This is a genomic window from Ferruginibacter sp. (assembly GCF_028288465.1).
In the GTDB taxonomy this organism is placed as follows: Bacteria; Bacteroidota; Bacteroidia; order Chitinophagales; family Chitinophagaceae; genus Ferruginibacter.
Genome location: NZ_JAQBNR010000045.1, coordinates 1 through 56,015, shown reverse-complemented (window position 1 = coordinate 56,015; position 56,015 = coordinate 1). Strand labels below are relative to the sequence as shown.

The following is a 56,015-nucleotide window of genomic DNA, read 5'->3' as shown; positions in this document are numbered from 1 at the left end:
CAGATTACTGACAACCACCACACCATTTGACCAAAATACAAGCGGTACTACATTTCAGCTTGGACAGTTGATTGAAGGATGGAAGTACGGCATTCCATTGATCAAACCAGGCGGTTCCATTACGCTTTACATTCCACCCTCACTGGGTTATGGAGCCAGTGGTTCCGGGCAAGCTATACCTCCGAATTCTAACCTGGTTTTTACAATCGAACTTTTAGAAGTTCAATAAAAAATTGACCTTGCGCCACGAAGCCATTTCAGTATTTGATATGTTTAAAATTGGTGTAGGGCCAAGCAGCAGTCATACGCTTGGGCCCTGGAAGGCTGCCTTACAATTTTTAGAATCTCTTACAGCAAAAGACCTGCTGCAGCAGGTGCAGAATATCGAAGTGTTGTTGTATGGCTCACTGGCGAAAACCGGCATCGGGCATGGTACTGATATTGCAGTTCAGCTGGGCTTGTGTGGTGAAGATCCGGTAACATTTGATGTGGATAATATCACGGCCAAAATGAATGATATCCGCAATATGAAAAAGATATTGCTGCATGGACGCCATGAAATTGAGTTTGATCCCCAGGAAGATATTGAATTTTTAATTACAGAGTCATTACCGTTTCATCCCAATGCGCTGAGTTTTTTAGTGACCCTGCACAACGGTGATACCTTTGCCGAAACTTATTATTCTGTGGGTGGTGGGTTCGTTATAAAAGAAGGTTTTTCACCCGATAAAAAAAATGAAACTGTTTTACCTTTTCCAATTAATACTGCCGAAGATCTTTTGCATTGGTGCATACGTACCGGTATGAATGTAAGTGAAGTGGTTATGGAAAATGAAAACGCCTGGCGGCCCGAACCGGCAACTAGACAAGGAATATTGCAGATTTGGAATGTGATGAAAGAATGTATGTACCGCGGGTGCCATACGCAGGGCAATTTGCCCGGCGGGTTATTTGTAAAACGACGGGGCTTTAATTTAAATAAAAAATTATTGCTGGATCGCAGTTACAACGATTACGATGGCTGGATTGCGGCTATCTGGCAAGGCGGCAATAATTTTAAATACATACTGGATTGGGTAAGTTGTTTTGCCCTTGCGGTGAATGAAGAAAATGCCTCTTTCGGACGGGTTGTAACAGCGCCAACCAACGGCGCTGCAGGGGTAATACCGGCTGTTCTGCAATACTATATTCTTTTTTGTGATGGCAATACCGAAGATAAAATTATTCGCTTTTTACTAACTGCTAGTGAAGTGGGATGCATCTTTAAAAAAGGGGCAACTATCTCTGCGGCGATGGGCGGATGCCAGGCAGAAATTGGAGTAAGCAGTGCTATGGCTGCGGCAGCATTAACTGAGTGCATGGGCGGCACACAAAAGCAAACTTTAATGGCGGCCGAAATAGCCATGGAACATCACCTGGGCCTAACCTGCGATCCCATTGCGGGGCTGGTGCAAATACCATGCATTGAAAGAAATACAATGGGCGCCATCAAGGCTATAACCGCAAGCCAGCTTGCATTGCAAAGCACTCCGGATTATGCAAAAGTGAGTCTTGATGCAGTAATAAAGACCATGTGGGATACGGCCCTGGACATGAATAGTAAATACAAGGAAACTTCAGACGGTGGCCTGGCCATCAATATTCCCATTAGTTTAAGTGAATGCTAGGAGGGTATAATCCGTAGCTTACCTGCTGTTAAATTAGCTGATAAATTTAATTGTATCTGATTAACAATGTCATGCCGGAGCCACAATCTGGATTAATTTCTTTGCGCGGATAAATACAGGAAAGAGGCTATATGACAATTGCCGATACAGCCTCTTCGAATTAATTGCTCCGGTATTTATTACAATGGAGAAAGATACTGGGCATAAGCATATCCTTCTTCGCCATTGGCTGTCTTAATTTTCCACCAGCTGTCGTCTGTTTTTTCAACAAGTGTAACAATTTCTTCATGTGCAGCCTTACCTACAATAGCGCCTTCTGTAGTGGGAGTACTTCTTATATTAAGATTGGTTGAATCGGTTGTTACTTTTAGCTGAGCCCCTGCATCTGCCTTAATATCAATATTCATCATCAGATCGCCACTTGCCATACTGGGATCAATTTTGTTGTACAATGCCCATAGTGCATCATAATCAGCCGTACTTTTTGCTGTGCCGCTTACATGCAACACGCCGTCCTGTTCTGCTACAGCCAGGTTGGCTACACCCATAGTGGTGGCTGATTGTATCAACTCTGCATATTTTTCCTGAAGTGCCATTTTATTATCGTTTTAAGTTTATTGTAATTATTTTTTGTCTCCTAATTTGCTAACATCTGATTTTACTTTTGCAGCAGCCAGCATCTGCATAATTTTCATTCTGTCTGCTTTGCTTACATCTCCAGTCAATACCGCCTTATCTCCCTCAAATGTTACGGTAACACCTTTGATGTCTTTTAAGCCGTCTTTTACTTTTTGCTGAGCTGCAGCATCCATGGTAGTTGTTAACGAAGCTGGAGGAGCTACTGCTGGCGGCGGTGGGGCAGGGAGGGTAAAATTGGCTACTACAGACTTTACACCTTTTACCTCTTTGGCTGCTTTTTCACATTCTGCCTTGCACATGTCATCTTTACATTCGCCGCTTAATGTTGCAACACCGTCAGTTACATCTACTGTTGCGCCTTTTATCATATCGGGCATGGCATTGAGTTTAGCCTCTACCGCGGCTTTAATGTCTGCGTCTTTAGGTTTACAGCTTACAAAGCTTACCGTTGTTATAATGGCAATGGCCATCAATAATTTTGTCAATTTCATGGTTGTAATTTTTTGTTTAAAATGAATGTTCAAAGAAAGGTAAAAAGAAAGATATTATTATATTTATTTAGCAAGTTCACTGTGATTTTTTGTTGGTGCTATAACAGGCCATTTTTTTTAGTAGTAAGTAAAATACTATTACTAATCGTGTTAAAATCAAATTCTTTTGTCAATTTTTGTACCACATTGCAAAAAAGCAGGGCAGGTGTGATATTCGATCACTACCAGATGAAGGTGGGAGATGCTGTTTAACTAACAATTGTGGATTTTACCTTCAGTTGTTAAAATGAATACTGCACTCTGAGATCAAAAAGTGACAGGGTATGTGCTTGAGAAGAATCGTGCGACCTAATTGAAACCTGCAAATTTATTTAAGACCGGCCAGCAGTTCCACAGATTTTTTAATGTTCAAATAATTATCTAAAATACAACGGGCAAGTCTTTTATATCAGCCGTTGCAATAGAATTCAATTGTTTTTTAACAAGAGCTGCACCCGCTTTGTTTTGTTGCTTTTGCAAACACTCGTATAAGCCTTTTAACGCCCAGTGATTCGTTGGGTTCTCTTTCAAATCTTCTTCAAAAATACGTTCAGCTTCTGTAAACGACCCTGATTTTAAAAGTGCTGCTCCCAGGTATTCTCTTGCAGGCAGCAACCAATCCCTGGGTTCATTATAAATCAATTCCGTTTCATTGTTTACCGCCTCTGTAAACAATCGTATGGCTGAGCCTAAATTATTTTCCTGTTCAGCAATAATACCTGCCAGTAATTTTTCAGCCACTTTTGAGGCATCAGCGGGAGCGTTGAAAGGTTGCATTACTACCAGCATGTCCCCGAGTAGCATGTTTGTTTGCAACCAGTTTAATTCCTTCTTCGCCCGGGTAATCTCGTTTGTTCGCGCCAGTGCAATACCTTTTGCCCAATGTGCCAAAACACTTGCGTATACATATTTTTCAGGAATGGGCGGTGCATTTAAAACTGCATCCCATTTACCAAAACGGATATCATTGATCATTGGCGTCATATAGATATACTGCATAAAAGTGCCGAAGGGGGCTGGCATGGACATGTAAGTGCTGTCAAAGCTTTCCCTGCACGCAGTTGCACTTTTTGCGCTGTAGGTATAACCTTTGCCAAGCATGGCGCAGGCCGATTGCATATGCAAATTGTGGATTAGATAAAGCGGTGCACTGTTTGCAACGTCCGGGTAAGCAGCCAGGTATTCTTTATATCCCTTTAACGATAATTCGTTAACCCTGGCGCCTTCATTGTACATCCCACTTCTGATGTAAATGTGTGACGGCATATGTATCATGTGTGAAACAGAAGGCATCATCTTCGCTAGCCGGTGAGCGCTGTTTAGCGCACGCTGTGGATTAGCAGATGCTTCAACCGCATGAATATAATAGTGATTGGCACCTGGATGGAGGGGTGACAGCCGCAGCGTTTTTTCAAGTACTTCCAGTATAGGTGGCGTCCATGGTTGGGCGTCACCATTGTGTTGCCAGTAATCCCAGGGATGCAGGTTCATCATGGCATCCGCATACAACGCGGCTATATCTGCATCTTTTGGAAACTGGAGATATGCTTCTTGCATTTCGGTTGCGTATAATTGATTTAATATCGTCCTGCTTGTTGTGCTATCGGCTATGTAGCGAACACTCATGGCTTTTATCAGGGTCTTTTCCTTAGTAGTACAATATGCCGACAAGGCCATCGCCCTTTGTGCAGCGGCGAACGCCTCCGGTGTGGCAGCATACGCATAGTCATTGATATTAGGTCCGTAAGCCAGGGCCTGTGCCCACCAAATCATCGCATTGGTGCTATCAAACTGTGCAGCTTTTTTAAATGAGGCCATGGCTTCTATGATGTGAAAAGAATAATACATGTTAACGCCCTGCTGAAAGAATAACCGGGCACTATCGTTTATGGATGCGATAGGCCATTGGTAGTTGCCCCATCCCTTTAGAATATATATACCCTTAGCAAGGCTGTCGCTGTTTAAATGATTCCAGTCTGGCGCACATTGGACAATGAATATATTTTTCAACGCCTCTTGATGGGATATTAATTTCGGTTCAATGGATTCGGGGCGGGGTAAATATTGAAATGCCGATAAAAAAAGCAATCCTGTAAAAGTTATTGCTAACAACATTTTCTTTTGCATGATCTGGTAGTTAAATTGTAAACAGCAGTTATTTGGTATGTTGTCCGTTTAATAACAAAATACATTTTATTATTTAGCAGAAAAAAAATGTTTGGTGATTTCTTTATTTCCCATTGATTGACCCGGGGATGAATTGTTGCGGAAAATCGGTGCTGCGCCATAGCGGATGTGACTATTATGCTTTTTGCCGGCTGAAAACCTTCAGGTTATCGTTATCAGCCTGTCAGCACTAAAAAATTGACTGTTTGCGGTTGCCAATCAAAATTGTGTACAGAACATTTATTTTATACACAGGTGTTAAAAACCCCTGGCAATTTCTCTATTGCGCTTTACTTATATTTGCCTTTGTTTAAAAATACTAAATAAATTAGTAGATTGTGCCCGCTGAAGTTTAAATTTAAAAGTGTATGCTAACATATTTATGACACACTTCGGTAAAAGCTCAGCATGGGAATGCGGTACAAGCGGGCGACGCGAGAATGCTGATTGAGAAAAAATGTACGGACAAAAAAAATATAATGGCAGAAAGAGAAAAAATTGCGGCTGATTACAATGAAGACTCTATACGGAGCCTGGATTGGAAAGAACATATCCGTTTACGGCCGGGAATGTACATTGGTAAACTCGGCGATGGCAGTAGTGCTGATGATGGCGTGTATGTGCTGATGAAAGAGGTGATTGACAATTGTATTGATGAACATACCATGGGGTATGGTAAACATGTGGATGTTACCATTGACGGGAAAACGATAACAGTGAGAGACTATGGCCGTGGTATTCCGCTGGGTAAAGTGGTAGATGTGGTAAGCAAAATAAATACCGGCGCCAAGTACGATAGTAAAGCGTTTCAAAAAAGTGTTGGGTTGAATGGTGTGGGTACTAAAGCGGTAAATGCTTTAAGTGATTATTTTAAAGTAACTGCATATCGAGAAGGTAAAGAAAAGACTGCCGAATTTCAAAAAGGCGTTTTGATAAAAGAACACAAGGAAGTAGTCACCAAAGAAGACAACGGCACATTTGTAACTTTCATCCCCGATGAAACCATTTTTAAAAATTTCCATTTTGTACAGGAATATTTAGACAACCAGTTCTGGAATTACTGCTACCTCAACGCAGGCTTGGTCATGAACCTGAATGGCAAGCGCTATGTAAGCAAAAATGGCCTGCTGGATTTGTTGCAACGCAAAACGAATGAAGACGAAATTCGCTACCCGATTATACATTTAAAAGGAGAAGATATTGAGCTGGCGCTGACCCATGAGAATGCTTACGGGGAAGAATATTACAGTTTTGTCAACGGTCAGTTTACTACACAGGGTGGTACACATTTAGCCGCTTTCAGGGAAGGTTATGTAAAAACCATCCGTGATTTTTATAAGAAGGATTATGATGCGGCGGATATACGCGGCAGCATTTGCGCTGCCATTTCGGTAAGGGTGCAGGAACCGGTCTTTGAAAGCCAGACAAAAACAAAACTGGGCTCTCAAAACGTGTATGAAGGTGGCCCGAGTATGCGCAACTTTATAGGCGATTTTTTGGGCAAGGAGCTCAATAATTTTTTGCATAGAAATACAGCCACCGCAGAAGCATTAAAAAAACGAATCGAGCAGAACGAGCGGGAGCGGAAGGAATTATCCGGCATCCGCAAGCTGGCCAACGAACGTGCCAAAAAAGCCAACCTGCACAACAAAAAATTAAGGGATTGCAAGTTTCATTACAATGACGAGGCTAGCGGAAAAGACAAGGACAATATTTTAGAAAAACAAAAGGAAAGTACCATTTTTATCACCGAGGGCGACAGTGCCAGCGGTAGCATTACCAAGGCAAGAAACGTGAATACCCAGGCAGTTTTTAGCTTGCGTGGTAAGCCATTAAATTGCTACGGGCTTACCAAAAAAGTAGTGTACGAAAATGAAGAATTCAACCTGTTACAACATGCGCTAAATATTGAAGAAGGTTATGAAACGCTGCGCTACAACAATATTGTTTTTGCTACAGATGCCGATGTGGATGGGTTGCATATCCGTTTATTGCTGATGACGTTCTTCCTGCAATTTTTTCCAGACCTGGTGAAGAATGGCCACGTATATATTTTAGAAACGCCCTTGTTTCGTGTACGCAATAAGCAGGAAACCATATATTGTTATGATGAAACAGAGAAACAGGCAGCAATAAAAAAACTGGGCAGCAAGCCGGAGATTACCCGCTTTAAAGGGTTAGGAGAAATTAGCCCGGAAGAGTTTGCACGTTTTATAAACCGCGATATGAAACTGCAGCCGGTGATGATGTTACCTGATACGCATATTCAGCAATTGCTGGAATATTATATGGGTAAGAACACACCAACCAGGCAAGAATTTATCATCGATAATTTGCAACTGGAAATTGATTTGGTGGAAAATGGGAAAGAGGTGTTGGAAGGGTAGTTGGTTAATTAAAAATTAATAATTATTCTAACAACGGTCAGTTCATAAATTACTTGGTGTATGAAAAATGACAACCTCATTCTTGATAAAACAGTTCAATTTAGTTTGCGGATTGTTAAGCTGTTTGTTCATTTGAAAGAGACCAAAGTTGAAAGAGATTTGTGTTTGCAATTAATTATTAAGAAGCGGAACTTCGGTTGGGGCCAATGTTGAGGAACCAGTTGGCGGATCATCCAGAAAGGACTTTGCACATAAATTGGAGATAGCATATAGGGAAGCAAGAGAAACAAGATATTGTTTAAGACTTATGAAAGAAAGTGAATTACTGGAAAGCAAACTTGCAGAATCTTTTATCAGCGATTGCGAAGAAATAATTAAAATTCTAACAGCAATTTTAAATTTGACAAAATGTAGCAAATGCCGGAAGGATAATGAAAACTTTTTTTAAATTTTATACACTCCAAACAACAAAAGAATTATTAATTTATAATTATTAATTCTTAATTAAAATCATGATTCATATTGTATTTAACGAAGCAGATATAAAAGTTATCAAAGAAGCCATCGCATTGGATGAAAGCCTGCAGGGAGAAGTAATGCAGATAAAAGATGATTATGCAGTTGGCCCACTGAAAAATATCTATGTAGGCGAAGGTATTGAAGCACGTAAACAATGGTGGCGGGAAGTACTGGCTGGTGGCGATTATGATGGCAAAGCTGACAGTGGTGACGTGGATGACTATAAAACAGTTGCCGAACTGGTTGGCACGATGAGGAGGAATGAAGAAGAAATCATCTGGATTTGGGCTGCACAAAACAAACACGATGTGAGTGGCTATTACTGGTTGCTGAAATACATGCAGGAGTTCCAGGGCCGGGTGTTTATTTTATACCTCAACAACTTGCCTTTCATCAATGAAAAGGGAAATATCTTTTACCCCAACTGGTTACACGAAATTCCGGCAAAGGAATTTTTGAAAGCGAAAAAACTTGCCCGGGAAATAACCCTGAGTGAGTTTGAAGTTGACCCGGACGAATGGACCAAACTATGCAACGAAAACAAAGGCATCCGCTTACTGGAAGGGGGTAAAAAGCTCGCCCAGGAAGACTATGATTTTTATGATGCTGAGTTAAAAAAATTGATTACACCCGACTGGCAAAAGGCCTCTAAAATTATACATCAGTATGCAAGCAAAGCTAAACATACTACCGGTGATGCTTACCTGTTGTGGCGTTTGAAAGTGCTGATAGGGCAGGATATATTTGATGTACAAGGCAAGGTGGGCAACATGAAAGAGTTTGAAATAAAAACAAAAGGATAACCAATGAACATCAAAGCCATTCACCATATAGCCATTTTAACCGATGATTATGAGCGCAGCAAGACGTTCTATACCGAGGTGCTGGGTTTTAAAATATTGGCCGAAACATACCGGGAAGAACGAAAGTCATACAAGCTGGATTTAACCATCAACGGGCAATACCAAATTGAATTATTTTCTTTTCCGGACTTTAAGGAACGGGCTTCTTTTCCGGAACAAAAAGGCTTGCGGCACCTGGCGTTCGCGGTGGAAAATATGGAAGCGTCAGTAGCTGAACTCGCAGGCAAAGGCGTAGATGTACAGGGTATCAGAGTGGATGAATTAACCAATAAAAAGTTTTGTTTTTTTTACGATCCCAACGGGCAACCGCTGGAATTGTATGAAGTATAAGGGGAAATAACAATGGCAACAAGTAAAAATAAAGAAGACTACATACACACAGACAGTGGTATTGGCGGGCAGTACAAAACATGGTTTTTAAACTACGCCAGTTATGTAATATTGGAAAGAGCGGTACCTGCTATTGAAGATGGCTTAAAACCGGTACAGCGCCGCATCCTGCACGCCATGAAGGAAATGGATGACGGTCGTTTCAATAAGGTGGCCAATATCATCGGGCAGTCGATGCAATACCATCCGCATGGAGATATGAGTATTGGTGATGCACTGGTAAACCTGGGTCAAAAAGACCTGCTGATTGAAACCCAGGGAAACTGGGGCGATGTACGTACCGGCGATGATGCGGCAGCGCCAAGGTACATTGAGGCAAGGCTCAGCAAATTTGCGCTGGAAGTAGCGTTCAATAATAAAACCACCGACTGGGCGCTGAGTTATGATGGCAGAAAAAATGAGCCGGTAACCTTGCCGATGAAATTTCCCCTGCTGCTGGCACAGGGTGCCGAAGGTATTGCGGTGGGGCTGGCAACTAAAATTTTACCTCACAATTTTTGTGAACTCATAGATGCTTCCATCAAATATTTAAAAGGCAAAAAGTTTGAGCTGTTACCGGACTTTTTAACCGGCGGCACCATGGATGCCAGCAACTACAACGATGGTAAACGCGGCGGTAAAATCAGGGTAAGGGCCATTATTGAAGAGCTGGATAAAAAAACACTGGTGATCAGGAGTGTGCCTTATGGCGTTACTACTACCCAGCTGATGGAGAGTATTGTAAAAGCCACCGATCAGGGAAAAATAAAAATCAAAAAGGTAAATGATCATACGGCTGCCGAAGTCGAAATCATCATTGAACTTGCACCGGGTATTTCGCCTGATATTACCATTGATGCCTTGTATGCGTTTACAGATTGTGAAGTCAGTATTTCGCCCAATGCCTGTGTAATCGTAAAAGACCGTCCGCAGTTTTTAGGCGTGCCGGAATTATTACGGGTGTCGGCCGATAATACAAAAGACCTGCTGAAAAGAGAGCTTGAAATCAAGCTCAACGAACTGCAGGAAAAATGGCATTATACTTCGCTTGAAAAAATATTTTTTGAGGAAAAAATATACAAAGAGTTAGAGAAGAAGCACGAGACCTGGGAAAAGGTGCTTACGGCAATTGACAAAGCCTTTGAACCATTCAAAAAATTGCTGCGCCGGCCAATTACACGGGAAGATATCGTTAAACTAACGGAGAAGCCAGTGCGCCGCATTTACAAACTGGATATTGATGAACTCAATGAGCAGATAAAAGGATTGGAAGGAGATATCAAACAGGTTAAATACGACCTGGAACACCTGACGGAATTTGCCGTAGCCTACTATGAAAACCTGTTAAAAAAATATGGTAAAGGCCGCGAGCGTAAAACAGAGATCAGGCAGTTTGATACCATACAGGCCAAGAGCGTAGCCATTGCCAATATTAAGCTTTACGTAAATTATGCGGATGGTTTTATAGGCACAGGACTTAAAAAAGATGAATTTGTTGCGGAGGTTTCCGACCTGGATGACATCATTGCTTTTACAAAAAGCGGCATCATGAAAGTAGTGAGGGTATCCGATAAAATATTTATTGGTAAAGACATTATCCATGTTGCCGTCTTCCAAAAAAATGATGAACGTACCACTTATAACCTGGTGTATGTGGACGGAAAAACGGGTGTTACTTACGCCAAGCGTTTTAATGTAACAGGCATCACAAGGGATAAGGAATACGATCTTACCAAAGGGGCAGAAAAAAGCCGGGTGCATTATTTTTCAGCGAATCCAAACGGCGAGGCGGAGGTGGTAAAGATTGTGTTAAGTCCCAATTGCACTGCTAAGAAAAAAGAACTGGAATTTTATTTTGAAGAACTTGAAATAAAAGGCCGTAGCAGCATCGGCAACCAGGTAACAAAATATCCTGTAAAGTCAGTTAAGTTTAAGGAAGCCGGCAAGTCAACGCTGGATGCTAAAAAGCTTTGGTTTGATAATAAGTTCGGTCGCTTGAATACTGAAGAAAAAGGGGAGTACCTTGGCAAGTTTGATGCAGAAGACAGAATTCTCGTTATTTACAACGATGGCAATTACGAGATCACTGACCAGGAGTTAATGCAACGTTTTGACCCAGAAAAGATATTACTTATAGAGAAGTTTAAAGCGGACAAAATTGTTACGGCTGTGTACCTGGACAATGAAAAATTGCAGTATAATATCAAGCGTTTTAAAATTGAAACGACCACATTAAAAAGTAAGTTCTTCTTCATTAAGGAAGGCAAAGACAACCGCCTGGAAATGGTAACGACAGACGATGAACCGTTGCTGATTGTAAGAACCGGCCGTGGACAACTGGTACGCAGCGCCAAATTCAAGGTAAAGAATATGGTGGAAGTAATGGGCTGGAAAGCGGTCGGAGCCAAGCTTACAGAATATTCTAAAAGCGTGGAAATGGAGTGGGAGAAAAAAATCGATGATGAAAATGCACAGCCGGAGCTGTTTTAATTTTTGCCCGGGCTGAAGATACCTTGTAGTACACTGTTGCGTTGCCCTCTTGTACTTTTGCAGCTTTGGGCAAAACTTTCAAATCCGGAGCTGCAAATTAAAATCCCAGGCATATGTAAAACCAGCAGCATTTATATAACAAAAATTAGAAGAAAATAACTAAGCTGCCTGTGTTGATTTGCGGTAGTTCGAAGGAAATGTGCTGATAAAAGAAGCGAATTATTATTGCAGCAAGGAACGGCAATAAAATATAACCTTAAACACCCATATACCCGCCTGAATATTTGAAGCATTCGGGAAAAAAACACCTTGTATGCTGCTTAAACCGGCTCAGTGGTTGAATGGCTACCTGGTCAAACCCATGAATGGATTTACTGTTTCCGTATTTCCATATGATATATTTTACTTTCGGAACAAAAATATTTAACTCCATTACACGTTATAATCCTTTACTGTTACAGAACGATTCAATCCACCTGTATTTCTGGCAAAGTAATTGCCTGCACTATTGAAAACAAAACCTCTGATATGAATAACCACGCAACACAATGCAAAAAAGCAGCAATGGCTGCAATTTTTTCGTTTTTATTATTTGGGTCAATTAATGTAGCAGCACAAAAAAGTGTCTACGATGTAATTCCCGGATCCGGACCAAAGAAATCTAAACCCACCAACAACACAGCAAGTCTTCCCAATATTATACGGGGCGAAGACCGAAGGAATGACGAAAGAAGAGACGACGACAGGGTATACACAAGAAGCCGGCGAACACATTTACCACCCGGCCAGGCGAAGAAAATTTATGGCGGTTCTGCAACCGACTATGCTCCGGGACAAGTTAAGAAAAGAGAGCATGACCATGGTGGTAACAGGGGTGGCAAAAAAGGACCTCATGGCAAGCACTAAACGTTATATTAAGAAATGATTAGTGCCCCTGTCAATTAATACTTTACCTATTTAAGAACAAAAAATCCCGTGAAACCATTCACGGGATTTTTTGTTAAATTAGTTTATTACCTAGTTAAAAAAATAGCCTAAACGGAGATTGATTAAACCTACCGTTCCATCTTTACTGTATCCATCATAAGATGCACCCAATTCAAGCTTTGTGTCAATTTTATAACCGATGCCAAACGAGTAAGCTGTGGTTGTAACGCTTGATCCGCTGTTGGAGATAAAGCCGGCGCCAATCTTGCCAGCGACAAAAAAATTGTCAGAAGGATAAAAACGAAGCCCGGCTCTGATAGGGATTAAATTAGTAGTTGTTGCGCCATTTTTGCCAAACAAGGCAGTGTATCCAACGTCGCCTGTGATGGCGGCTTGCGGTGAAAGGCTGTAATGAGCCAGCAGATCTAAACCAAGTCCCAATGAGGTCCCACCCAGGTTGTGTGCCGGAATACCTACGTTGATTCCACCCTGGAATTTAAGATCAGATTTTTGTGCTTTAGTTGTGGTGATTGCGATCATGCAGACTGCTGCGAAGAAAAGTTTTTTCATGTTTGTTTTCAAGTTGGTTTAAGAAATTAGATTTTAATCTGAAAAGCAATATTAAGCAAAAAACAATAATCGCGGTTATATTACCATTTCTTTTCGACCACTGGATTGTACTATCAATAAGTGTATTGATTGTATGCTGGTGTATATAGGATATGCAGGTCTGAAATTGTACGGCTATAAGCCTTCCTTTCTGATGTTTGAAACTTTATTTACTATTGGATCTCTTTCGTTGCATAACCATAACGCCGATAGTATTAAAGATGATAGTGCCGGTAGATAATTTAAAAAAGGAAGCATATTGTTAAAGTCGGGTAATCGTGATTTTCACATAAAAGCTTATCTTCAATTTTTAGCAAGTCTCCGCCGTTAATAAAATCGATTGCACATTTTCAGGAGGTTTATATCCTTCACTCTACGATAAACACTGGGTAAATAAATGCTCCAACTTATAGTTTGGGTGCTGTTGATGCGGTTAACAGAAGCAATATTACCCTGAGTTTTGCGATGCCTTTCAAGTCTTTGATCTAAACCAGCCTAAATACAAAAATTGTAATGAAAAAAATAATTGTCATAGGAAGCGCCAATACTGACATGGTTGTAAAATGTGCCACATTACCATTTCCCGGCGAAACAGTTTTAGGCGGCACCTTCTTTATGAACGCGGGAGGAAAAGGAGCCAACCAGGCAGTGGCAGCGGCCCGGTTGGGAGGTGAGGTTACTTTTGTTGCAAAAGTTGGTAACGATATTTTCGGCAGACAAACTGTTGCGGACCTGCAGAAAGAAAATATTGATACAGAATTTGTCTTTACAGATGAGCAGTCCCCATCAGGCGTTGCGTTGATTATCGTAAACCACGAAGGAGAAAATTGTATTGCAGTTGCACCTGGTGCCAATGCCTGCCTGCAGCCTGCAGATATTGAAAAAGTTTCGCTGCACGAGGCCGGAATTATACTGATGCAACTGGAAATACCTGTGACTACAATTTCCGCCGTTGTAAATAAAGCGAGGTTAAACAGACAAAGAATAATATTGAATCCTGCACCTGCAATGTTGTTGCCGGATGAATTAATATCAGGCCTGTTTTTAATTACACCCAATGAAACGGAGGTGGCATTTTTAACCGGCATAACAGTAACAGATACCATTTCTGCGTCAAAAGCAGCAGGTATTTTGTTGGACAAAGGTGTGCAAAACGTAATCATAACACAGGGCCGTCAAGGCGCTTATTTTAAAAACAAGGAAGAGGCATTTACGATACCAGCACCAACAGTAAATGCGATTGATACTACTGCTGCAGGCGATACATTCAGCGGCGCTGTAACGGTGGCGCTCACAGAAAATATGAACTGGCAAAAAGCTGTACAATTTGCCGTAGATGCTGCGGCCGTTTCTGTAACGCGGCTGGGTGCACAGGCATCTGTGCCATATAGAAGCGAACTTGGCTTGTAAGAAATTAATAAATAAAAACAACAGTATGTTTATTGTAGAAAATTACGGATTAGCGATATTCCTCTGCGTTATTACCATGCTCTGCTGGGGGTCGTGGGCCAATACAACAAAACTCACCAGCGCCAGCTGGAGGTTCGAACTATTTTACTGGGATTATGGATTTGGGATTTTGCTTACCACCCTGGTGCTTGCTTTTACATTAGGCAGCAGTGGCAGCCACGGAAGAGCTTTTATGGAGGATTTGAAACAGGCTCAATCGGCCAGTTTATTTGCTGCATTTGCAGGCGGAGTTATCTTTAACCTTGCCAATATTTTACTGGTAGCGGCTATCGGCATTGCTGGCATGTCGGTTGCCTTTCCAGTAGGCATCGGTATTGCGTTGGTACTGGGGGTAATTGTAAATTATATTGCCGTGCCGCAAGGTAACCCTCTATTAATCTTTAGCGGCGTAGCCTTAATATCGTTAGCCATTATTTTAAATGCACGCGCCTACCAAAAATTAAAAGCAGGTGCTGCCATAAAACTGTCAGAAAAAGGCCTTCTGCTTTCAGTAATAAGTGGTTGCCTGATGGGCCTGTTTTATAAATATGTGGCCAGTTCTATGGTAACTAATTTTACTGACCCGGAACCCGGAAAGTTAACGCCGTACACTGCATTGGTAATTTTTTCAACTGGTATTGTTATAAGCAGTTTTTTATTTAACACTTTACAAATGAAAAAGCCTTTTACCGGGGAACCCGTGTCGTTTGCCGGTTATTTTAAAGGTTTAGGTAAAGATCATTTGGTAGGTATCGCTGGCGGCGCAATCTGGAGCATTGGTATGAGCCTTAGTATCATTGCATCTGGTAAAGCCGGGCCAGCCGTATCGTATGGGTTAGGACAGGGGGCTACCGTAATTGCTGCGCTTTGGGGTATATACGTTTGGAAGGAATTTGACAAAGCGCCTGCCGGTACAAAAAAATTGTTAAACGTAATGTTACTTTTATACATCGCCGGACTAACGATGATAATATTTTCCAAATAAGCAGATGGCCAAATTGCCGTAGCTTTTTTTAAAATCCAGCTGGCATAACACCTATACATAAGCAATTTAATTGCCTGTTCTTTTTTATATTATGTCGGTTAATGTACTATAAAAATATAGGCTAACAGGTAAGCGGCGGAAAGGGTCGTAATCAACATACCGTATGCTTTAATTCCTAACTCTTTTTTTGAACTGCTGTAAATTTTTTCGTAGATCTTTTTCATGGTAAAATGTTTTAATTATTGGGAAATGTTGTTTGTCTTTACTGAAATTTTACAACCATTTGTTTTGTCTTTTGTAGTAGTAAATTTTCATAATTATGTGTTGTTTGTATTAAAGACAGGAAAATAGTCTGCAGGTTTACAGCGCACATTTTAATGCAGCCGGTTTTTTGTTTTTTTTAGCACTTGGTATTTTCGGGTGAAAAGCCATCACGCAAATTAAGTTGCGTTAGTTTTACATCCTCAATAATATATATGGCCGCTATCAGTTTAAAAGAACGCTTTTCCGCACTCAGTAATCTCCCTTCATTTTTTCAACTTGTGTGGCAAACAAGCAGGTTACTTACGAGTTGCAGTATAGCGCTTCGGGTTGTAAGATCCGCTATACCCCTGGCCATTTTGTACACCGGGAAATTAATTATTGACGAAGTGGTGTTGCTGACCCATAGCACCACTGCGGTACCACATACTTTTTTATGGCGGCTGGTGGCAATTGAATTTGGGCTGGCTATTTTATCAGATGCATTAACACGGGCTACCAATCTGGTTGACGGTTTACTGGGCGATCTGTTTAGTAACTTCACCAGCATCCGGATAATGAAACATGCTGCTACACTGGACCTCGACCAGTTTGAAGATTCCACATTTTACGATAAACTGGAACGGGCCCGCCAGCAAACTGCAGGGCGCACGATCCTGTTATCGCAGGTATTAGGCCAGGTACAGGACCTGATAACCATGCTCTTCCTTGCCGCAGGACTCGTTGTTTTTAATCCCTGGCTGATACTGCTGTTGATTGTTGCCGTAATACCTGCGTTTTTGGGCGAGGCTTATTTCAATGATAAAAATTATTCGCTCAACCGAAGGCAAACACCAGAACGCAGAGAACTGGATTATATCAGGTACATCGGGGCAAGTGATGAAACAGCCAAAGAGGTAAAAATATTTAATCTCTCCAATTTTCTTACCGACCGTTTCCGGCAGTTGTCCAATCAGTTTTATAAGGATAACAAAGCACTATCAGTAAAGCGTTCATTATGGGGAACCATCTTTGCTATTTTGGGCAGCGCCGGCTATTACGGGGCTTACATTTTTATTATTGCTACCACCATTACGGGCAAACAATCTATTGGTGCATTGACTTTTCTCGCCGGTTCTTTCCGACAGCTGAGGAGTTTGCTGGAAACCATTCTTTCCCGCTTTACTGCTGTATCCCAGGGCGCTATTTACCTGAAAGATTTTTTTGATTTTTTTGAAATCCAACCTAAAATTAAATTGTCCCCTGATGCAAGGCCTTTTCCAAATCCTATACAAACAGGTTTTGTGTTTGAAGATGTAGGGTTTAAATATCATCATTCAGACCGCTGGGCAAACCGGCACCTGAGTTTTACGCTCCACGCTGGTGAAAAATTAGCCCTGGTGGGGGAGAATGGGGCAGGCAAAACAACGCTGGTTAAACTCCTGGCAAGATTATATGATCCGACGGAAGGAAGGATATTACTGGATAATCATGACCTGAAAGAATATGACCTTACCGAATTGCGAAAAGAAGTGGGCATTATCTTCCAGGATTATATCCGTTACCAGATGACGGTATCACAAAATATCGCAGTCGGCAACATTGCTGAAAAAGAAAACAACGGACTAATTGAACACGCAGCCAAACAAAGCCTGGCAGACAAAATGGTGCAAAGACTTCCCGGTAAATATGCGCAGGCACTGGGCAAACGGTTTAATCAGGGTGTAGAACTTTCCGGCGGAGAGTGGCAGAAGATTGCGCTGGCAAGGGCTTATATGAAAGAAGCGCAGTTACTGATTTTGGATGAGCCAACGGCGGCCCTTGACGCAAGAGCCGAATACGAAGTGTTTGAAAGATTTACAGAACTAACCCGGGGAAAAACAGCGGTGTTGATATCCCATCGGTTTTCAACAGTACGTATGGCCGACAGAATTCTTGTGCTGGAAAAAGGTCAACTGTTGGAGTCTGGTGACCACAATAGCTTGCTAAAAAATAACGGTCGCTATGCCGAACTTTTTAACCTGCAGGCAAAGGGATATCAATAGCTCTTTATGTAATACACAAACATTAAGCATGTTTATATTTTTCAACAAGTGCGCACACCTCTTTTGCTTCCTTTACATCATGCACCCTTAAAATACCTGCTCCGTTTTCAAGAGCCAGCGTATTCAAAACAGTTGTTCCATTCAGTGCCTCAGCCGCAGTTGTATTAAGCGTTTTGTATACCGTGCTTTTCCTCGAAAGTCCTGCCAGTATTGGTTTATCCAGCATCCTGAAGACATCCAGATGTTTTAGTAAGGTAAAATTTTGTTGTATTGTTTTGGCAAAACCAAAACCAGGGTCAATAATAATATCCTTAATTCCTGCTTTGGTACATTCTTCTAATTTATGAATAAAAAAATCAAGTACTTCTTTAACAATATCATCATAGGTTGTATACTGCTGCATGGTTTGGGGAGTCCCCCGCATATGCATACATATGTACGGAACCTGCAGACCTGCTACCGTGGACAACATGGCGGCATCCATATTCCCAGCACTGATGTCATTCACAATAACGGAGCCCGCATTCACAGCAGCAGCGGCTACCTGGCTGTAAAATGTATCGACAGATAAAATAATATCCGGGTATCTTTCAAGTAGCGCATGTATTACCGGGAGTACCCTTGCAGTTTCTTCATCTGCTGAAACGGTGCTGCTTCCGGGCCGTGTACTTTGCCCGCCAATATCCAGTATATTGGCGCCTTCACTGATCATTTCTGCTGCCACCGCAAGGATAGCTGATAAACTTTTTTCGGGGTACTGATCATAAAAAGAATCAGGCGTTGCATTCAATATCCCCATCACCAGCGGTTTTTCAATGACCAATAATTTTCCTTTGCAGTTAAGTGTGTACATCAGGCAGAAACAAGTATTTTTGACAATTAACAAAAGTAGATACATTCCGCAAACAATGAACACAAACGAGCAGTACGACGAAGCGATAAAAACATGCGAGGACATTTTTTTAAAGAAAACAAAAGACTATGGCACATCATGGCGGGTTTACCGTACCATTTCAGTAGTCGATCAGATTTATATAAAGGCCAAACGCATCCGCACTATACAGGAAAAAGGGGTGCAGAAAATAGGCGATGATATTTTAAGTGAATTCAAAGGGATATTAAACTATGCTGTGATTGGTTTAATTCAGCTTGACAAACAAACTGATGAAACAGAAGATCTCCCTTTGGAAGAAGTTGCTAAATTATACGATCAGAAAATAGCTATAGCAAAAAAGTTGATGCAGGACAAAAATCATGACTATGGAGAAGCCTGGAGGGAAATGAGCCAGGAAAGTTTTGCAGACCTTATACTGACAAAGCTGTTGCGCATCAAACAAATTTTATTGAACAAAGGGGCCACCATTATGAGTGAAGGTATTGATGCCAATTATTATGACATTATGAACTATGCCGTTTTTGCCATGATATTGATTGAAGAGGGAAAACATTCAAGATAACCCGTGCGGAAAATAATCGGGTTGACTGTAAGCAATTAAAAAGTAAGTATGAAAATTAGTGTAACTATTGCAAGAATTATTGTAGGTGTTTTATTTATTTTTTCTGGCCTTGTAAAAGCCATCGACCCGTTGGGATTGACCTACAAGATGCAGGAATTTTTTGAAGTGTGGGGCAGGGAAGGCTACGCAACCATTATGATGAACTGGATGTACAATCATTCCTTTTTATTTTCTATTATAATGATTGCATTGGAAGTAGTACTTGGTGTGGCTTTGTTGGCAGGCTTTTACAAAAAGCTAACATTGCGGCTTTTATTGTGGTTAATGATCTTCTTTACTTTTTTAACCAGTTACGTGCTATTTAGTGGTAAAATTGCTACCTGTGGCTGCTTTGGCGATTGCATTCCGCTTACTCCCATCCAGACTTTTACAAAAGATATCATCCTGCTGCTGCTTATCATTTTTCTTTTATTCAAACAACAATACATCCTTCCTGTTGGCAAAGGTTTTTTACCGCTGGTACTTGTGCTGTTAAGTATTATGGGCGTATCCATGCTGCAAATGCATGTATTGCAACATTTACCTTTAACTGATTGCCTGCCTTATAAAAAGGGAAATAATTTACTGGAATTAAGGAAGATGCCCCCTAATGCAATACCCGACCAGTTTGAATATATTTTTGTCTATCAAAAAGATGGTGTTAAGAAAGAATTTACTCCTGACAAACTTCCCGATAGTACCTGGACGTATGCAGACCGCAAGCAAACCCTGATAAAAAAGGGATCCAACAATGTTCCTAAAATTAATGATTTCTCTTTAACGGATACAACTGGTGCGGATGTTACAGAAAGCGTGCTTGGTCAAGAAGGAGAGTACTATCTTTTCTTTTTAAAAGAACTGGATGAAGGCAGTTCCAAATGGTCGGGAGATTTTACTGCGCTATGGCAAAAATCAAAACAACAAAAAAGACCGCTATATATTGTAACGGCTGATAAAGATAAAGCCACTGTATTTTTTAATACCAATAACAACGGCATCCCGATTTTGACTTGTGATGCCACCGCCATAAAAACTGCAGCCCGGGCCAACCCAACTTTGTTTTTAATGAAAGGGCCGGTCGTACAAAATAAATGGAGCTGGGCCGATATTAAAGAGGCGTTAAAGTAACATGATGTTGCTTTAACAAGCCAAAGCATCAGGCAATTTTATTGTCCGCAAAAGATAATTCATTTTATTTGAAACACCTTGTAACGAAAACGGTTTATTCCTCCCTTATACTGCTGGGTATTGTGGTGCTGGTGTTTTTTATGTTCCAGGGTTTTGGCGATCCGGCAAGGCTGATCGTTGGCCAAACCGGTGATAAAAAAACAATGGATAACATCCGTAAAGATCTTTACCTGGACCAGCCCAAATGGAAACAACTTTTTTTGTATCTTAATGATGTAAGCCCGCTTTGCGTGCATACTGCAGCGGATATAAAAAAGAAAGAATTAAAGGGATTTTTTTTAGGAACTAACACCAAAATAGGAGTGAAGATTCCTTACCTGCGCACAAGTTATCAAACAAAGAAAAAAGTGGGCACGGTATTAATGGAAGCATTACCCGGCACTTTATTACTCGCCGTAACCGCGATGCTTTTTGCAACATTCACCGGTATTTTACTGGGCGTTGTTGCAGCAGTAAAAAAAGGTACCTGGCTGGACACGTCTGCGTTGGTAGCGAGTATTGCAGGTATTTCAGCGCCTTCTTTTTTTATGGCCATTATCATAGCCTATTTATTTGGTGTTGTGTTGCACCCTTTTACCGGTCTAAACTTAACCGGTAGCTGGTTTGAAGTGGATGAAGTTACCGGAGAAAAATACATTACCCTTAAAAACTTAATTCTTCCGGCGTTTACATTGGGTATCCGTCCGCTGGCCATTATAACCCAACTCACACGCAGCAGTATGCTGGATGTATTATCGCAGGATTATATCCGTACAGCTTATGCAAAGGGGCTAAGCAAGAGAACAATCATTTTTAAACATGCGCTTCGCAATGCGCTGAACCCGGTAATAACAGCTATAACCGGATGGTTTGCCGAATTATTGGCAGGCGCTTTTTTTGTGGAATATATTTTTGGCTGGCAGGGTATTGGAAAGATAACAGTAGATGCGCTGGAAAAATTGGACTATCCCGTAGTAATGGGATCTGTACTGGTAAGCGCTTGTATTTTTATTGTAATCAATATTTTTGCGGATATTTTGTATGCCGTTGCAGACCCAAGAATGCGGACTTAAGGATCGGATTAGTTACTTAATCACAACGTCGTTAATCACTTTTTCGCCCAGGGCTTCATTGACTCTTTCTATAATCTTTTCTTTTTGATACAGTAACTCATGCTTTAACTGGGCCACCGTGCTACTGATAAATAAAGTCTGATTGACAATCTGAATTTTATCGGTGTATTTAGCAATTGTTTTACCCATAATTTGCTCCCACACATCCTCTATTCTTAAAGCCTGGATACCGCTTTTTAAACGGCTTTGCTTTAAAAACTGCTGAATCGCATCCTGCATTGAAAATTCGCCCATAGGGCAAAGGTAATGCTATGAAGATTGCCGTTGTCTGATTTTTGGCAGGTTATTATTTTATTGGATATAAGGTGCTATTTTTAATCGGACTACAAATTTTTGCCACTACAATTCAATAACCTGGTAATTACTTTGTAATCCTTCAAAAGCCCGTTGCAGTCTTTCTTTATGCGTATCAGTAATAAAAACCTGTCCATTGTTTTTATTACAAACCCAGTGCAATAAATTCTGCATCCGGGTTTCATCCAATTTTTCAAAAACATCATCTAATAACAGCAGTGGAGCAAAGCCTTTATTTAATTTCAGTAATTCAAATTCCGCCAGTTTTAAGGCAAACAATAAACTCTTTCTTTGCCCCTGCGATGCGGTTGTTTTAAAAACCTGCCCGTTTAACTGTATAGTCAAATCATCCTTGTGAATACCGCCGTTGCTACGTTGTAAAATAAAATCTTTCTGACGGAATTGATTTAACACAGCAAAAAAATCGTTGTCATTCAGCTGGCTTTCATAATGCAGGTCAACCACTTCGGCATTGTTCGCAATCTGCCGATAAAACTGCTGTACCAGGGGAATTAGTTGCTGAGTAAATTCCATTCTTTTTTGATGAATATATTTACCCGGTTGCACTAACTGGTCATCCAGCACTTCCAGCAGTGTCCAGTCTGTTTTACCTTGCTCGGCAAATTTCTTCAGCAGGCTGTTACGTTGCTGCATTACTTTGTTGTAAATAATCAGTTGCTGCAGGTATTCAGCATTCATCTGGCTAATCACCGTATCTATAAACCGCCTGCGCTCTTCGCTTCCGCCGGTTATCATTTCTACGTCATCCGGCGCTATTATTACGCACGGAAACTTGCCGATGTGTTCAGAAAATTTGGTGTAGAGTACACCATTTAGCAAGAGTTCCTTTTTGCCAACGCCTCTGAAAACACAAACAATGGAATTGGACCCATTTTTATCAGCATTTGCGGCGCTATTTTCATCATCCTTTATTTTCAAATCGGCGACAACAGGAGCGGTTATACCTTCCAGCCGGAATCCGTCAGCTGTAAAAGAAATATTCAGGCTGTCAGTTTTTGTAAAATAACTTTTTGTAAAACAGAGGTAATAAATGGCATCCAGCAGATTTGTTTTTCCGCGACCGTTCAGGCCACATATGCCGATAACCCTTTCTGTAAAATTGAAAGTGGAAAAACCGTAATTCTTAAATTGTGTGATGGTTATTTTTGAAAGCCTGAACATGCGGTTGCAAGATAAATGAAAAGATGTAGCGTTTATCGATGATAAAATAAACTCACTTGCCAATTGAGCCAGCTGACATTATGAAATCATCTTAAATGAAAGTGATGATTTGCCAATTGTGATTGAAATATTATACCTGCGTGGTGCTAGTATCTATACAGCACGGTTATCCTCACTTAATTTAAATCTTTAATGATAATATATTTATAAGATTTCAAGTTTCAAAAGATATAACAGCTTGAAAATATAACAATTAAAGCCTTAAAATTCTTCCAAAAACGGCTTCTTTTTAGCTTGTTTAATTTATTAATTTCTCCCTTATCTTTGCAGCCTAAAATTATAACCCATTGGCTACAAAGTTTTCAAAAGAAACCTACCTGTACTGGTACGAACTAATGCTTTTATTGCGCCGTTTTGAGGAAAAGACCGGCCAGTTGTATGGAATGCAAAAAATTCGCGGCTTCTGTCATTTATATATTGGCCAGGAAGCTGTAGCTGCCGGCTGTATGACAGCAACCAATGCTGAAGATAAATTTATCACCGCTTACCGTTGTCATGCACTGGCTATCGCAAAGGGCGTTACGCCAAGAGCTACCATGGCTGAATTGTATGGAAAAGCAACAGGGTGCAGTAAAGGCAAGGGTGGAAGCATGCACATTTTTGGTGTGGATGTTGGCTTTTTTGGTGGTCATGGTATTGTAGGCGCACAAATAGGAACAGGAGCAGGGTTGGCTTTTGCTGAAAAATATCGTGGTACAAACAACGTTGCATTGTGCTTTTTCGGTGATGGTGCAGCCCGACAGGGTATGTTGCATGAAACATTTAATATGGCCATGTTGTGGAAACTGCCGGTAGTATTTATTTGCGAAAATAACAACTATGCAATGGGTACGTCCGTTGCCCGTACCAGCAATGTACTGGACTTATATAAACTGGCCGATGCCTATGATATGCCTGGCGACAGCGTAGATGGTATGAGTCCTGAAGAAGTACACAATGCGGTATTAAGGGCAGTAAACCGTGCAAGGGAAAAAGGCGGTCCCACTTTACTTGAAATTAAAACATACCGCTATAAAGGACACAGTATGAGCGATCCGCAAAAATACCGTACCAAAGACGAAGTGGAAGAATATAAAGACAGGGACCCTATTGACCATGTTTTAAAAGTATTAAAAGAGCAGTACAAATTAACTGAAGAAGACATTGAAGTAATTAACGAACGCGTAAAGGTGCAGGTTGAAGACAGTGTGCAATTTGCAGAAGAAAGTCCCTGGCCAAACGATGATGAATTGCTGAAAGATGTATATATACAGCAGGATTATCCTTTTATAACAGACTAATTTTAACCGCAGGAAATAATCCGCTGGCCTTGTTTCCGTTTAATTCCAATCAATTTACCAGCGCTAAAACAACTACAAAAAAATGGCAGAGAAGCAAGTTACAGTTCCCGAAGTGGAGACGAATGAAATTGTTGAAAAAGCAAAGGGCTTTTGGGCCAAATTCAGCAAACCAATTATTTATGTTGGCGGTGCAATTATTTTGATTGCGGGAGGATGGCTTGGTTATAAGAACTTAATACTGGTTCCAAATGAAACAAAATCTGCAGAACAAATTTTTCCCGCTGAGCAGTTGTTTGATAAGATGACACAGCTTGGATTTAATAAAGATTCTATCGGCATCGTGTTAAACGGCGGCAACGGTATAACGGGTGTGTTAAAAGTAGCAGGGAATTATAGCGGCACAGCTGCTGGTAAAAGAGCCCATTTTATAGCAGGTGCTTGTTACCTGCATAATAAAGATTTCAACAACGCGGTTAAACACCTGAAAGAATTTTCTACCAGCAGTAAACAGCCGCAAAGTGCCTGTTACAGGATGCTGGGCGACGCCTACTCCGAATTAAAACAAAATGACGAGGCGTTGAACTATTATAAAAAAGCGATTGATGTAGCTGATGCAAAAGATGAATCTACCCGATTTTTATCTTTATCAAGAGCGGCTTTATTTTGCGAGGCAACTGGCAAAACAAAAGAAGCAATTGATTTTTATCAGCAGATAAAAGATGAGATCACACCTGCTTTTTTAAGAGATAACAGGATTGATTTTCCGGTTGAAAAATACCTTGCACGGTTAGGGGTTACTAAATAATTACACATGGCAATTTCGACAGAAAATTTATATTCAACAGCAGGCATCCAACTACCAAAGGGTGCCTGTGTAGTTATTGTGCGTACTGAGTGGAATGCAGCGTCTATTGATAAATTGGAAGCCGGATGTACGAAAGTATTAGCTGAAAATAAAGTGCCCTATAAAATTATCACCGTGCCTGGTGCATTTGAGATTCCCTTTTGTATTAAAAATTACTGGGACGCACATAAATACAAAGATGATAAGCCTTTTGCGTTTATAGCGCTTGGTTGCGTAATACGCGGTGGCACTCCGCATTTTGATTACGTGTGCAAAGCCATAACAGAAGGTGTGTTACAGGTAAATCTACTGCTACCTGTACCGACTATATTTGGCGTGCTTACAACGGATAACCAGCAACAGGTGGATGAAAGAACCGGGGGCATACATGGCCATAAAGGCGAAGAAGCTGCGGTAACGGCCTTAAAGATGATTGCATTAAAGTACAGTTTTTCTATATAGTCCAGTCCAGTAAGTCCATTTTCTAATCTGTTAACCTGCTTTGCCGTTACGAACTACAATATGAAAGTTCAGTTATTTATACCTTGTTTTGTTGATCAGCTATATCCCGAAACGGCTTTTAACATGCTTAAAGTGCTGGAGAAAGCTGGATGTGAAGTGGGGTATAACACCAATCAGACTTGCTGCGGCCAGCCTGCTTTTAATGCTGGTTTTTGGGACGAGGCCAAAGCTGTCTGCACGAAATTTTTAAGAGACTTTGATACGGCTGACTATATTGTGGCACCCAGTGCCAGCTGTGTAGGTTTTGTAAAAAATTATTACAAGAAATTATTTACCGGTGAGGAAGAATTGCAAAAGGCAGATAATATAAGCAATCGCATTTTTGAATTTTCTGAATTTTTAACGGATGTTCTCCAGGTTGAAAACCTTGGTGCTTCTTTAAATATTATCGCTACTTACCACGATAGTTGTGCAGCCCTGAGAGAATGCAAGATCAAAGATGGCCCCCGCAAATTATTAAGCCATGTAAAAGGTCTGCAGCTGACTGAAATGAATGACGTGGAAACATGCTGCGGTTTCGGTGGTACGTTTGCGGTAAAGTTTGATGGCATATCCATTGGTATGGCCGATCAAAAAGTTACGAATGCCATAGCTACCGGCGCCAGCCTGGTTATATCTACTGATCTTAGCTGCCTGATGCACCTGGATGGATATATTAAAGAAAAGAATCTGCCGCTTAAAACAATGCATCTGGCAGATGTACTTGCAAGCGGATGGGAATAGAAAAACATTTATGTTTGCGGACAAATCTTCATCACTATTTTAATACAATACAATGGCATACTGGCTGGTAAAATCAGAACCTTTTAAATATAGCTGGGACAAGTTTGTGGAAGACAAGCAAGCTACCTGGGATGGTGTACGCAATTACGCTGCCCGTAATAACCTGCAAGCTATGAAAAAGGGCGACCAGGTTTTATTTTACCACAGCAATGAAGGAGTGGAGATTGTAGGTATTGCAAAGGTTACGAAGGAATTTTATCAGGATCCCACAACAGATGTAGAAGCGTGGGTGGTGGTGGATTTGAAACCTTTTAAAAAATTAAAAAAACCCGTTACATTGGTACAGGTAAAGGCAGATCCGCGGCTTGAAAATATGGCCCTAGTGAGGCTTGGCCGTTTATCTGTACAACCGGTTACAAACCAAGAGTGGAATGTGATAATGGAACTGGCAGGAGAAAAATGATCCAGTGCGGACAACCTGAAACCAGTATTAGCCGTTATTAAAAAAGGGTAGTAGTACCTGCCCAACGAATAACTTTCCCCTAACATCTTTTTTTTAAAATAGGCTTATCTTTATAACATACATTAATATTCAAGATTATGAAAATTTATCAGTACCTGGTTGGGCTTTCCCTGGTTGTGATGCTGGGATTGTCCTGCAAAAAAAGTAATCCCGGAACAACCACTCCACCAACGGACACCACTACAGTTAAAGCGACCGCCAAGGATTTATTGATGGACTCTCTTTACCTGTACACAAAAGAAGTGTACCTGTGGCACGAAGTAATACCATCCTATGCCGCATTTAATCCAAGACAATATACAGGCAGTACTGACCTGATAGCTGCCCAAAATGAAATGACTGCAATAAGGGCTTTGCAACCCCAGGATAAAAAACATGGTTATAGTTTTGTAACGACACAGGCTGGTTCTGATGCCATACAGACAGGCGCTGATGAAGACTATGGTTTTTTTATAAAAGCAGCTGCGCTGGACAAAGCGTTGCCATATGATTCCGTTCATTGGTTTGTCGAGTATGTTTATAAAGCTTCTCCTTCCGGCACCGCCGGTGTTCAAAGAGGCTGGTATATCAGCAAGATCAATAATACAGCCATCGGGTATGACGACGCAAGCGTGACTATTTTGAATGATATATTCTTTGGAACAGGAACCTCTGCCAGTTTCACATTTACAAAACAAGATGGGAGCACCGTTGCCATGAACCTGACCAAAGCGGCATTTACCGCCAACTCTGTTTTATATACAGATGTAATTACCGCAGGTGCAAAAAAAACCGGCTATATAGTGTTTAACCAGTTTTTCGGCGCGGGCTCAGTAACAGAATTGAACACAGCGTTTACTGATTTTGCATCAAAGGGTATCAATGAACTGGTGGTTGATTTACGTTACAATCATGGCGGTTCTACCTCTACTCAGGATGCCTTTGCTGACCTGATTGCGCCTGCTTCAGCCAATGGCCAAACGATGTATACTTATATGTTCAATGATTCATTAACAGCCGGTAAATTTCCTTTATTGAAAAGGAAGCCTGGCTTTAGCAATGTGTCTTTTTTACCAGCAGACAATACCCAGACTTTTGAAAAAGCAGGTAGTGTAAACATATTAAGCCGTGTATTTTTTATTGTTAGCGGTGAAACAGCGTCAGCCAGTGAGTTGCTGATTAATAACCTGCGGCCGTATATGGATGTTAAACTGATAGGAGATACTACTTATGGAAAACCCGTTGGCTTCTTCCCGATTTCCATTTTTAATTACGCTATTTATCCTATTTCATTTAAAACGGTAAATAGTGCAGGCAGTGCTGAATACTATGATGGTTTTGCACCTGATAAATTAAGCCCGGATGGTGTTAATAAAAATTGGGGCGATCAAACTGAACCATGCCTTGGGGCGGCTCTAAAATATATAAGCACCGGCTCGTTCGGCAGGTATGCTACTGATGAAAGTAATCAACGGCAAATGGCTGCACAGAAATTATACCAGCCGTTGAACAGTAAATTATATGACAATAAATTTACCGGTATGTTCGTGGTAAAACAGAGATAGAAAATATTGTATTGTAAAAAGGGCTGCAAGCAGCCCCTTTTTTTTATGCCGTTAAATTAATGCTTCTTTATCTTCTTCTTTTTTGCAACTATCTTTTTCGTTGGTTTTCGTTTTACTACATCAGGGGCATCTAATTTTTCAATCTTATTGCCAGACAGTGTTCCCTGCTGTATTTTTTTGCCTTGTATCTTGTCGGCCTCCTCACTATGACCGGCTATTACTTTTTTTGCACCTGTTTGGCTGCTCTGTGCCTGCACAGCGGTTCCTGATAACAGTAAAAAAACAAGAACCTTAAGGAATGAGTTTCTTTTCATGTTGTTAAGATATGATTTTGTTATTGTGGTTTATTACACAATGTTAAAGAAAATGCTAAAGTTATTTATAGTCGTCTTCAATTAACATTTCCGTCTGGTTACCACTTTATGTAAATGAAATCAATAAGCATCTAATAACTCTAAACTTATTTCCATAAACACTAAACTGCTTATTGCTTTCGCTTTATTTTTTGCTTTGCTGACATCCTGCAACAGGAATCGCAAAGAAACACTTAACCTTACAGATACGCAGTTGCCAGAACTAAAAAAAGCGGCGCCGTCACAACATTCAGACAACCAAACTTCCGCAAAAGAAAAAATTCCGGTCGGAACATTGCAGGTTGGAAATGCCGATACAGCGTCTGTTCCATTGCAGGTAAAAACTGTATCAAATCCTGATTGGAATAAAAAAATAATCAGAACGGCTCATGTCAAAATCGAAGTCAGCAATTTTCAGCAATACAATGATAATATCCACACCATAGTCAAACATTTCGGCGGTTATGTTGCACAGGAGGAGCAGCATACAACTGATGAAAAACGGAAGCCGCGGTTGTTATCAAAGTGCCTGTGGACCAGTTTGACCATATTATGAATGAGTTGCCAGGCAATAAAAACAAGATACTGGAAAGAAATATTTCAACCGAAGATGTTACTGGCGAAATGGTAGACACAAAATTGAGACTTGAAGCCAAAAAAGGCATGCGGTTAAAATACCTGGAGTTCTTAAAGCAATCAAAAAATATGGAAGAAGTGTTGCAGGTACAAACTGAAATCAACAGCATTCAGGAAGAAATAGAATCAGCAGCGGGTAGGATGGAATTTCTATCGCACCAGTCTGCTTACAGCACTATCAATCTTAATTTTTATCAGCCCATCAACGGATATATACCCGTTGTTGCCAATCCCGGCTTTTTCACCCGTATAGTCACAGCTTTCAAAACAGGCACTTCCTCGCTCGCAGATATCCTGGTTGGCCTGATAGCTGCATGGCCTTTACTCCTTATCATTGCGGGCGTCTTTTTAGGTTACAAAAAGTTCAGACCTTCAAAAATCGTGGCACAAAATCGCTAAATTTATTGAATGAATAAAAAGCACATTGTTGTTTTATCGGGTGCAGGCATCAGCGCAGAAAGTGGTTTAAAAACTTTCAGGGACAGTGATGGTTTGTGGAATGGTTACGACGTATACGAAGTGGCGACACCCGGCGGCTGGAGAAAAAATCCACAGCTGGTGCTGGATTTTTACAATGACAGGAGGAGAGACGTTACTGCCGCAATGCCCAATGCAGCCCACACCGGCCTTGCCGCTCTTGAGAAAGATTTCGATGTGACCATTGTCACACAAAACATTGATGATTTACATGAACGGGGAGGTTCATCCAACGTGGTGCATTTGCATGGCGAAATTTTCAAGATGAGGAGTGTGGTGGATAGTGATACTGTCTACGAAATAAGAGGGGATATTAAAATAGGAGATATGGCTCCTGACGGAATGCAGTTGCGGCCGCACATCGTATGGTTTGAAGAAGAAGTGCCAATGATGGAAAAAGCCGTACGGATTGTGCAGAATGCAGATTACTTTGTTGTAGTGGGAACATCCTTACAGGTTTATCCTGCAGCGGCTTTGTTGCAGTACGCACCGCGTTATTTGCCTAAATTTATCATCGATAAAAAAAGCCCGGCAATAAACAATTATACCAATCTGACAGTAATAGAAATGCCTGCAACGGAAGGAGTAAAGGAGTTGCTAAAGTACCTTGAGCCATAATTTCGGCTGCAATCATTTAACAATTTTTTCATTAAACTTTATGCCATTCAGCTCCAGCTCTAGTAATAAAGGCTCATAAATTTCTTTAATGTTGGGAATATATAAACCGGTCAGTTGAAGCGCTCCGCTTAATATCAGTTTAGCGGCAATACCGAGCGGTAGTCCTACTGTTTTAGCCATGGCTGTATGCAGGCTATCTTCACCTTTTACAATAAGACTGCTTTGCATCTTTATTGTTTTATAAGCAACAACATATTCAATTTCATGCAGCATTACTATCATGTCCTTATCGTGCGGTTGCATAGTTAACCTGGTCTCCAGCAAATATTGTAATACATCGGCAGAAGTACGGGCCGTGCCTGGTATAGGTGTTTCATCAAACAGGCCAAGATACTCAAGCATCATTCGATTTTGTTCGTTTACAAATGGTATAACAGCAGATGACCATTTGGCGAAGCTCAAGTCATTTGTGTTGATAGCAATATCAGCATTTGCCAGATTTGCTTTTACGATTGCATCCCATCCGGTGCAAAATGAAGGATGCCTGAGCGTCGTTCTCATAAAAGTAGCTACTGTACTCAATTTATACAAGGGAATGTAACTTAAAGAATCCCTGTTGGGGTAAAAAGCAAGTGGACCAATGCCATCAATATTCACGCAAGGGCAATCTTCAAAAAGTTCCTCATAACTTTTATGCCGGATGGTATTGTCCAGTTTGTATTCCGCACCAGCCTTACCCGCCAGCACCACATTACGGGGGTTCCAGCTTATTTTATAATGCCACGGATTGTCATCACTTTCGGGAGCTACCAGTCCGCCACAATGACTTTTAAAAGAGGTTATGATGCCACCCTCTGTTTTTATTTCATCCATCAGTTTCATGGCGCTCATGTGGTCAATGCCCGGGTCAAGGCCTGCTTCGCAGATAAACAATAGTTTTCTTTGCGCTATTTCGTCCCGCAGACTTTTAATATTATTATCCAGGTAGGATGCGGTAAGTAAGTGTTTTCTGTATTCCACACAGTCTTTAGCTACTAAAAAATGCAGAGCAGGAGGCATCATGGAGATTACTACATGTGCCCGCTGAATTATTATTTCCCTTTGCCTGTCGTTGGTAATATCCAGCTGAACCGCTTCAGCAAAACGGGAATGGTTGGTTTTTGATAGTATTTGCTCTTTACTGGCATCCGCAATAATAAATTTCCAATTGTTTGCTTCAGCTTCTTTTAACAGGTAGCTGATTAATACGGTAGCTGATTTGCCGGCGCCCAGCAGCAGGATTGTTTTCAAGTAAATTTTTTTTTTGCAAGGTAAACGATTTGAAACAGGAGAAATAATTAAACGTATCAACTTTGCCATTTCAGCTTAAAGAATGGCTACTTTTTGATCAATTGACAACCCAAAATTTGGTGATACAAAATGCCGTAATATGTTGTCCACAAAATGGCAAAAATTGTTGAAAAGATTGTTGTTTCAGCACCTGTTTTAAGGCCTAAAATCCGCTTAAAATCAGTACATTCGCAGCCTACAAAATAATATGGAAAACAACGACAATTCCGGCGCAAATGACCTGCCGTTAAACGATGGCGGCGCAGCCAGTAACAGGGGAAGAATTATTCCTGTTAATATTGAGGAACAAATGAAAACCAACTACATCGACTACTCCATGAGTGTGATTGTAGGACGTGCATTGCCTGATGTACGGGATGGTTTAAAACCAGTTCACCGGCGTGTTTTATACGGTATGAGTGAATTGGGTAACACGAGCAATAAGCCGTATAAAAAAAGTGCCCGTATTGTGGGAGAAGTAATGGGTAAATACCATCCTCACGGCGATGCTTCTATTTACGATACGATGGTGCGTATGGCGCAGGACTGGAGCTTGCGGTATACACTGATCGACGGACAGGGAAACTTTGGTAGCCAGGATGGAGATCCGCCGGCTGCCATGCGTTATACCGAGGTAAGATTTGAAAAGTTTGCTGAAGCAATGCTGGAAGATATCGAAAAAGAGACGGTTGATTACCAGCTGAACTTTGACGATAGTTTAAAGGAGCCAACGGTTTTGCCAACCCGCATTCCGCATTTACTGGTGAATGGCGCCAGCGGTATTGCCGTAGGTATGGCTACCAACATGATGCCCCATAATTTGAGCGAAGTAGTGGATGGTTGTATTGCCTACATCGATAACCGTGAGATTACGATTGATGAGCTGATTCATTTTGTAAAAGGCCCTGATTTTCCTACAGGCGGTATTATTTATGGCTTTGAAGGCGTAAAGCAGGCGCTGCATACGGGTCGCGGACGGGTGGTGTTGCGTGGTAAAACAAATATTGAAATCGACAATAAAGGAAGGGAAAAAATCATCATCACCCAGGTGCCTTACCAGGTTAACCGGGATATGCTTACGCAAAAAATTGGTGATCTTATTAACGACAAAGCTATCGAAGGCATTTCTGACGTAAACAACGAAAGTAATAATAAGGAGGGTACCAGGATTGTTGTAGAACTTAAAAAAGATGTGGTTGCGCAGGTGGTAATTAACCAGTTGTTTAAACTAACTGAGTTACAAACTTCTTATGGTATCAATAATGTGGCCCTGGTAAAAGGCCGCCCGAGAGTTTTAAACTTAAAGGAACTGATTGTTGAGTTCATTGAGTTTCGCCATGAAGTGGTAGTTCGGAGAACGCAATATGAATTGCGCAAAGCAAGAGAAAGGGCGCATATCCTCGAAGGTTATATCATTGCGCTTGACAACCTGGATGCGGTGATAAAACTCATCAGGGAATCATCTACGCCTAACCTGGCGCAGGAGGGTTTGGTTAGCAATTTCGGCATGAGTGAGATACAGGCAAAAGCCGTACTGGAACTGCGTTTACAACGCCTGACTGGTATGGAAATAGATAAGATCAGGGAAGAACATGCTGAGATTATGAAACTGATTGCACGTTTGGAAGAGATTCTTGCCAATGAAGGCATGCGCTACCAGATCATTAAAGATGAATTAACAGAAATCAAAAATAAATTTGGCGACGAACGTAAATCTGAGATCACTTACGCGGATGATGAGATTGGCATGCTTGACCTGATTGAAGACGAAGATGTAGTGGTTACCATTTCGCATTTAGGTTACATCAAGAGAACTTCTTCAGATGAATACCGCTCACAGCGAAGAGGTGGCCGCGGTGCCAAAGGAAGCAGTACCAGGCTGGAAGATTATATCGAGCACCTGTTTGTAGCCTCTACACATCATACTTTATTATTTTTTACAGAAAAAGGAAGATGTTTCTGGCTGCCGGTGTATAAAATACCTGAAGGGGATAAAACCAGCAAGGGCAGGGCATTGCAGAATATGATACAAATACCGCCGGATGATACCGTAAGGGCAATTATTGATGTGAAGAATTTTGACGATAAGGACTATGTTAACAGCCACTATATATTGCTCTGTACAAAAAAAGGTATTATCAAAAAAACGGATCTGGAAGATTTCAGTCGCCCAAGACAGAATGGTATTAATGCCATTAACATCCTGGAAGGTGATCAGCTGCTGGAAGCTAAATTAACGGATGGCAATTGTGAAATCATCATGGCTGTGAAGAGTGGAAGGGCAATACGTTTTCCCGAAGAGAAAGTGCGTTCTACCGGTCGTGGGGGCATTGGGGTTTACGGTATAGAAGTGGACAATGATCATGATGCGGTGGTTGGTATGGTCTGCGTAAACCGGGAAGATAAAACCAGGACGATACTGGTAGTGAGCGAAAAAGGATATGGCAAACGTACTTACCTGGACGATCCTGAAACCGGTGAAGCAAATTACCGTGTTACGAACAGGGGTGGAAAAGGCGTTAAAACTATCAGTGTTACAGAAAAAACAGGATCGCTGGTAGGGCTGCTGGATGTATCAGAAAAGGAAGATTTGATGATAACCTGCGTAAGTGGCGTAACTATACGAATGAGTGTTGCAAGCGTAAGTGAACAGGGCCGTGCGACACAAGGTGTAAAACTGATCAGGGTAGATGAAGGTGATGAAATTGCCGCCATTACCAAACTGGATGAAAAAGAGGAGGAAACTGAACTTATAACTCCAGCTGAAAATCAAGATCAGGATAAAGCCGATACAGATACAACTGATACTCCAAATTCGGAAGAAGCGTCGGATGCTGATACTGAATAATTTATAGAATTTATTTGAAATAAAACAGGCTGTTGCGGTAACGTGGCAGCCTGTTTTTAGTCATCGCAGTCGTGAACGGGATTTTATTGCTTCACTTTAATCAAACTCCGTCATAAATAAATTATAAAATATTGTATAATAATTGATAATCATAGAATTAGGAGCTATTTATAGTGATTTAATTCCAAGTAGGTGTTATTATCTAAAATTAAATAATAAATATGGTAATTTATTTCTTGATTATCAGCCTACTAATTTTCCTATTTATAGTTTAAAAATTGATTTTTGAATTGTTGGTGGACGTACAAAATGAGAATGGCTAATTAGAAACGTAACAAATTAAAATGCTGATAATCATTATTTTATAACTAGTTATCTAAATATTTAGTTAATGTAAAAAAAGAATATCCTTCTCAATTAGATGAATTTTTGGCGCAGAACGGGTGGGCCTGAATAGCGCTATTTAAATAAAAACCCGGCAATTAGAAAAATGCCGGGAAAAGTCTTCACATTACTTAGCTGCTATACCAATATAATTTATAGTGACACTTTGAATATTTGTACAAAAATAAGTTAATTGTCAACATAACAATTATCAATTTTTATGAGCGGTAAGATTTCGTTATAGCAAAAGCGGGGAAGTTAATTTCCTGCCATTGTTATATCGTAGGCAAGGTAAGCAATGAGGAGTACCAGGGAAACAGCAGCAAATCTGACTAACCACTTCAGGAGTGTCAGCGTCAGTAAATCTTCATTCATAAATTTGGCATCTTTTAGTAAAAAAGCCTCTGCTGTCACAGAGGCTAAAACAATTTACAACATGAATTATGAGGCATTAACAAATGTCTAACGAAATATTTTAGCCGGTATTGCAACCAAACTTGGAAAGTTTTTAAAGGAAGTCAGGTTGCCGTCGGCGCTCAAAAAAAACAGTTCTTAAATAAAAGAGGGGCTGGTGTTGAAACACCGCCCCGTTTTTTGTCCAATATCCTATGAAAACCAGTGTAAAGTAACAGGTGAAAGACGGATTATTTATTACGAGATTCGGAATACTTTTTTTGCAAAATCGCGAAATTAAAAGCTCAGCTTAATGCTGTGACAAGAATCACTACTACTTGTAAATAAAAGACCGTTAGAATAAGCCTGTCCGGCTTTGATGGAACACCTCATTATTAATTCCAGCCAACAGTTGCGGCAATATAGAGCACTGACAGGAATGCAATGGCCATGACGGTTACCCTGATCATCCATTTTAATACAGTGAACTTGAGCGAATCGTTTTCCATATGTTGAGTGACATTTAAGGCTATACAAAATTAAAAAATAGATTACAATTTGTAAAGGACCGTCCGTGTCAAATTTCTGTACCTGATTAGCTTTATAATAAGGACAGCAAAAATAAAACGTACTCCACCGCTACAATCCATCCGCCAGTGGCAAGGGGAAAAAAATAAAACGTGGGCAGGGGAAGAAAGGCCTGTGCGCCTGTTTAACATAATATTAATTATAAGGTTTTATATTAGTTTTGGAGATTTATACCTTTCTTTCAATATTTTGTATTCCAGCCAATAGAAACCAAACTATATAGTTTTAGAAATATGGGGACAAATAAGACTTGATCTACACAATAAAAACGCAAATAATACATTATTGTTTTCTAATATCATTAACATCTTACACTGCAATAATTCTACACTTTTAAAAAAGTAAATTTAAAATGTTGTTGGTTTTAAAATTAGCAAAAGGCTTGTTTTTATCATAGGTTGTACATAAAGTTCATAACCCTTAGTTTACCTTTGCAGGTGTTAGTGATCGACGAATTAAGAAGCAACCGGGCTTCCGGTCGGTCTTTTATAAGCAAACAGTGGCTAGTTTTCCATTGTAGCTGATAACTTATCAATGTTTATTTTCTATGAAAAGCAACTTGTTTTTACTGTTGTCCTGTATATGTATTTTGCTTTTTGCTTCCTGCGACAAAGAATATAGCAGAGAATCCGGAGCATTTACCACAGGTACAAATTCAGGAACCGCCGTCTACTCCTACGCCGGTCTTCAAAATTGTACAACGCCCAATATTAAGGGTACTTATGTCGCAGGTACTGCCGTTACTATTAGTAACACAGTAACACTTCAGGTAAATGTGCAAACAGCTGGTACTTTTATTATTTCAACCGCCACTGTCAACGGCATTACTTTCAAAGGCTCGGGCACATTTTCAGCGACGGGTGTTCAAAATTTAAATTTACTTGCTGTTGGTACACCAGTGTCGCCGGGTTCATTTACCTATATACCAGGTTCAAATGGCTGCGCATTTCAAGTTGTTGTTACCGAAGGTTCTGCTGCTACATCAGTTTTCACATTTCCCGATGCCCCCAATGCCTGCAAAGCAGTAACTGTTCATGGAACTTATATAGTCGGCGAATTGCCTACCAGTGCCAATACCGTAGACGGTATACAGGTAAATGTTACAAAAGCGGGTACATGGTCGCTTGCAACTTTACCCAATAATGGAATTAGTTTCGGCGGTTCCGGTACTTTTACCCAAACAGGCTTGCAGACCATAAGCCTGACTGCAACCGGAACGCCCATTACTTCCGGCCCTTTTAATTATTCACCCGGTAACAACGGATGCTCATTTACTGTGGTGGTGGCACCTGCTGATCCTTTACCAGCAGACTATATAAGATGTAAAATAAATGGAATTACAACCACGTTTGGCTATTTGGCATCGACTTCAGAGGTCAGTACGCCTGCTCAGCCTCCGGTTCCGGCAACTTTCGCGTTGGATATTACCGCCGGCATTGCTGCCGGTTCTGAGGAAAAGATCGAAATGTCTTTGACTAAAGTTACCGCAGCTATTGTAACCGGAGATATTTTTGACGTAAACAGCTTAAGTGCCGGTAAACTTTACCTGGTATCTTATACCAATGCGTCCTTATCAAGTTGGAGCGCAGTGTCGTCTATTGTGTATACCCCATTTACAATAAAAATAACCAATAAAACTGCTACCAGGGTGCAAGGAACCTTTAGTGGTACAATGAGTGATACGGGTGCTGCCGGGGGCGATACAAAAGTAATTACGGATGGCATATTCAATGTGCCGGTGCAATAGATGTACATGCCGGTACTGATAATCTGTAAAATAACCAATTAAAATGAACAAAAAATTATCCCGGCTCTTGTTATTGCTTCTTGGAGCGCTGTCATTTGCTTCCTGCCAGAAAGAATTGAATTTTCCTTCCACCAGCATACTTACACCCGGTACAGGTGGCGGCTCTGCTAAATTTAAATTTGCAGGCGGTGCCAATTCCTGCACCGGGGCTTTAATCAGTGGTACCTATAATGCCGGAACTGCCCTCAACAATCAAAATACCATTACATTAAAGGTTACAGTTGACTCTATTGGTTCTTACACCCTGGCAACCGCCAATATCAATGGAGTTATCTTTAGTGGTTCGGGCGAGTTTACTTCCACAGGATCACAAAATATTATTTTGACAGGATCGGGAACACCTGTAACAGCAGGCAGTTTTAACTTCATACCAGGTTTTGCCGGATGTGCATTTTCTATATCTTTTACTGCTAAGTCAACCGGTGTTGCCCAGTTTACCTTAAACGGAGCACCCGACAGTTGCATTGCCCCGGTGGTAAGCGGCACTTATATTGTGGGCACTGCGCTCAATGCTGCCAACACCGTTTTACTAAAAGTATCAGTGACTACCGCAGGAACCTATTCCGTAAGCAGTAATGCAGTAAATGGCGTGCTATTTTCGGTCACCGGAAAATTTGCGGCCAATGGTCAACAAAGTGTTATGCTAACCGGCTCAGGAAAGCCCCTTAAATCGGGCACTTTCACTTTTACACCGGGTACTTATGGCTGTAAGTTTGCTGTTCATTTTACGGAGTAAACAAATTATTACCCCCATCATCCCCGTGTGGGGCATCAGTTATTTAGCTTCCTGCCTTCTATTTTTTGCACTTACTGGTACAAAGATTACTTTTACCGGAATGCAACACAATAATATACCTACAGAAAAGATACTGGCCAATCTGCAAATAGCGGCGCTAAATGAAATGCAGCACGCTGCACTAAAGGCCAATGAAGAAAACGACAACGTATTGTTGCTGTCATCGACCGGTTCTGGAAAAACACTGGCATTTCTGCTTCCTGTAGTGCAATTACTTACAAAACAAAATAAAAGTGTCCAGGCGCTCATATTAGTTCCGTCCCGTGAACTGGCCATTCAAATTGATGAAGTGTTCAGAAAAATGGCGACCGGCTACAAGGTTACCGTTTGCTATGGCGGACATAAAAGAGAAACTGAAGAGAATAACCTGGTGCAATCGCCTGCAGTTATTATTGGTACACCCGGCCGTGTAGCAGATCATATCCGACGGAATAATTTTGAAACCGGCGCCATCACTACATTGGTGTTGGACGAATTTGATAAATCGCTGGAGCTGGGTTTCCTGGAGGAAATGTCTTTCATTGTTGGCGCCCTTCCATCGGTAAAGAAAAGAATCCTGACTTCGGCAACCGAAGCTGTTCGCATTCCGGATTTTATCGGAATGGTTTCACCAGCAAGACTGAATTTTTTATCGCCTTCCGAAAAACCTGCAGCCGACGAACTCGTTGTAAGAACCGTGCTATCGCCCGACAAGGATAAAGTTGAAACTTTGTTCCGCCTGATTTGTTCCATAGGTAACAAATCAATGATCGTATTCTGTAATCACCGTGAATCGGTAGAACGCACCAGTCATTTTTTAAAAGAAAAGGGAATTGTGAATGTATTTTACCATGGAGGAATGGAACAGCAGGAAAGGGAAAGTGCCATGTGCAAATTCAAAAATGGTACTTCCAATGTATTGGTTACAACTGACCTGGCTTCCCGTGGACTTGATATTCCGGATATAAAATATATCATTCACTTTCACCTGCCACCTACAGCAGATGTGTACACTCATCGCAACGGCAGAACCGCCCGTATGGATGCCGGTGGTAAATCAGTATTGATTTTGTCTGAAGATGAAAAACTGCCGAACTATATAACAGGCAACACAGAAGCCATTGAATTGCCAGAAAGAATTGAGTTGCCAGAAAAACCCAAATGGAGCACTTTATTTATAGCAGCAGGTAAAAAAGACAAAGTCAATAAAATTGATATCGTAGGTTTCTTATCGAATAAAGGGCTGCTAAAAAAAGATGACATCGGTTTAATAGAAGTGAAAGATTTCTTTTCTTTTGTCGCGGTGCGGAAGTTAAAAGCAGGCTCCGTTCTGGAGTTGATTAAAGACGAAAAGATAAAAAATAAAAAAGTAAAAATTGCGGTAGCAAAATAAGTTTGCTCTCAACTTCAGTTTTCTTTTGGTTTAAAAGAAGCAATAAAATCAGTGACTGTGTTGCAAAATGCTTCAGACTGGTTAAACATAAACGCATGTTGTACGGGCAATACAAACACTGGTAACTCTTTCAGTTCATTTTCAAATTTCTTCAACCTCACACCATCTTTTTCAGTGGTTAAAATAATTTTATTCTCAGAAGCGATTTTACTAAACTGCTTTTTTATTTCAGCAAGGTCACCACTGTCAAAAATATGATGATCCGGATAACGCAGCATATCATAGGTATGCACCTGCGTTGTTAAAAAATCTTTCAGCGGTTTGGGATTGGCGATACCACAAATCAGTAACACATCAGTGCTATGTGAAATTGCTGATGGTACTTTTGAAAAAAGATGATAGGGCGTTCCATAAATGATCTCAGTAAAAAAAACCTGTTGATTTGGCGAAGGTTTCAATTCTTTTATAATCTGGTCTCTTTCGGCTTCTTCCAGGTTCCGCCTGCATTTTGTCACAACAATAATTTGCGCACGGGCAGCGCTTGATTTAATATCTCTCAAATCACCGCCCGGCAATATAAAATCACGGGTATATAAATTGTTGTAGTCCGTCAGTAATATATTTAAGCCGGCGGTTACCTGCCTGTGCTGAAAAGCGTCGTCCAGAATGATTACCTGCGTCCCTGGTCTGTCATGCAACAATTGCGGTATTGCTTCCAGCCTTTCTTCACCTACAGCTACGCTCACATCGGGAAATTTTAAATGAAATTGCATTGGTTCATCTCCTATATCAAGCGCCGTTGTATTCTCATCCGCCAGTCCGTAACCTTTGGTTTTTCTTTTATAACCCCGGCTGATAGTAGCTGTCGCGTAATCATTTTTTAAAAACCGCAACAAATATTCCACCATGGGCGTTTTCCCGGTTCCACCTACGGCCAGGTTACCCACGCATATAACTGGAAAATTAAAGGAAGCAGATTTGAGATAATTTTTATCAAACAATTTGTTTCTAATCCATAATATCATTCCATACAAAAATGATAAAGGCAGCAACAGATATCGGAAACTTTTTAGCAATAAATAAATTTTAGAATGTAAATATACGTTCGGGTGTAATGCAATAATCCAGCCTGATATCGTACGGATTTACGTCGTCAATAACGTCTATGGCATCAAAATAACTAAAGCCTATTTTGATATTTTTGGGCCTGCATTTATTTAAAAAACGGTCATAATACCCCTTGCCATAACCTACCCTGTTGCCAGTTTTGTCAAAACTTATTAAGGGAATAATGGACAGCTCTATTTCAGCTGCAGGGACGGCAGTGCAACAGACAGGCTCGTCAATTCCATATTTATTGGTTTCAAAATAACTGTCATCATCTACCAAAACTGCCTGCATTTCGCATTGGTTTTGATCATTCATCATAACCGGATAGAGTAATTTTATATCTCTATTTTTAAAGAAGCAATAATCTGTAATCAATTGAGGATCAAATTCTGACATTTTTTCAAACGGGGAGTAGGTAAGTATTATTGTCGGGATGTCAATAGGCAACCGTTGAAAATGAATCAGCATCAAGTCACTCATTTTCTCCCTCTCAGAAAAAGAAAGTTGTTGTCTTTTCGTTTTATAAAGATTCCTGATTTCACTCTTGTACATCGTTGTTTGTAAGATTTGGACAACAATTAAAATAATCTGGAAGAAACAATTTTATTGGATAAAGATAGAAAAGATTGTAGTGCCGTAATTGCGTTCGGCGTGGTAGTGATCAAACTTTTTATAGTCATTACGCGGCGTATGTTCCAGCACAAACCAGCCTTTTGTTTTAAGTAAACCTTTGTCAAATATTTTTTTAGGAAGTTCGTCAATAGTTCCCAACGCGTAGGGCGGGCCTGCAAAAATGAAATCAAACTGATCAGCGCAATTGTCGATAAATTTAAAAACATCTGACTTAACCAGTTTAAAATTTTCCAGTGCCAGGGAAGCTGAAGTTTTTTTTATAAAGTCAAACATGTTATTGTCTTTTTCAACAATGGTTAAGTCCGCTGCTCCCCTGCTGGCAAGTTCGTAACTGATACTACCAGTGCCACCAAAAAGATCCAGTGTTTTAAGTCCATCAATATCAAGGTTATTCTGAATGATATTAAACAAACCCTCTTTGGCAATATCTGTAGTTGGCCTGGTGTAAGGCATGTTCGCAGGTGGATTTATTTTTCTGCCACCGTGAATGCCGCTGATTATACGCATGCTGCAATTTCAAATAAATGACTAAAATAATGCGGAGCATAATTTTTTATTCCTTCATCATAAGTAAATGTTTCGGGTAGTGAGCAGAACCTGATCTCCGGCAAATATTTTTTTAATTCCTTGTATAAAGCAGACTCCTGGTCAATCATTCCATTTAATACCACTTCCGTCTCCTTCAATGGCGCTCCAAACTGTTCACAAACACTTAATAAATAATAAGCCGCATCCTCAGGTAACTTGTAGTCAAATTGCTGGATGATTTGAAGCTGACCATTTTTTATTAATTGCACCATAAAATGGTTAGTACTAAAAATACAATACAACAAATTAATGGTATCCTTTTTTGCACCGGATAATATGGAATATAAATGCCAGTGCGCAGCGGATGGATATAAATTTGCTACCACTTCTTCTACAGATTTTGGAATGCGGTAAATATTTTGCAGATTAAGCTGGTATATCAAATCGCTTTTGCTAACGCTTTCATCATCTTCTCCATAAACAAGGTTCAGCATTTCTGTATCAGTTGCAGTATTTACAAAACGGGCCGGCACAAGTAAAGCCTCAGAAAAAGCGTAAATAATACTTATTTTTTTAAACGATTGGCGAAGCAACGGTTGTTCGCTTACAATGTCTTTAAAATAATCCGCTGCTTTGTCGTTTGTTGTGGCAGCACTGAAATGATAAACTGATAGCGCAAAACAACTGTTGTCTGCAGATAATGCCCAGTAAGAAATGCCCTGACCACTTAGCTCGACAAATAAACTGCATCCTGCAGTATCCGGTACATCGGTCAGTATATTGAAAGTTGAAATCAAAATGTGTGTTTAGGCTGGCAAAATAAGATAAATTTGCCAACTTATGGAAGTAACAGCACCAATAAAAGATTTAAAAGTAACCGTAACCAATAAACAGATACTTTCCATAGCCCTGCCCATTACCCTGGCCATAATTGTTCCCCAAATTAATATGCTTACCAATAGTATATTCCTGGGCAATCTTAGCATTTCTGCTTTAGGTAATGCAGGTATTACCGGCGTTTTTTATTTAATATTTGCAGTTGCCGGAAACGGCCTTAACAATGGCCTGCAGTCAGAATTCAGCAGATATGCCGGGGCTGACAATTCCAATGCTTTTAAAGTGATATTGGCGCAGGCTATACGCATCAGCCTTCAGTTGGCGGTCGCTGGTATTTGTGTTACCTGGTTTATTGCGCCATTTATATTGCAGCAGGTTGCTGACCCGCTGGCTTATCCGCAGGAGATGTATTTTTTAAAAATCCGTATTTTGGGTTTGCCTTTTTTGTACCTGTTTCAAATGGGCAATGCATTCCTGGTGGCTTCGCTTAACAGCCGCTACCTTATGATTGGTTTTATTGCCGAAGCCGCCGTCAATATACTACTGGATTATTTACTTATTTATGGTCACTGGGGTTTGCCTGCTATGGGTTTTAACGGGGCTGCTGTCGCTTCTGTAATAGCCGAAGCTTGCGGTTTGATCGTATTGTTATTTGTAATTTATAAATCTGGCTTAAAGAAGGAGTACGGGGTGCTTACTACTTTTAAGTATGATAAATCTACTACCCGGGAAATTATTCGGATTTCTACGCCACTGATTACACAGTATGTGATCAGTGTTACCACCTGGCTGGTGTTTTTTATTTTTATTGAAGCTTTGCACGATCAGACAGCAAAAGCTATCAGTAATACCATGCGGAATGTGTTTGGCTTAACCGGAGTCTTTGTATGGGCTTTTGCAGGCACCTGTAATGTAATGGTGAGTAATTTAATGGGGCAAAAAAGAGAGGACAAAGTGCTGGAAGCCATTAAACGTATTATGCTCTGGTGCTTTGGCTTGTGTGCTTTTATGTGCTTACTCGTCAACCTTTTTCCTGCTGCATTTTTTAGCTTGTTTGGCCAGGGTAAAGAATTTGTAAAGGCAGGCATACCAGTAATACGAATGGTGAGTTGCGGTTTGCTGGTGATGAGTATTGCCAACATATGGCTAAATGGGGTTACCGGTACCGGCAAAACAACGGTGAATTTAATGATTGAAATAGTTGCCATTACCTGTTATCTTATCTACACCTGGATATTCATGAAAATTCATTATATCAATCTTACCGTAGCATGGAGCAATGAATTGATCTACTGGTCGACCATATTTATTCTTTCCTTCACTTTTCTTAAAAGCGGAAAATGGAAAACCAGTATCCGCTAGGCCGCTCCATTTTTTTATCAATAGACAATTGACTGCAATTTTATTTTTTGGCTAATGGGCGATGCTTTCATTGCAAAAAAAACTAAATAGTCTTCTATAACATAATGTTATCTTATACAAGAACATCCTTTACTGCAATGTTCAGGATGAAGCTACCCCGGGTAATAAATTGACTATAGTAATTCAGTAATGCTGCTCTTGTTCAGCAACTTTAAGGGGTGCAACTTTGTCTCAGAAAGGAAAGGTATAAAGCCAAACCGATTGAACCAATATCCGGCAGCAATGTTTTTTGAAGCTGCAATTACAGGAAACCGGGCTTATGCTGTTAAAAGCGACGATGGCCCAAAAACTAATAAAACCAATATCTGATGCGGGGCATACAGCATCGCCTCATAAAAACCAGTCAACCCAATATCTAGATCTATGCTGTAAGAAGCGATGATGATCCAAAACCAACAATCCGATACCCCTAGCCTATGCCCTTAAAAGCGACGATGGCAAAGCTTTAGTCAGGAAATATCTTTTTTATGGTTTCTGTAAAATAGCCAGGCTAAATGTAATCCTGAATCAGCCGGTGCATGCCGGTGATTGAAATTGACTTCCACAGCGGTTTAAAAATACAGCTGTGGAAGTTTTTGGTTTAGCGACATATGTCCCGGGGATAACTCTTTATTAGTTTTAGACAGTGCATAAAAAAAAGCCGCAAATTTCTTTGCAGCTTTTCCTACTATTTTCTTACTACTAATTTGATTTCCAGCTATTGTTTGTTGCGTCCATATCAGGCAGAATCTTGTTAGGGTCTAACACAACACTCACCAGTTTTTCTGTTGTGGGTAATTTTACCTTCCAGGTATGGGTATTGTTCCAAACTTCAACAGGTAGCCTGATAACATCTTTTTTTCCGCTGACAGTTTCGTAAGCCAACGTTACCGGCATTGCCATCTGGTCTAGATTCGCAATTGTTACAATTGCACCATTTGCCTCTGAATCTTTTTCGTATTTCACAGATTCTATGGCCTGGTCAAGCTTGTAATTTTCCAGGAACCATCCTTTCCAAAACCAGCTCAGGTCTTCACCCGCTGCATTGTCCATTGTTCTGAAAAAATCCCAGGGTGTCGGATGTTTGAAAGCCCAGCGCTGAATGTACAACCTGAAGGCATAATCAAACCTGTCTGGTCCCAAAATTTCGTTGCGCAACAATTCCAACCCATATCCGGGTTTAAAATACAAAGCAGTACCAATATTGGCTTCCTTCATCGCATCGGGGGTGTTTAAAATAGCTTCACTATTAGGGTTAAAAAGATATTGCGCCATCTGCTGCATATTTTTCGGCTCTTCTTTATATTCACCATTATTAAAATCATCATGCGCCAGTGAATTGATAAATGTATTAAAGCCTTCATCCATCCAGCCGTATTTGCGTTCATTGCTTCCTACAATCATAGGAAACCAGGTATGCCCGAACTCATGATCGGTAACACCGAAAAGTCCTTCCTGCGTTGCTCTTGATCCGCAGAAAACAATACCGGGATATTCCATACCGCCCACATTGCTCGCCACATTGGAAGCCGCAGGGTAAGGAAATTCATACCATCTTTTGCTATAATTCTCAATGCTTTTTTTTGTGTATTCTGTTGCTCTTCCCCATGCTTTGTCTCCATTGCTTTCAGCCGGGTATACACTCATTGCCAGCGACGTTTTGCCACTCGGTAAATTCATTTTTGCCGCATCCCAGATAAATGCTTTCGAAGAAGTCCAGGATACATCTCTTGCATTGGTAATTTTATAATGCCAGGTAAGCGTTGTTCCTTTTGGCCTGGAGGCAGGATCCGTCACTTCTTTTTCTGAACGTATTATTATTGTCTTATCACTTTTCTTTGCACTTTCATAGCGTTGGTTTTGTGTGGGAGTAAGTACTTCGGAAGCGTTTTGCAATTCACCACTCGCTACAACGATATGGCTTGCCGGTACGGTAATGGTAAAATCGAAATCGCCGTATTCAAGATAAAACTCGCTCGGTCCCAGGTAGGGCAATGTATTCCATCCCTGTACTTCATCAAATACGCACATGCGTGGATACCACTGGGCAACAGCAAAAATATCGCCATTCTTCGTTTTTAAAATGCCGCAACGGTCAGCTCCGTACTCCGGTATCGTAAATGAAAAGTCCATTTTTATTTTGATTGACTCGCCACCTGCTTTAACTGGTTTTGCCAACCGTATCTGCATTCTTGTATCCGTAATCGTATAGTTAGCTGAAGCATCATTTATTTGTACGTTACTGATATTGTCACCTCCATTAAAACCGCTTTTGGCATCACCATACCGGCTGCGGCTATCTACAGGCATACGCGCCTGTCCGCGACTTTTATTATTAAATAAATTCTGATCCAGCTGCAGCCATAAAAATGGCAGGTCATGCGGACTGTTATTTTTGTAAGTAATTGTTACCGTCCCCGAAACCTGGTGTGTTAATTCATTCAGGGAGGCACTGATCTTGTAGTCGGCCCTGTTTTGCCAATAGCCAACATTGGGTTCACCTGATGCAGCCCGTGTAATGGTTTCACCATTTGGATAAAACAAGGGAGAAAATAATGCATGCGGATCATAGGCAGATGCAAATTTATCCTGGGAGAATCCGGCCAAATAGAAGGTAAGCAACAGCACAACAGAGAAACATTTTTGTATCATATATTGATTTTAATATTTAAAAGTAATTTAAAAAAGTTTTTAAAAGATGATATTAACGATAACGGCTCACTAAGTTTCTCAGACTTAAAAATGGAATTACTGAAGTTGTTTCAACAATTTTCTCCCATCTGCTTTTATCAGCGGATCATCTTCTGTCTGGTTGGGGAGCGACAACATTTTGTTCAGAATGGCGATAGCCTTGCTGTCTTCATCATTTTTTTGATACGCTCTTGCCAGTTCAAAATAGTTTAGAATAAAACCGGCGGTGATACTGTTGGATTTTTCAAAAGCTGCGATGGCCCCGCTGATGGTACCAACGGGTATAGTGCCATATAATAATTTTGCCGCAGTACGCTCAATAATATTTAATTCACTTAATTCAAAATTCCATCTCCCTAATACATGCCAGGCTTTAAAATTACGCGGATCATTTTTTATGGCAATATCAACGTACTTCCGGATTTCTTTGGCAGTTGAAATCTTTTCTTTACCGCTTTTATTCAGAGAACTTCTGCCCAGCGCAATCGCCATAACGCAGTTAGATTCAGCATTGTTGGGATCTATTTTTAAGGCAGCGTCGGCATACATCAACGCAGCTTTATAATAATCATTCGTAACAGCTTTATCTGCTTGCCGTTTTCCGATTCTGCTGCACAATTCGCTGCATTTATTGAGTGCATTGATGTTAGTAGGCTGTAATTGTAGTATCTGCTTATAGGTAATAAAAGCAGCATTTTCATTGGGAATCGCTTCAAACCTGTTGGCTTCTTTGAGCAACAGGCCGATATCCTGGGCAGCTGCCAGGAAACAGTACAGTAAAGAAAATACAAACACTATTGTTTTTATCATGAGAATGCTTTGGAATAACTAATACCCACAGTTCCCTGGAAATTGGTAATCGGCGGATTTAATTTTTTAACGCTAACACTAACGGTTTTTATTTTCTTGTCAAAGCCCCCGACCCGCTCAGCTAATTCCTGCACAACCGTTTCCAGCAAGGGAGTTGGTACGTCCATCACTTGCTTAATAATGGCGTGCAATGCTACATAGTCAACCGACTGATGCAGTTTGGTAATTGTTTCCGGTGCATCAATTACGACATCCATGTTTACTTCAAAATCATTGCCCAGTATCTTTTCCTCCTTAAACATCCCGTGAAAAGACCGAAATATAAGACTATGCAGGTGAATAGTAATCATCAAAAATGATTAAAGGTGAACGGAAGACATACATATTAAACCAATTGATAACCGGCAATAAATCCACACCAGTATCATGCGACGCTATTCTTCAATGCAGGTAATTGCTGCTTTAATGAACATGTTCTTTTGCACCTAAATATCTTTCGGCATCCAAGGCAGCCATGCAACCGCTGCCTGCAGCGGTTACCGCCTGACGGTATATTTTATCCTGCACATCACCAGCCGCGAAGACGCCTTCGATATTTGTTTTCGATGTGCCCGGAATTGTTACAATATAACCGGCCTCATCTGTAGTTATCCAGTCTTTAAAAATATCGCTATTAGGATGGTGACCGATTGCAACAAAAAAAGCACTAACAGGGATAGTTGATTTTTCCCCGGTTTCATTGTTTTTTATGCGCACTGCTTCTACCTTTTTTTCTCCTACAATTTCATCGGTTTCACTGTGCCAGTAAACGGTTATATTCTTTGTATTCAACACCCTTGTTTGCATTACCTTGCTGGCACGCATCTCTCCTTTTCTAACAATCATGTGCACATGCAAACAGATATTGGAAAGATACAATGCTTCCTCAGCAGCAGTGTCTCCGGCGCCGACAATGGCCACTTCTTTGCCTTTAAAGAAAAAACCATCACACACAGCACAGGCACTTACCCCATACCCGTTAAGGCGCTGCTCGCTTTCTATGCCCAGCCATTTGGCCGAAGCGCCAGTTGAAATAATAACCGCATCTGCTTCAATCCACTTTTCTTCGTCAATTTCGATTTTATAAGGCTGGGCTGTAAAATCTACTCTGGTAGCAAGTCCATAGCGGATATCCGCTCCCATTCTTTTCGCCTGGTTCTCAAAATTCACCATCATATCCGGGCCCTGTATTCCTTCAGGATAACCGGGATAATTTTCAACTTCGGTAGTAATAGTTAACTGGCCCCCAGGTTGTATTCCCTGGTATAATACTGGTTTTAATCCTGCTCTGCTGGCATAAATGGCAGCTGTGTAGCCTGCCGGTCCGGAACCTATGATTAAACAATGAACTTTTTCTGCTGTTTGATTTTCCATATTTTTCTTATTGCCGGTCAATTGTTTCTCAGGCGTCGCAAATTTACACGATTATTTGTTATATAAAATGAAATGACTTGATAGCGTGTACACCGGTTTATTATTCTTATAAAGCGTTATTGACCCTAATTAATAGCAGAATTCTATCAACTAATTGCCTTGTTTGGAAGCATATCTATTTCGGAACAATCAATGTCTTGTAGTCTGCGGCATACCCGTAAAAGGCGCCCAATGCACCATTACTCAGATTACCAATTACCTTATTAGGTTGGGCAAACGGGTTGCCGATACTTTGATACGCAAATTCCCAGGTACTCCAAAAGGTATAAGCAGCCTTGTCAATATTACAAAGCTTCATAGAGATCGTATCTCCTCTTTTAAAATAGTTGCTGTCGAAAGAAACTTTATTATTCCTGTCAATGCCGGGTTCAATCTGGAACTGATAGGTAGTGCCATCGATCACCTGATCGTCGAATACCGAATTGTCGCCGGGTAAGAACTGCCCCTGGTTTTTCTTTGTGAAGTACCTCACGTAATTACCCAGGCCCGGTGGGTCTGTAGCTTTCAGGAACAATACAACATCGTTGGTGTCTTTAGCAAAAGGCGCCGGTTTCCACCATAAAGAATCTACTTTTTTTGCCAGGGAAGGGATGCTTGTAGTTGCGGTATAATCTTTTCCTTCTGTGATAATATGTAAAGTATAGCTTGTATTCAACTGGCCTGTGAAGGCTGTTGACAGATTGGATGAATCGATACTATACAAGTAAACACTGATGCCGGGTGTAACCCGGTAAGTATATTCTTTAAGTTGGTGAGTAAGCGTACCATTGGAGATTGTAACAATGGCATTGTGTACAAATGACTTGGAAAGTAATTGCGGATTAATGGAATCAAAAAAAGAAAAACTGTTGTTCAAAACCACAATTGGCGCTTTACCATTTTCAATTTGTGCGTCTACTACCAAAACTGTTGGTGCTGCATTCAGATTGAAGTTGATATCTTTCTCGCAGGAGAACAACAAAACACAAAGGATAAAAGGAATGACTAACTTCTTCATACAATACAAATCAATTTTATAACACACACTTTTCACATAAGCATATGCAGCGTTGTAACATCTGCAATCAATGAATGTTTGTTATGCTTACTTTTAAATTAAAAAAAAATCCCCGGAGATAATATCAGCGGGGATTTTCAATTAAGGTAAATATATTTATCCCAGGTATGCCTTTAAAGCACCGCTATACCTGGCTTTCTGTAGTCGTTTAATAGCCCTTTCTTTTATCTGGCGGATACGTTCTTTAGTAAGATCATATTTCTGACCTATTTGCTCAATAGTAACACCATTTTCGCCATCCAAACCAAAGTATGCGTTTACTATCTCAGCTTCACGTGGACTTAATGATTTCAATACCCTGCGTATTTCATTGCGCAGTGAGTCGTGCATTACATCTTCATCCGTTTCGGCACCTCCTTTTAACAAGTCGCCCATTGCTACGTCTTCTGCTTCATGTACGGGAGCATCCAGTGAAGTATGACGGGTATTGCTTTGGAAAATATTGTTGATTTCGGTTTCACTCATTTCAAGTAATTCTGCCAGTTCCTCTGTCGAAGGTTCACGCTCATGCTCCTGTTCAAAAGCCATATAAGCTTTATTGGCCTTATTATAGGTACCGATTTTGTTCTGTGGCAAACGAACCAAACGTCCCTGTTCGGCTAACGCTTGCAATATAGATTGGCGGATCCACCAAACTGCGTAAGAAATAAATTTAAAACCTTTTGTTTCATCAAATCTTTGCGCCGCTTTAATCAACCCAAGATTACCCTCATTGATCAAATCGCTCAATGAAAGCCCCTGGTGCTGGTATTGTTTTGCAACGGATACCACAAAACGCAAATTCGCCTGTACCAGTTTATCCAGTGCACGCTGATCGCCCATTTTTATTTTTTGGGCCAGGATCGTCTCCTCTTCCGGAGTGATCATCGAAATTTTTGAAATTTCCTGCAGGTATTTTTCAACCGCCTGTGAGTCACGGTTGGTAATCTGCGTTGCGATCTTAAGTTGCCTCATTTGCTTGTTTTAATTCAGAAATATATAACGGTCATTAGACAGTAATGTTGAAGAAATAGTTGCAAAAAATTAGTTAATCTGCAAAGAATTTCATAAAAATAGTGCAAATGTACGTCTAAGAATCGGCAATTCATAGTGTAAATCAAAAAAACAATGATATAAATCATGATTTATTGCACCTGATCCTTCGGCTTAATTTAAAACGTGGAGTTCGCCATTTTATGCTGTGGGTTGCAACCTTTTCGTTGAATGGAACAGTGCAAAATTTACACCGGCCTTTAAATTCAACTGCATTGTCACTTACATTTGCAGCATGATAACTGATTTACGCTCTGATACTTTTACCAAACCCTCCCCTGCCATGCTGGAGGCTATGTTTACGGCTTCCGTTGGGGACGACGTGTTTGGAGAAGACCCCTCGGTAAATAAGCTGGAACATATGGCTGCCGAAATGTTCAAAATGGAAGCCGGTCTTTTTTGTCCCAGTGGAACTATGACCAACCAAATAGCTATTAAGGTACATACCCAGCCGGGAGACGAAGTCATCTGCGAAAACCTGAGTCACGTGTATATTTATGAAGGCGGCGGAATCGCCTTCAATAGCGGGTGCCAGGTAAAGGCAATTAAGGGTGACAGGGGAAGATTACACGCCCTGGCGGTCAGTGAAGCCGTTAACCCATCTGATATTCATAAGGCCAGAACGAGTTTAGTAAGCTTGGAAAATACAGCAAACAGAGGTGGTGGATCGTGCTACAGTTTTGCTGATATTCAACAAATTAAGGAAGTTTGTTCACAAAATAATTTGAAGTTGCACCTGGATGGCGCACGGCTGTGGAATGCGATGGTAGCAAAGAAGGAAACTGCTTCACAATACGGAGAAATTTTTGACAGCATTTCCATCTGCCTGAGCAAAGGACTAGGGACGCCCGTTGGCAGTGTACTCCTCGGCACTAAGGATTATATTCAAAAGGCTCGCCGTGTAAGAAAGGTATTTGGCGGCGGAATGCGGCAAGCGGGATATTTGGCGGCAGCAGGCATTTATGCATTGGAAAATAATATTGACAGGTTGGCGGAAGACCACTTTCATGCTCAACAAATCACCGGTGCGCTGACAAAGAAAAATTGGGTGGGCGAAATAATGCCGGTTGAAACCAACATCATTATTTTTGAAGTGCTGGCTCCTTTTTCACCTAAATCGCTTGCAGATAAGTTGGCTGAATTTGGTATCCAGGTAATGCCTATTTCGACCACACAGGTACGAATGGTTACTCATCTTGATATAACAACTGAGATGGTAAAAAATCTAATCAATATCATAGGTACTTTATAAATATAACTGCATCATTTCGGCAAGATTATTATTCGCAAACACACATCAGTTAACTTTGTCCCAAGGTTCTTAATCCATTAAAAATATAAACAATGTTTCCAAAAATTAACCCCATTGGCACCGAATCGTGGCAGGCTTTACAACAGCATTATGCTGAAATGAAAACTGTTCAAACGAAAGACTTATTTGCTGCCAGCCCCGATCGTTTCAATCAATTTTCTATAACAACAGATGATATTGTATTTGATTATTCAAAAAATAATATTTCAGCAAAAACATTACAGCTTCTTCTCAAGTTAGCGGTTGACTGCCAATTGGGGGATGCCGTCACCGCCATGTTTGCCGGCGAAAAAATCAATGCAACTGAAAACCGGGCTGTATTGCATACGGCACTTAGAAATTTTTCAGGTAAACCTGTTATTACGGATGGCAGAGACGTTATGCCAGATGTAATTAAAGTACAGCAACAAATGAAAAGTTTTTGCGGCAAAATTCATTCTGGTGAATGGAAGGGATATACCGGCAAAAAAATAAAATACATTGTCAACATTGGAATTGGTGGCAGTGATCTTGGCCCTGTTATGGTTACAGAGGCATTGAAACCTTATTGGGTAGATGGTATTGAAACTTATTTTGTAAGTAATATTGATGGAACGCATATTGCCGAAACGCTGAAAAAAGTGACGCCGGAAGAAACGATCTTTCTGATCGCGTCAAAAACTTTTACCACGCAGGAAACCATGACCAATGCGCATACTGCAAGGGATTGGTTTTTACATCATGCAATTGATAAAACGCATGTGGCCAAACATTTTGCAGCACTTAGTACCAATGAAACTGATGTTGTAAAATTCGGCATCGCCCCGGAAAACATGTTTGTTTTTTGGGATTGGGTTGGTGGCCGTTACAGTTTGTGGAGCGCTATCGGTTTATCCATAGCTCTTACTATTGGATATGATAATTTTGAAGCCTTGCTGAAAGGTGCTCACCAGACAGATGTTCATTTTGCAACAACGGCTTTTGAAAAAAATATTCCGGTGTTAATGGCGCTGGTTGGCATATGGCATACCAATTTTAATGGAACTGCTTCAGAAGCTATTCTTCCTTATGATCAGTACATGCATCGTTTTGCCGCCTATTTTCAACAGGGCAATATGGAAAGCAATGGCAAATATGTTGACCGGAATGGCCACTCAGTTGAATATGCAACCGGACCAGTTATCTGGGGTGAACCTGGTACCAACGGACAACATGCTTTTTACCAGTTGATTCACCAGGGCACACAAAAAATTCCCTGCGACTTTATTGCTCCTGCCATCAGTCATAACCCGATCGGTGAACATCATAATATCTTACTGAGTAACTTTTTTGCCCAAACTGAAGCTTTAATGAATGGCAGTCAGGATAAAGATCCGTACAGAACTTTTACCGGTAACAGGCCAACCAACTCTTTTTTAATTAAAAAAATTACACCGCATACTTTAGGGCAACTGATTGCCTTATACGAGCATAAAATTTTTGTGCAGGGTGTAATCTGGAATATTTTTAGTTTTGATCAGTTTGGAGTTGAACTGGGTAAAGTACTTGCAAAAAAAATACTGCCGGAGCTTGAAACTGCTGATCCTGTAAGCTCGCATGATTCATCAACTAACGGCTTAATCAATTTGTTTAAACAGATGCGGTAAAAACGCTTTCATATAATAGCAAAAGTATGAGCAAAACCAGGATGGTATTGTTATTTGTTGTGTTGCTGATTTCGGTCGGATTTTTTATAGAAAGAAAAATCAAACACCCTACGCCTCCCTCAATCAATGCTGCAGGCCTTGTATTGCAAGACCTGAATGGAAAAGAAATTGCCTTAAAAGCTTTAGCCAACAAGCCGATGGTGCTTAACTTTTGGGGTACCTGGTGTGGGCCTTGTTTACAGGAAATTCCTGGTTTTGAAAAGGCTGGAAAACAATTTGGCGACAAGGTCAATATTGTTCTGATCTCAGATGAATCACCAGAAAAAATAGCAGCCTTCAGGCAAAAAAATAATTACCAGTTATTGTATGTTCACTCATCTAAACCATTTACCGATTTAGGTATTGAAGCTGTGCCTGTAACTTATTTTTATAATGCTGCCGGAGAATTGGTTACTGCAAAAAAATCGGCTCTTAATGAAAATGAACTTTCTGCGGCTATTAGAGAGATAATTCAATAACCCTGCAATTTTTAGGTTCTGCATTTTTAAATTAATTACTTTAAATAAAAAAATAGCATGTAATGTTTAAAGTAAATCCAACAAGTATGAAACATCCAATACTGTTTATTGTATTCATCTTAATGTGCGCAATAACTGCAGCTCAATCAAAAACAACGGCAGAACTGGAGAAGAAAATAAAACAGGAGGTAGAAAAAGAAATTCCGAAACTGGAACAGCGGTTAAAAGCATCGAAATTCAATATTGTTCAAATTGAATTTACACTGGATACATTCAGGATTGAATTATTATTTGAAAAACATCTTGCATCTAACTTTGCTGATTTCAGCATGGCGGATGCGACTTATGAAACAGCAAAATTATACGACAGCCTGCTGAATAAATACTATAAAAAGTTATTGGCAGCATTAAAAGGCGATGATAAAAAAGTGCTGATGCAGGCACAAAAAAACTGGATTGCTTTCAGGGACAGTGAATTCAGTTTGGTTGAGACCATCAGTAAAGAGGCATATGCAGGCGGTGGAACAATGCAACAACTTACAGAATCCTCAGCTTACCTAAACCTGGTAAAAAGCAGAACAGTTGCTATTTTCGAGCATTTTACACGAGCTACCCAAAACGAATAAAACAGTTGCTGAATTTACAAATCAAACCAATAATTCAACTTCACCAAAAAGATATTGGTGGGAAAAACTTTTGATAACTGGCTGTGTATGTCTGTGACAGAATTGCCG

51 protein-coding genes and 1 pseudogene are annotated in these 56,015 nt (G+C 40.5%); 32 read left to right on the top strand and 20 right to left on the bottom strand.

Features of this window, described 5'->3' with window-relative positions; genetic code table 11:
- Nucleotides 1-229: FKBP-type peptidyl-prolyl cis-trans isomerase (locus JWR61_RS17345; protein WP_301929009.1), on the top strand; the 229-nt coding region annotated here is incomplete at its 5' end.
- A 10-nt stretch (nt 230-239) separates the two neighbouring features.
- Nucleotides 240-1,667 (top strand): L-serine ammonia-lyase, encoded by a 1,428-nt coding sequence (locus JWR61_RS17340; protein WP_301929008.1) that lies wholly within the window; start codon nt 240-242, stop codon nt 1,665-1,667.
- Between the two features lie 179 nt (nt 1,668-1,846).
- Here the strand turns inward: JWR61_RS17340 and JWR61_RS17335 are convergent, their stop codons facing one another.
- The 3 genes from JWR61_RS17335 to JWR61_RS17325 all read right to left on the bottom strand — a co-directional run bounded on the left by JWR61_RS17335 (nt 1,847) and on the right by JWR61_RS17325 (nt 4,963).
- Nucleotides 1,847-2,263, bottom strand: coding sequence for an SH3 domain-containing protein (locus JWR61_RS17335; RefSeq protein ID WP_301929007.1), 417 nt, complete (start codon nt 2,261-2,263; stop codon nt 1,847-1,849).
- 27 nt (nt 2,264-2,290) lie between these two features.
- Nucleotides 2,291-2,797 carry a BON domain-containing protein gene (locus tag JWR61_RS17330; protein ID WP_301929006.1) on the bottom strand — a complete coding sequence of 169 codons (507 nt, stop codon included), beginning with the start codon at nt 2,795-2,797 and terminating at the stop codon, nt 2,291-2,293.
- Nucleotides 2,798-3,217: 420 nt separating this feature from the next.
- Nucleotides 3,218-4,963: a M48 family metallopeptidase gene (locus JWR61_RS17325; RefSeq protein WP_301929005.1), complete on the bottom strand. Its 1,746-nt coding sequence runs from the start codon at nt 4,961-4,963 to the stop codon at nt 3,218-3,220.
- Between the two features lie 518 nt (nt 4,964-5,481).
- On the opposite strand from JWR61_RS17325, the gene JWR61_RS17320 reads away from it, so the two are divergent.
- The 6 genes and pseudogenes from JWR61_RS17320 (at nt 5,482) to JWR61_RS17300 (ending at nt 12,536) form a co-directional block, all read left to right on the top strand.
- Nucleotides 5,482-7,389 (top strand): DNA topoisomerase IV subunit B, encoded by a 1,908-nt coding sequence (locus JWR61_RS17320; protein ID WP_301929004.1) that lies wholly within the window; start codon nt 5,482-5,484, stop codon nt 7,387-7,389.
- A gap of 235 nt (nt 7,390-7,624) precedes the next feature.
- A pseudogene (locus JWR61_RS28295) lies at nt 7,625-7,837 on the top strand (four helix bundle protein); the annotation flags it as partial.
- Between the two features lie 64 nt (nt 7,838-7,901).
- Nucleotides 7,902-8,711 (top strand): DUF1835 domain-containing protein, encoded by an 810-nt coding sequence (locus JWR61_RS17315; protein WP_301929003.1) that lies wholly within the window; start codon nt 7,902-7,904, stop codon nt 8,709-8,711.
- Between the two features lie 3 nt (nt 8,712-8,714).
- Nucleotides 8,715-9,101 (top strand): VOC family protein, encoded by a 387-nt coding sequence (locus JWR61_RS17310; protein WP_301929002.1) that lies wholly within the window; start codon nt 8,715-8,717, stop codon nt 9,099-9,101.
- A 12-nt stretch (nt 9,102-9,113) separates the two neighbouring features.
- Nucleotides 9,114-11,630, top strand: coding sequence for a DNA gyrase/topoisomerase IV subunit A (locus JWR61_RS17305; RefSeq protein ID WP_301929001.1), 2,517 nt, complete (start codon nt 9,114-9,116; stop codon nt 11,628-11,630).
- Nucleotides 11,631-12,158: 528 nt separating this feature from the next.
- Entirely contained in the window at nt 12,159-12,536 is a 378-nt protein-coding gene (locus JWR61_RS17300; RefSeq protein ID WP_301929000.1) for a hypothetical protein, read from the top strand.
- Nucleotides 12,537-12,647: 111 nt separating this feature from the next.
- On the opposite strand, the gene JWR61_RS17295 is transcribed toward JWR61_RS17300, so the two are convergent.
- Nucleotides 12,648-13,127 (bottom strand): outer membrane beta-barrel protein, encoded by a 480-nt coding sequence (locus JWR61_RS17295; protein WP_301928999.1) that lies wholly within the window; start codon nt 13,125-13,127, stop codon nt 12,648-12,650.
- Between the two features lie 552 nt (nt 13,128-13,679).
- On the opposite strand from JWR61_RS17295, the gene rbsK reads away from it, so the two are divergent.
- Both rbsK and JWR61_RS17285 read left to right on the top strand, forming a co-directional pair.
- Entirely contained in the window at nt 13,680-14,576 is an 897-nt protein-coding gene (gene rbsK / locus JWR61_RS17290; RefSeq protein WP_301928998.1) for a ribokinase, read from the top strand.
- 25 nt (nt 14,577-14,601) lie between these two features.
- Entirely contained in the window at nt 14,602-15,600 is a 999-nt protein-coding gene (locus JWR61_RS17285; protein WP_301928997.1) for a GRP family sugar transporter, read from the top strand.
- Nucleotides 15,601-15,698: 98 nt separating this feature from the next.
- Here the strand turns inward: JWR61_RS17285 and JWR61_RS17280 are convergent, their stop codons facing one another.
- The gene (locus JWR61_RS17280; protein WP_301928996.1) at nt 15,699-15,824 is read right to left on the bottom strand and encodes a hypothetical protein; all 126 of its coding nucleotides are present in this window, start codon (nt 15,822-15,824) and stop codon (nt 15,699-15,701) included.
- Nucleotides 15,825-16,076: 252 nt separating this feature from the next.
- Here JWR61_RS17280 and JWR61_RS17275 point away from each other — a divergent pair, with 252 nt between their 5' ends.
- Nucleotides 16,077-17,885, top strand: a complete 1,809-nt coding sequence (locus JWR61_RS17275) for an ABC transporter ATP-binding protein (protein ID WP_301928995.1) — start codon at nt 16,077-16,079, stop codon at nt 17,883-17,885.
- A 22-nt stretch (nt 17,886-17,907) separates the two neighbouring features.
- On the opposite strand, the gene folP is transcribed toward JWR61_RS17275, so the two are convergent.
- Nucleotides 17,908-18,738 carry a dihydropteroate synthase gene (folP, locus tag JWR61_RS17270; protein WP_301928994.1) on the bottom strand — a complete coding sequence of 277 codons (831 nt, stop codon included), beginning with the start codon at nt 18,736-18,738 and terminating at the stop codon, nt 17,908-17,910.
- 55 nt (nt 18,739-18,793) lie between these two features.
- On the opposite strand from folP, the gene JWR61_RS17265 reads away from it, so the two are divergent.
- The 3 genes from JWR61_RS17265 (at nt 18,794) to JWR61_RS17255 (ending at nt 21,621) form a co-directional block, all read left to right on the top strand.
- Nucleotides 18,794-19,342, top strand: a complete 549-nt coding sequence (locus JWR61_RS17265) for a DUF1599 domain-containing protein (RefSeq protein WP_301928993.1) — start codon at nt 18,794-18,796, stop codon at nt 19,340-19,342.
- A gap of 48 nt (nt 19,343-19,390) precedes the next feature.
- The gene (locus tag JWR61_RS17260) at nt 19,391-20,509 is read left to right on the top strand and encodes a BT_3928 family protein (RefSeq protein ID WP_301928992.1); all 1,119 of its coding nucleotides are present in this window, start codon (nt 19,391-19,393) and stop codon (nt 20,507-20,509) included.
- Between the two features lie 68 nt (nt 20,510-20,577).
- Nucleotides 20,578-21,621 (top strand): ABC transporter permease, encoded by a 1,044-nt coding sequence (locus JWR61_RS17255; RefSeq protein ID WP_301928991.1) that lies wholly within the window; start codon nt 20,578-20,580, stop codon nt 21,619-21,621.
- A 12-nt stretch (nt 21,622-21,633) separates the two neighbouring features.
- On the opposite strand, the gene JWR61_RS17250 is transcribed toward JWR61_RS17255, so the two are convergent.
- Both JWR61_RS17250 and JWR61_RS17245 read right to left on the bottom strand, forming a co-directional pair.
- Nucleotides 21,634-21,915, bottom strand: a complete 282-nt coding sequence (locus JWR61_RS17250) for a DUF721 domain-containing protein (RefSeq protein ID WP_301928990.1) — start codon at nt 21,913-21,915, stop codon at nt 21,634-21,636.
- A 105-nt stretch (nt 21,916-22,020) separates the two neighbouring features.
- On the bottom strand, nt 22,021-23,157 hold the full coding sequence (locus JWR61_RS17245; protein ID WP_301928989.1) for a DNA replication/repair protein RecF: 1,137 nt from the start codon (nt 23,155-23,157) through the stop codon (nt 22,021-22,023).
- Between the two features lie 347 nt (nt 23,158-23,504).
- On the opposite strand from JWR61_RS17245, the gene pdhA reads away from it, so the two are divergent.
- The 6 genes from pdhA to JWR61_RS17215 all read left to right on the top strand — a co-directional run bounded on the left by pdhA (nt 23,505) and on the right by JWR61_RS17215 (nt 28,653).
- Nucleotides 23,505-24,497: a pyruvate dehydrogenase (acetyl-transferring) E1 component subunit alpha gene (gene pdhA / locus JWR61_RS17240; protein WP_290338931.1), complete on the top strand. Its 993-nt coding sequence runs from the start codon at nt 23,505-23,507 to the stop codon at nt 24,495-24,497.
- 82 nt (nt 24,498-24,579) lie between these two features.
- Nucleotides 24,580-25,302: a tetratricopeptide repeat protein gene (locus JWR61_RS17235; RefSeq protein ID WP_301928988.1), complete on the top strand. Its 723-nt coding sequence runs from the start codon at nt 24,580-24,582 to the stop codon at nt 25,300-25,302.
- Nucleotides 25,303-25,308: 6 nt separating this feature from the next.
- The gene (gene ribH, locus JWR61_RS17230) at nt 25,309-25,803 is read left to right on the top strand and encodes a 6,7-dimethyl-8-ribityllumazine synthase (RefSeq protein WP_301928987.1); all 495 of its coding nucleotides are present in this window, start codon (nt 25,309-25,311) and stop codon (nt 25,801-25,803) included.
- Between the two features lie 60 nt (nt 25,804-25,863).
- The gene (locus JWR61_RS17225) at nt 25,864-26,586 is read left to right on the top strand and encodes a (Fe-S)-binding protein (protein WP_301928986.1); all 723 of its coding nucleotides are present in this window, start codon (nt 25,864-25,866) and stop codon (nt 26,584-26,586) included.
- Nucleotides 26,587-26,638: 52 nt separating this feature from the next.
- The gene (locus JWR61_RS17220) at nt 26,639-27,049 is read left to right on the top strand and encodes an EVE domain-containing protein (protein ID WP_301928985.1); all 411 of its coding nucleotides are present in this window, start codon (nt 26,639-26,641) and stop codon (nt 27,047-27,049) included.
- Nucleotides 27,050-27,186: 137 nt separating this feature from the next.
- Complete coding sequence (locus tag JWR61_RS17215) at nt 27,187-28,653, top strand: S41 family peptidase (RefSeq protein ID WP_301928984.1); 1,467 nt, start codon at nt 27,187-27,189, stop codon at nt 28,651-28,653.
- A 56-nt stretch (nt 28,654-28,709) separates the two neighbouring features.
- Here the strand turns inward: JWR61_RS17215 and JWR61_RS17210 are convergent, their stop codons facing one another.
- Entirely contained in the window at nt 28,710-28,967 is a 258-nt protein-coding gene (locus JWR61_RS17210) for a hypothetical protein (RefSeq protein WP_301928983.1), read from the bottom strand.
- A 253-nt stretch (nt 28,968-29,220) separates the two neighbouring features.
- Here JWR61_RS17210 and JWR61_RS28290 point away from each other — a divergent pair, with 253 nt between their 5' ends.
- The 3 genes from JWR61_RS28290 to JWR61_RS17200 are packed head-to-tail and all read left to right on the top strand — an operon-like array spanning nt 29,221 to nt 30,737.
- Complete coding sequence (locus tag JWR61_RS28290; RefSeq protein WP_367881813.1) at nt 29,221-29,562, top strand: DUF4349 domain-containing protein; 342 nt, start codon at nt 29,221-29,223, stop codon at nt 29,560-29,562.
- The gene (locus JWR61_RS17205; RefSeq protein WP_367881812.1) at nt 29,538-30,041 is read left to right on the top strand and encodes a DUF4349 domain-containing protein; all 504 of its coding nucleotides are present in this window, start codon (nt 29,538-29,540) and stop codon (nt 30,039-30,041) included. The genes JWR61_RS28290 and JWR61_RS17205 overlap by 25 nt, the downstream gene beginning before the upstream one ends.
- A gap of 9 nt (nt 30,042-30,050) precedes the next feature.
- Entirely contained in the window at nt 30,051-30,737 is a 687-nt protein-coding gene (locus tag JWR61_RS17200) for an NAD-dependent deacylase (RefSeq protein ID WP_301928982.1), read from the top strand.
- A 12-nt stretch (nt 30,738-30,749) separates the two neighbouring features.
- Here JWR61_RS17200 and JWR61_RS17195 read toward each other — a convergent pair whose 3' ends face one another.
- Nucleotides 30,750-32,027, bottom strand: coding sequence for a saccharopine dehydrogenase C-terminal domain-containing protein (locus tag JWR61_RS17195; protein ID WP_301928981.1), 1,278 nt, complete (start codon nt 32,025-32,027; stop codon nt 30,750-30,752).
- A 247-nt stretch (nt 32,028-32,274) separates the two neighbouring features.
- On the opposite strand from JWR61_RS17195, the gene gyrA reads away from it, so the two are divergent.
- From gyrA to JWR61_RS17175, 4 genes are all read left to right on the top strand, one after another.
- Nucleotides 32,275-34,914 carry a DNA gyrase subunit A gene (gene gyrA / locus JWR61_RS17190; RefSeq protein WP_301928980.1) on the top strand — a complete coding sequence of 880 codons (2,640 nt, stop codon included), beginning with the start codon at nt 32,275-32,277 and terminating at the stop codon, nt 34,912-34,914.
- 1,912 nt (nt 34,915-36,826) lie between these two features.
- Nucleotides 36,827-38,026, top strand: a complete 1,200-nt coding sequence (locus JWR61_RS17185) for a hypothetical protein (protein ID WP_301928979.1) — start codon at nt 36,827-36,829, stop codon at nt 38,024-38,026.
- A 43-nt stretch (nt 38,027-38,069) separates the two neighbouring features.
- A complete protein-coding gene (locus tag JWR61_RS17180) occupies nt 38,070-38,822 on the top strand; it encodes a hypothetical protein (protein ID WP_301928978.1) in 753 nt (250 codons plus the stop codon).
- Nucleotides 38,788-40,254 carry a DEAD/DEAH box helicase gene (locus tag JWR61_RS17175; RefSeq protein ID WP_301928977.1) on the top strand — a complete coding sequence of 489 codons (1,467 nt, stop codon included), beginning with the start codon at nt 38,788-38,790 and terminating at the stop codon, nt 40,252-40,254. Before JWR61_RS17180 ends, JWR61_RS17175 begins: the two co-directional genes overlap by 35 nt.
- Before the next feature lie 14 nt (nt 40,255-40,268).
- On the opposite strand, the gene lpxK is transcribed toward JWR61_RS17175, so the two are convergent.
- Genes lpxK through JWR61_RS17155 form a run of 4 tightly spaced genes read right to left on the bottom strand, consistent with a single transcriptional unit; the run spans nt 40,269 to nt 43,322 of the window.
- The gene (lpxK, locus tag JWR61_RS17170) at nt 40,269-41,306 is read right to left on the bottom strand and encodes a tetraacyldisaccharide 4'-kinase (RefSeq protein WP_301929010.1); all 1,038 of its coding nucleotides are present in this window, start codon (nt 41,304-41,306) and stop codon (nt 40,269-40,271) included.
- A 34-nt stretch (nt 41,307-41,340) separates the two neighbouring features.
- Nucleotides 41,341-41,916, bottom strand: coding sequence for a 5-formyltetrahydrofolate cyclo-ligase (locus JWR61_RS17165; protein ID WP_301928976.1), 576 nt, complete (start codon nt 41,914-41,916; stop codon nt 41,341-41,343).
- A 51-nt stretch (nt 41,917-41,967) separates the two neighbouring features.
- Nucleotides 41,968-42,504, bottom strand: a complete 537-nt coding sequence (locus JWR61_RS17160) for an RsmD family RNA methyltransferase (RefSeq protein ID WP_301928975.1) — start codon at nt 42,502-42,504, stop codon at nt 41,968-41,970.
- Nucleotides 42,495-43,322, bottom strand: coding sequence for a DUF3822 family protein (locus JWR61_RS17155; protein ID WP_301928974.1), 828 nt, complete (start codon nt 43,320-43,322; stop codon nt 42,495-42,497). Before JWR61_RS17155 ends, JWR61_RS17160 begins: the two co-directional genes overlap by 10 nt.
- Before the next feature lie 43 nt (nt 43,323-43,365).
- On the opposite strand from JWR61_RS17155, the gene JWR61_RS17150 reads away from it, so the two are divergent.
- A complete protein-coding gene (locus JWR61_RS17150; protein ID WP_301928973.1) occupies nt 43,366-44,724 on the top strand; it encodes an MATE family efflux transporter in 1,359 nt (452 codons plus the stop codon).
- A 741-nt stretch (nt 44,725-45,465) separates the two neighbouring features.
- Here JWR61_RS17150 and JWR61_RS17145 read toward each other — a convergent pair.
- The 6 genes from JWR61_RS17145 to JWR61_RS17120 all read right to left on the bottom strand — a co-directional run bounded on the left by JWR61_RS17145 (nt 45,466) and on the right by JWR61_RS17120 (nt 51,748).
- Nucleotides 45,466-47,415 carry a M1 family metallopeptidase gene (locus tag JWR61_RS17145; protein ID WP_301928972.1) on the bottom strand — a complete coding sequence of 650 codons (1,950 nt, stop codon included), beginning with the start codon at nt 47,413-47,415 and terminating at the stop codon, nt 45,466-45,468.
- Nucleotides 47,416-47,511: 96 nt separating this feature from the next.
- Nucleotides 47,512-48,264, bottom strand: a complete 753-nt coding sequence (locus JWR61_RS17140) for a hypothetical protein (RefSeq protein ID WP_301928971.1) — start codon at nt 48,262-48,264, stop codon at nt 47,512-47,514.
- Nucleotides 48,261-48,614: a dihydroneopterin aldolase gene (locus tag JWR61_RS17135; protein ID WP_290338959.1), complete on the bottom strand. Its 354-nt coding sequence runs from the start codon at nt 48,612-48,614 to the stop codon at nt 48,261-48,263. Before JWR61_RS17135 ends, JWR61_RS17140 begins: the two co-directional genes overlap by 4 nt.
- 112 nt (nt 48,615-48,726) lie before the next feature.
- Nucleotides 48,727-49,677 carry a thioredoxin-disulfide reductase gene (trxB, locus tag JWR61_RS17130; protein WP_301928970.1) on the bottom strand — a complete coding sequence of 317 codons (951 nt, stop codon included), beginning with the start codon at nt 49,675-49,677 and terminating at the stop codon, nt 48,727-48,729.
- A 175-nt stretch (nt 49,678-49,852) separates the two neighbouring features.
- Complete coding sequence (locus JWR61_RS17125) at nt 49,853-50,734, bottom strand: DUF4249 domain-containing protein (RefSeq protein ID WP_301928969.1); 882 nt, start codon at nt 50,732-50,734, stop codon at nt 49,853-49,855.
- A gap of 156 nt (nt 50,735-50,890) precedes the next feature.
- Entirely contained in the window at nt 50,891-51,748 is an 858-nt protein-coding gene (locus JWR61_RS17120) for an RNA polymerase sigma factor RpoD/SigA (protein ID WP_290338962.1), read from the bottom strand.
- Between the two features lie 313 nt (nt 51,749-52,061).
- On the opposite strand from JWR61_RS17120, the gene JWR61_RS17115 reads away from it, so the two are divergent.
- From JWR61_RS17115 to JWR61_RS17100, 4 genes are all read left to right on the top strand, one after another.
- A complete protein-coding gene (locus tag JWR61_RS17115; RefSeq protein WP_301928968.1) occupies nt 52,062-53,078 on the top strand; it encodes a low specificity L-threonine aldolase in 1,017 nt (338 codons plus the stop codon).
- Between the two features lie 92 nt (nt 53,079-53,170).
- The gene (gene pgi, locus JWR61_RS17110) at nt 53,171-54,763 is read left to right on the top strand and encodes a glucose-6-phosphate isomerase (RefSeq protein WP_301928967.1); all 1,593 of its coding nucleotides are present in this window, start codon (nt 53,171-53,173) and stop codon (nt 54,761-54,763) included.
- A 143-nt stretch (nt 54,764-54,906) separates the two neighbouring features.
- Nucleotides 54,907-55,281 (top strand): TlpA disulfide reductase family protein, encoded by a 375-nt coding sequence (locus tag JWR61_RS17105; protein ID WP_301928966.1) that lies wholly within the window; start codon nt 54,907-54,909, stop codon nt 55,279-55,281.
- A gap of 86 nt (nt 55,282-55,367) precedes the next feature.
- Nucleotides 55,368-55,907, top strand: a complete 540-nt coding sequence (locus JWR61_RS17100; RefSeq protein ID WP_301928965.1) for a lysozyme inhibitor LprI family protein — start codon at nt 55,368-55,370, stop codon at nt 55,905-55,907.
- The last annotated feature ends 108 nt before the right edge of the window (nt 55,908-56,015 follow it).

Bases quoted from the DNA above. Each gene is read 5' to 3' on its own strand.
- JWR61_RS17335 (WP_301929007.1), bottom strand. From the start codon at position 2,263: ATGGCACTTCAGGAAAAATATGCAGAGTTGATACAATCAGCCACCACT.
- JWR61_RS17330 (WP_301929006.1), bottom strand. From the start codon at position 2,797: ATGAAATTGACAAAATTATTGATGGCCATTGCCATTATAACAACGGTA.
- JWR61_RS17325 (WP_301929005.1), bottom strand. From the start codon at position 4,963: ATGCAAAAGAAAATGTTGTTAGCAATAACTTTTACAGGATTGCTTTTT.
- JWR61_RS17320 (WP_301929004.1), top strand. From the start codon at position 5,482: ATGGCAGAAAGAGAAAAAATTGCGGCTGATTACAATGAAGACTCTATA.
- JWR61_RS17315 (WP_301929003.1), top strand. From the start codon at position 7,902: ATGATTCATATTGTATTTAACGAAGCAGATATAAAAGTTATCAAAGAA.
- JWR61_RS17310 (WP_301929002.1), top strand. From the start codon at position 8,715: ATGAACATCAAAGCCATTCACCATATAGCCATTTTAACCGATGATTAT.
- JWR61_RS17305 (WP_301929001.1), top strand. From the start codon at position 9,114: ATGGCAACAAGTAAAAATAAAGAAGACTACATACACACAGACAGTGGT.
- JWR61_RS17300 (WP_301929000.1), top strand. From the start codon at position 12,159: ATGAATAACCACGCAACACAATGCAAAAAAGCAGCAATGGCTGCAATT.
- JWR61_RS17295 (WP_301928999.1), bottom strand. From the start codon at position 13,127: ATGAAAAAACTTTTCTTCGCAGCAGTCTGCATGATCGCAATCACCACA.
- rbsK (WP_301928998.1), top strand. From the start codon at position 13,680: ATGAAAAAAATAATTGTCATAGGAAGCGCCAATACTGACATGGTTGTA.
- JWR61_RS17285 (WP_301928997.1), top strand. From the start codon at position 14,602: ATGTTTATTGTAGAAAATTACGGATTAGCGATATTCCTCTGCGTTATT.
- JWR61_RS17280 (WP_301928996.1), bottom strand. From the start codon at position 15,824: ATGAAAAAGATCTACGAAAAAATTTACAGCAGTTCAAAAAAAGAGTTA.
- JWR61_RS17275 (WP_301928995.1), top strand. From the start codon at position 16,077: ATGGCCGCTATCAGTTTAAAAGAACGCTTTTCCGCACTCAGTAATCTC.
- folP (WP_301928994.1), bottom strand. From the start codon at position 18,738: ATGTACACACTTAACTGCAAAGGAAAATTATTGGTCATTGAAAAACCG.
- JWR61_RS17265 (WP_301928993.1), top strand. From the start codon at position 18,794: ATGAACACAAACGAGCAGTACGACGAAGCGATAAAAACATGCGAGGAC.
- JWR61_RS17260 (WP_301928992.1), top strand. From the start codon at position 19,391: ATGAAAATTAGTGTAACTATTGCAAGAATTATTGTAGGTGTTTTATTT.
- JWR61_RS17250 (WP_301928990.1), bottom strand. From the start codon at position 21,915: ATGGGCGAATTTTCAATGCAGGATGCGATTCAGCAGTTTTTAAAGCAA.
- JWR61_RS17245 (WP_301928989.1), bottom strand. From the start codon at position 23,157: ATGTTCAGGCTTTCAAAAATAACCATCACACAATTTAAGAATTACGGT.
- JWR61_RS17235 (WP_301928988.1), top strand. From the start codon at position 24,580: ATGGCAGAGAAGCAAGTTACAGTTCCCGAAGTGGAGACGAATGAAATT.
- ribH (WP_301928987.1), top strand. From the start codon at position 25,309: ATGGCAATTTCGACAGAAAATTTATATTCAACAGCAGGCATCCAACTA.
- JWR61_RS17225 (WP_301928986.1), top strand. From the start codon at position 25,864: ATGAAAGTTCAGTTATTTATACCTTGTTTTGTTGATCAGCTATATCCC.
- JWR61_RS17220 (WP_301928985.1), top strand. From the start codon at position 26,639: ATGGCATACTGGCTGGTAAAATCAGAACCTTTTAAATATAGCTGGGAC.
- JWR61_RS17215 (WP_301928984.1), top strand. From the start codon at position 27,187: ATGAAAATTTATCAGTACCTGGTTGGGCTTTCCCTGGTTGTGATGCTG.
- JWR61_RS17210 (WP_301928983.1), bottom strand. From the start codon at position 28,967: ATGAAAAGAAACTCATTCCTTAAGGTTCTTGTTTTTTTACTGTTATCA.
- JWR61_RS17200 (WP_301928982.1), top strand. From the start codon at position 30,051: ATGAATAAAAAGCACATTGTTGTTTTATCGGGTGCAGGCATCAGCGCA.
- gyrA (WP_301928980.1), top strand. From the start codon at position 32,275: ATGGAAAACAACGACAATTCCGGCGCAAATGACCTGCCGTTAAACGAT.
- JWR61_RS17185 (WP_301928979.1), top strand. From the start codon at position 36,827: ATGAAAAGCAACTTGTTTTTACTGTTGTCCTGTATATGTATTTTGCTT.
- JWR61_RS17180 (WP_301928978.1), top strand. From the start codon at position 38,070: ATGAACAAAAAATTATCCCGGCTCTTGTTATTGCTTCTTGGAGCGCTG.
- JWR61_RS17175 (WP_301928977.1), top strand. From the start codon at position 38,788: ATGGCTGTAAGTTTGCTGTTCATTTTACGGAGTAAACAAATTATTACC.
- JWR61_RS17165 (WP_301928976.1), bottom strand. From the start codon at position 41,916: ATGTACAAGAGTGAAATCAGGAATCTTTATAAAACGAAAAGACAACAA.
- JWR61_RS17160 (WP_301928975.1), bottom strand. From the start codon at position 42,504: ATGCGTATAATCAGCGGCATTCACGGTGGCAGAAAAATAAATCCACCT.
- JWR61_RS17150 (WP_301928973.1), top strand. From the start codon at position 43,366: ATGGAAGTAACAGCACCAATAAAAGATTTAAAAGTAACCGTAACCAAT.
- JWR61_RS17145 (WP_301928972.1), bottom strand. From the start codon at position 47,415: ATGATACAAAAATGTTTCTCTGTTGTGCTGTTGCTTACCTTCTATTTG.
- JWR61_RS17140 (WP_301928971.1), bottom strand. From the start codon at position 48,264: ATGATAAAAACAATAGTGTTTGTATTTTCTTTACTGTACTGTTTCCTG.
- JWR61_RS17135 (WP_290338959.1), bottom strand. From the start codon at position 48,614: ATGATTACTATTCACCTGCATAGTCTTATATTTCGGTCTTTTCACGGG.
- trxB (WP_301928970.1), bottom strand. From the start codon at position 49,677: ATGGAAAATCAAACAGCAGAAAAAGTTCATTGTTTAATCATAGGTTCC.
- JWR61_RS17125 (WP_301928969.1), bottom strand. From the start codon at position 50,734: ATGAAGAAGTTAGTCATTCCTTTTATCCTTTGTGTTTTGTTGTTCTCC.
- JWR61_RS17120 (WP_290338962.1), bottom strand. From the start codon at position 51,748: ATGAGGCAACTTAAGATCGCAACGCAGATTACCAACCGTGACTCACAG.
- JWR61_RS17115 (WP_301928968.1), top strand. From the start codon at position 52,062: ATGATAACTGATTTACGCTCTGATACTTTTACCAAACCCTCCCCTGCC.
- pgi (WP_301928967.1), top strand. From the start codon at position 53,171: ATGTTTCCAAAAATTAACCCCATTGGCACCGAATCGTGGCAGGCTTTA.
- JWR61_RS17100 (WP_301928965.1), top strand. From the start codon at position 55,368: ATGAAACATCCAATACTGTTTATTGTATTCATCTTAATGTGCGCAATA.